Annotated in this window: 58 protein-coding genes, 1 tRNA gene and 2 pseudogenes (1 of these 61 running past the window's edge); 19 read left to right on the plus strand and 42 right to left on the minus strand. The window is 65.5% G+C overall.

Going from position 1 to position 55,514, the window contains the following annotated elements:
- Positions 1 to 326: pseudogene (locus D573_RS0110010) on the minus strand (transposase); the annotation flags it as partial.
- A gap of 130 nt (positions 327 to 456) precedes the next feature.
- Here D573_RS0110010 and D573_RS14985 point away from each other — a divergent pair.
- From D573_RS14985 to D573_RS0110025, 3 genes and pseudogenes are all read left to right on the plus strand, one after another.
- A pseudogene (locus D573_RS14985) lies at positions 457 to 2,216 on the plus strand (putative bifunctional diguanylate cyclase/phosphodiesterase).
- Between the two features lie 628 nt (positions 2,217 to 2,844).
- Positions 2,845 to 3,003, plus strand: a complete 159-nt coding sequence (locus tag D573_RS14320) for a DUF3309 family protein (protein WP_018145506.1) — start codon at positions 2,845 to 2,847, stop codon at positions 3,001 to 3,003.
- A 111-nt stretch (positions 3,004 to 3,114) separates the two neighbouring features.
- Positions 3,115 to 3,429: a BON domain-containing protein gene (locus tag D573_RS0110025; RefSeq protein ID WP_018938491.1), complete on the plus strand. Its 315-nt coding sequence runs from the start codon at positions 3,115 to 3,117 to the stop codon at positions 3,427 to 3,429.
- Positions 3,430 to 3,549: 120 nt separating this feature from the next.
- Here the strand turns inward: D573_RS0110025 and D573_RS0110030 are convergent, their stop codons facing one another.
- The 4 genes from D573_RS0110030 to D573_RS0110045 all read right to left on the minus strand — a co-directional run bounded on the left by D573_RS0110030 (position 3,550) and on the right by D573_RS0110045 (position 8,813).
- Positions 3,550 to 6,096, minus strand: coding sequence for a chemotaxis protein CheB (locus D573_RS0110030; RefSeq protein ID WP_018938492.1), 2,547 nt, complete (start codon positions 6,094 to 6,096; stop codon positions 3,550 to 3,552).
- A 22-nt stretch (positions 6,097 to 6,118) separates the two neighbouring features.
- A complete protein-coding gene (locus D573_RS0110035) occupies positions 6,119 to 6,727 on the minus strand; it encodes a PAS domain S-box protein (protein ID WP_018938493.1) in 609 nt (202 codons plus the stop codon).
- A gap of 136 nt (positions 6,728 to 6,863) precedes the next feature.
- On the minus strand, positions 6,864 to 7,040 hold the full coding sequence (locus tag D573_RS0110040; protein ID WP_018176672.1) for a CsbD family protein: 177 nt from the start codon (positions 7,038 to 7,040) through the stop codon (positions 6,864 to 6,866).
- 732 nt (positions 7,041 to 7,772) lie between these two features.
- A complete protein-coding gene (locus tag D573_RS0110045) occupies positions 7,773 to 8,813 on the minus strand; it encodes a fatty acid desaturase (protein ID WP_018938494.1) in 1,041 nt (346 codons plus the stop codon).
- A gap of 682 nt (positions 8,814 to 9,495) precedes the next feature.
- On the opposite strand from D573_RS0110045, the gene D573_RS0110050 reads away from it, so the two are divergent.
- The 3 genes from D573_RS0110050 to D573_RS0110060 all read left to right on the plus strand — a co-directional run bounded on the left by D573_RS0110050 (position 9,496) and on the right by D573_RS0110060 (position 11,531).
- The gene (locus D573_RS0110050) at positions 9,496 to 10,149 is read left to right on the plus strand and encodes a Crp/Fnr family transcriptional regulator (RefSeq protein ID WP_018938495.1); all 654 of its coding nucleotides are present in this window, start codon (positions 9,496 to 9,498) and stop codon (positions 10,147 to 10,149) included.
- Positions 10,150 to 10,473: 324 nt separating this feature from the next.
- Entirely contained in the window at positions 10,474 to 10,794 is a 321-nt protein-coding gene (locus D573_RS0110055) for a rhodanese-like domain-containing protein (protein WP_018176668.1), read from the plus strand.
- A 5-nt stretch (positions 10,795 to 10,799) separates the two neighbouring features.
- Positions 10,800 to 11,531, plus strand: coding sequence for a glycosyltransferase (locus tag D573_RS0110060; protein WP_018938496.1), 732 nt, complete (start codon positions 10,800 to 10,802; stop codon positions 11,529 to 11,531).
- A gap of 121 nt (positions 11,532 to 11,652) precedes the next feature.
- Here the strand turns inward: D573_RS0110060 and D573_RS0110065 are convergent, their stop codons facing one another.
- The 4 genes from D573_RS0110065 to D573_RS0110080 form a co-directional block, all read right to left on the minus strand.
- Positions 11,653 to 11,940 (minus strand): CC/Se motif family (seleno)protein, encoded by a 288-nt coding sequence (locus D573_RS0110065; RefSeq protein WP_018938497.1) that lies wholly within the window; start codon positions 11,938 to 11,940, stop codon positions 11,653 to 11,655.
- Positions 11,937 to 13,028: an ACR3 family arsenite efflux transporter gene (gene arsB / locus D573_RS0110070; protein WP_018938498.1), complete on the minus strand. Its 1,092-nt coding sequence runs from the start codon at positions 13,026 to 13,028 to the stop codon at positions 11,937 to 11,939. Before arsB ends, D573_RS0110065 begins: the two co-directional genes overlap by 4 nt.
- Before the next feature lie 29 nt (positions 13,029 to 13,057).
- Positions 13,058 to 13,528 carry an ArsI/CadI family heavy metal resistance metalloenzyme gene (locus D573_RS0110075; RefSeq protein WP_018938499.1) on the minus strand — a complete coding sequence of 157 codons (471 nt, stop codon included), beginning with the start codon at positions 13,526 to 13,528 and terminating at the stop codon, positions 13,058 to 13,060.
- Between the two features lie 112 nt (positions 13,529 to 13,640).
- Positions 13,641 to 14,018, minus strand: a complete 378-nt coding sequence (locus D573_RS0110080; protein WP_018938500.1) for a helix-turn-helix transcriptional regulator — start codon at positions 14,016 to 14,018, stop codon at positions 13,641 to 13,643.
- Positions 14,019 to 14,249: 231 nt separating this feature from the next.
- Here D573_RS0110080 and dapC point away from each other — a divergent pair, with 231 nt between their 5' ends.
- The 4 genes from dapC to D573_RS0110100 are packed head-to-tail and all read left to right on the plus strand — an operon-like array spanning position 14,250 to position 17,197.
- Complete coding sequence (gene dapC / locus D573_RS0110085) at positions 14,250 to 15,443, plus strand: succinyldiaminopimelate transaminase (RefSeq protein ID WP_018938501.1); 1,194 nt, start codon at positions 14,250 to 14,252, stop codon at positions 15,441 to 15,443.
- A 45-nt stretch (positions 15,444 to 15,488) separates the two neighbouring features.
- The gene (gene dapD, locus D573_RS0110090; RefSeq protein WP_018145491.1) at positions 15,489 to 16,310 is read left to right on the plus strand and encodes a 2,3,4,5-tetrahydropyridine-2,6-dicarboxylate N-succinyltransferase; all 822 of its coding nucleotides are present in this window, start codon (positions 15,489 to 15,491) and stop codon (positions 16,308 to 16,310) included.
- Entirely contained in the window at positions 16,303 to 16,656 is a 354-nt protein-coding gene (locus D573_RS0110095) for an ArsC family reductase (RefSeq protein WP_018938502.1), read from the plus strand. Before dapD ends, D573_RS0110095 begins: the two co-directional genes overlap by 8 nt.
- Before the next feature lie 13 nt (positions 16,657 to 16,669).
- Complete coding sequence (locus tag D573_RS0110100; RefSeq protein ID WP_018938503.1) at positions 16,670 to 17,197, plus strand: DUF2062 domain-containing protein; 528 nt, start codon at positions 16,670 to 16,672, stop codon at positions 17,195 to 17,197.
- A gap of 7 nt (positions 17,198 to 17,204) precedes the next feature.
- Here the strand turns inward: D573_RS0110100 and D573_RS0110105 are convergent, their stop codons facing one another.
- The 3 genes from D573_RS0110105 to D573_RS0110115 are packed head-to-tail and all read right to left on the minus strand — an operon-like array spanning position 17,205 to position 18,995.
- Entirely contained in the window at positions 17,205 to 17,426 is a 222-nt protein-coding gene (locus D573_RS0110105) for a hypothetical protein (RefSeq protein WP_018938504.1), read from the minus strand.
- Positions 17,414 to 18,196 (minus strand): type III pantothenate kinase, encoded by a 783-nt coding sequence (locus tag D573_RS0110110; protein WP_018938505.1) that lies wholly within the window; start codon positions 18,194 to 18,196, stop codon positions 17,414 to 17,416. Before D573_RS0110110 ends, D573_RS0110105 begins: the two co-directional genes overlap by 13 nt.
- Positions 18,189 to 18,995, minus strand: coding sequence for a biotin--[acetyl-CoA-carboxylase] ligase (locus D573_RS0110115; protein ID WP_018938506.1), 807 nt, complete (start codon positions 18,993 to 18,995; stop codon positions 18,189 to 18,191). The genes D573_RS0110110 and D573_RS0110115 overlap by 8 nt, the downstream gene beginning before the upstream one ends.
- A 113-nt stretch (positions 18,996 to 19,108) precedes the next feature.
- Here D573_RS0110115 and D573_RS0110120 point away from each other — a divergent pair, with 113 nt between their 5' ends.
- Positions 19,109 to 19,852 carry a lytic transglycosylase domain-containing protein gene (locus D573_RS0110120; RefSeq protein WP_018650027.1) on the plus strand — a complete coding sequence of 248 codons (744 nt, stop codon included), beginning with the start codon at positions 19,109 to 19,111 and terminating at the stop codon, positions 19,850 to 19,852.
- A 281-nt stretch (positions 19,853 to 20,133) separates the two neighbouring features.
- On the opposite strand, the gene D573_RS0110125 is transcribed toward D573_RS0110120, so the two are convergent.
- Both D573_RS0110125 and D573_RS0110130 read right to left on the minus strand, forming a co-directional pair.
- A complete protein-coding gene (locus D573_RS0110125) occupies positions 20,134 to 20,463 on the minus strand; it encodes a DUF2007 domain-containing protein (RefSeq protein ID WP_038068268.1) in 330 nt (109 codons plus the stop codon).
- 49 nt (positions 20,464 to 20,512) lie between these two features.
- Positions 20,513 to 21,130: a hypothetical protein gene (locus D573_RS0110130; RefSeq protein ID WP_018145483.1), complete on the minus strand. Its 618-nt coding sequence runs from the start codon at positions 21,128 to 21,130 to the stop codon at positions 20,513 to 20,515.
- A gap of 200 nt (positions 21,131 to 21,330) precedes the next feature.
- Between D573_RS0110130 and ppk1 the strand changes: the two genes are divergently transcribed.
- The gene (gene ppk1 / locus D573_RS0110135; RefSeq protein ID WP_018938509.1) at positions 21,331 to 23,415 is read left to right on the plus strand and encodes a polyphosphate kinase 1; all 2,085 of its coding nucleotides are present in this window, start codon (positions 21,331 to 21,333) and stop codon (positions 23,413 to 23,415) included.
- A gap of 222 nt (positions 23,416 to 23,637) precedes the next feature.
- Here the strand turns inward: ppk1 and D573_RS0110140 are convergent, their stop codons facing one another.
- The 4 genes from D573_RS0110140 to egtD form a co-directional block, all read right to left on the minus strand.
- Positions 23,638 to 23,841 (minus strand): hypothetical protein, encoded by a 204-nt coding sequence (locus tag D573_RS0110140; protein WP_018938510.1) that lies wholly within the window; start codon positions 23,839 to 23,841, stop codon positions 23,638 to 23,640.
- 61 nt (positions 23,842 to 23,902) lie between these two features.
- Entirely contained in the window at positions 23,903 to 25,402 is a 1,500-nt protein-coding gene (gene ppx, locus D573_RS0110145; protein ID WP_018938511.1) for an exopolyphosphatase, read from the minus strand.
- Positions 25,403 to 25,404: 2 nt separating this feature from the next.
- Entirely contained in the window at positions 25,405 to 25,917 is a 513-nt protein-coding gene (locus tag D573_RS0110150; protein ID WP_018145479.1) for a histidine phosphatase family protein, read from the minus strand.
- Between the two features lie 5 nt (positions 25,918 to 25,922).
- The gene (gene egtD, locus D573_RS0110155; protein WP_026287968.1) at positions 25,923 to 26,945 is read right to left on the minus strand and encodes an L-histidine N(alpha)-methyltransferase; all 1,023 of its coding nucleotides are present in this window, start codon (positions 26,943 to 26,945) and stop codon (positions 25,923 to 25,925) included.
- Positions 26,946 to 27,016: 71 nt separating this feature from the next.
- On the opposite strand from egtD, the gene egtC reads away from it, so the two are divergent.
- From egtC to D573_RS0110170, 3 genes are read left to right on the plus strand one after another with little or no spacing between them, the layout of a single operon-like run.
- The gene (egtC, locus tag D573_RS0110160; RefSeq protein ID WP_018938513.1) at positions 27,017 to 27,799 is read left to right on the plus strand and encodes an ergothioneine biosynthesis protein EgtC; all 783 of its coding nucleotides are present in this window, start codon (positions 27,017 to 27,019) and stop codon (positions 27,797 to 27,799) included.
- 15 nt (positions 27,800 to 27,814) lie between these two features.
- Positions 27,815 to 29,005, plus strand: coding sequence for an SUMF1/EgtB/PvdO family nonheme iron enzyme (locus tag D573_RS0110165; protein ID WP_018938514.1), 1,191 nt, complete (start codon positions 27,815 to 27,817; stop codon positions 29,003 to 29,005).
- Between the two features lie 12 nt (positions 29,006 to 29,017).
- On the plus strand, positions 29,018 to 29,767 hold the full coding sequence (locus D573_RS0110170; protein ID WP_018938515.1) for an SIMPL domain-containing protein: 750 nt from the start codon (positions 29,018 to 29,020) through the stop codon (positions 29,765 to 29,767).
- 654 nt (positions 29,768 to 30,421) lie between these two features.
- Here D573_RS0110170 and D573_RS0110175 read toward each other — a convergent pair.
- From D573_RS0110175 to D573_RS0110240, 14 genes are all read right to left on the minus strand, one after another.
- On the minus strand, positions 30,422 to 31,111 hold the full coding sequence (locus tag D573_RS0110175; RefSeq protein ID WP_018145474.1) for a hypothetical protein: 690 nt from the start codon (positions 31,109 to 31,111) through the stop codon (positions 30,422 to 30,424).
- A 77-nt stretch (positions 31,112 to 31,188) separates the two neighbouring features.
- Positions 31,189 to 32,406, minus strand: coding sequence for a flagellar hook-associated protein FlgL (flgL, locus tag D573_RS0110180; RefSeq protein ID WP_018938516.1), 1,218 nt, complete (start codon positions 32,404 to 32,406; stop codon positions 31,189 to 31,191).
- 21 nt (positions 32,407 to 32,427) lie between these two features.
- Positions 32,428 to 34,323: a flagellar hook-associated protein FlgK gene (gene flgK, locus D573_RS0110185; RefSeq protein ID WP_018938517.1), complete on the minus strand. Its 1,896-nt coding sequence runs from the start codon at positions 34,321 to 34,323 to the stop codon at positions 32,428 to 32,430.
- Between the two features lie 62 nt (positions 34,324 to 34,385).
- A complete protein-coding gene (gene flgJ / locus D573_RS0110190) occupies positions 34,386 to 35,426 on the minus strand; it encodes a flagellar assembly peptidoglycan hydrolase FlgJ (RefSeq protein WP_018938518.1) in 1,041 nt (346 codons plus the stop codon).
- Entirely contained in the window at positions 35,426 to 36,643 is a 1,218-nt protein-coding gene (locus D573_RS0110195) for a flagellar basal body P-ring protein FlgI (protein ID WP_018938519.1), read from the minus strand. Before D573_RS0110195 ends, flgJ begins: the two co-directional genes overlap by 1 nt.
- Before the next feature lie 27 nt (positions 36,644 to 36,670).
- A complete protein-coding gene (gene flgH, locus D573_RS0110200; protein ID WP_018938520.1) occupies positions 36,671 to 37,369 on the minus strand; it encodes a flagellar basal body L-ring protein FlgH in 699 nt (232 codons plus the stop codon).
- Positions 37,370 to 37,373: 4 nt separating this feature from the next.
- Complete coding sequence (gene flgG, locus D573_RS0110205) at positions 37,374 to 38,162, minus strand: flagellar basal-body rod protein FlgG (protein WP_018145468.1); 789 nt, start codon at positions 38,160 to 38,162, stop codon at positions 37,374 to 37,376.
- Positions 38,163 to 38,207: 45 nt separating this feature from the next.
- Positions 38,208 to 38,948: a flagellar basal-body rod protein FlgF gene (flgF, locus tag D573_RS0110210; protein WP_018145467.1), complete on the minus strand. Its 741-nt coding sequence runs from the start codon at positions 38,946 to 38,948 to the stop codon at positions 38,208 to 38,210.
- Positions 38,949 to 38,980: 32 nt separating this feature from the next.
- A complete protein-coding gene (gene flgE, locus D573_RS0110215; RefSeq protein WP_017942430.1) occupies positions 38,981 to 40,228 on the minus strand; it encodes a flagellar hook protein FlgE in 1,248 nt (415 codons plus the stop codon).
- Between the two features lie 43 nt (positions 40,229 to 40,271).
- A complete protein-coding gene (locus D573_RS0110220; RefSeq protein ID WP_018938521.1) occupies positions 40,272 to 40,946 on the minus strand; it encodes a flagellar hook assembly protein FlgD in 675 nt (224 codons plus the stop codon).
- Positions 40,947 to 40,956: 10 nt separating this feature from the next.
- Entirely contained in the window at positions 40,957 to 41,376 is a 420-nt protein-coding gene (flgC, locus tag D573_RS0110225) for a flagellar basal body rod protein FlgC (protein WP_018145464.1), read from the minus strand.
- A 27-nt stretch (positions 41,377 to 41,403) separates the two neighbouring features.
- A complete protein-coding gene (flgB, locus tag D573_RS0110230) occupies positions 41,404 to 41,811 on the minus strand; it encodes a flagellar basal body rod protein FlgB (RefSeq protein WP_019563558.1) in 408 nt (135 codons plus the stop codon).
- 216 nt (positions 41,812 to 42,027) lie between these two features.
- Entirely contained in the window at positions 42,028 to 42,843 is an 816-nt protein-coding gene (locus D573_RS0110235; RefSeq protein ID WP_018145462.1) for a protein-glutamate O-methyltransferase CheR, read from the minus strand.
- 203 nt (positions 42,844 to 43,046) lie between these two features.
- On the minus strand, positions 43,047 to 43,985 hold the full coding sequence (locus tag D573_RS0110240; RefSeq protein ID WP_018938523.1) for a chemotaxis protein CheV: 939 nt from the start codon (positions 43,983 to 43,985) through the stop codon (positions 43,047 to 43,049).
- A 522-nt stretch (positions 43,986 to 44,507) separates the two neighbouring features.
- Between D573_RS0110240 and flgA the strand changes: the two genes are divergently transcribed.
- From flgA to D573_RS0110260, 4 genes are all read left to right on the plus strand, one after another.
- Entirely contained in the window at positions 44,508 to 45,185 is a 678-nt protein-coding gene (gene flgA / locus D573_RS0110245; protein ID WP_018938524.1) for a flagellar basal body P-ring formation chaperone FlgA, read from the plus strand.
- Positions 45,186 to 45,324: 139 nt separating this feature from the next.
- Complete coding sequence (flgM, locus tag D573_RS0110250; RefSeq protein ID WP_018938525.1) at positions 45,325 to 45,639, plus strand: flagellar biosynthesis anti-sigma factor FlgM; 315 nt, start codon at positions 45,325 to 45,327, stop codon at positions 45,637 to 45,639.
- A gap of 15 nt (positions 45,640 to 45,654) precedes the next feature.
- Positions 45,655 to 46,140: a flagella synthesis protein FlgN gene (locus tag D573_RS0110255; protein ID WP_018938526.1), complete on the plus strand. Its 486-nt coding sequence runs from the start codon at positions 45,655 to 45,657 to the stop codon at positions 46,138 to 46,140.
- Positions 46,141 to 46,222: 82 nt separating this feature from the next.
- Positions 46,223 to 46,939: a flagellar brake protein gene (locus D573_RS0110260; RefSeq protein WP_018938527.1), complete on the plus strand. Its 717-nt coding sequence runs from the start codon at positions 46,223 to 46,225 to the stop codon at positions 46,937 to 46,939.
- 83 nt (positions 46,940 to 47,022) lie between these two features.
- On the opposite strand, the gene D573_RS0110265 is transcribed toward D573_RS0110260, so the two are convergent.
- From D573_RS0110265 to D573_RS0110310, 10 genes are all read right to left on the minus strand, one after another.
- A tRNA-Pro gene (locus D573_RS0110265) sits at positions 47,023 to 47,099 on the minus strand.
- Positions 47,100 to 47,347: 248 nt separating this feature from the next.
- On the minus strand, positions 47,348 to 47,704 hold the full coding sequence (locus tag D573_RS0110270) for a MerR family transcriptional regulator (RefSeq protein WP_018140933.1): 357 nt from the start codon (positions 47,702 to 47,704) through the stop codon (positions 47,348 to 47,350).
- A complete protein-coding gene (locus D573_RS0110275) occupies positions 47,688 to 47,987 on the minus strand; it encodes an integration host factor subunit alpha (RefSeq protein WP_018140932.1) in 300 nt (99 codons plus the stop codon). The genes D573_RS0110270 and D573_RS0110275 overlap by 17 nt, the downstream gene beginning before the upstream one ends.
- Before the next feature lie 3 nt (positions 47,988 to 47,990).
- A complete protein-coding gene (gene pheT / locus D573_RS0110280; RefSeq protein ID WP_018938528.1) occupies positions 47,991 to 50,351 on the minus strand; it encodes a phenylalanine--tRNA ligase subunit beta in 2,361 nt (786 codons plus the stop codon).
- Positions 50,351 to 51,379, minus strand: a complete 1,029-nt coding sequence (gene pheS / locus D573_RS0110285; RefSeq protein WP_018145455.1) for a phenylalanine--tRNA ligase subunit alpha — start codon at positions 51,377 to 51,379, stop codon at positions 50,351 to 50,353. Before pheS ends, pheT begins: the two co-directional genes overlap by 1 nt.
- Positions 51,380 to 51,568: 189 nt before the next feature.
- On the minus strand, positions 51,569 to 51,928 hold the full coding sequence (gene rplT / locus D573_RS0110290; RefSeq protein ID WP_018145454.1) for a 50S ribosomal protein L20: 360 nt from the start codon (positions 51,926 to 51,928) through the stop codon (positions 51,569 to 51,571).
- Between the two features lie 20 nt (positions 51,929 to 51,948).
- Positions 51,949 to 52,146 (minus strand): 50S ribosomal protein L35, encoded by a 198-nt coding sequence (rpmI, locus tag D573_RS0110295; protein ID WP_017942014.1) that lies wholly within the window; start codon positions 52,144 to 52,146, stop codon positions 51,949 to 51,951.
- Positions 52,147 to 52,248: 102 nt separating this feature from the next.
- Complete coding sequence (gene infC / locus D573_RS0110300) at positions 52,249 to 52,767, minus strand: translation initiation factor IF-3 (RefSeq protein WP_077276933.1); 519 nt, start codon at positions 52,765 to 52,767, stop codon at positions 52,249 to 52,251.
- A 22-nt stretch (positions 52,768 to 52,789) separates the two neighbouring features.
- A complete protein-coding gene (thrS, locus tag D573_RS0110305) occupies positions 52,790 to 54,706 on the minus strand; it encodes a threonine--tRNA ligase (protein WP_018938529.1) in 1,917 nt (638 codons plus the stop codon).
- Between the two features lie 150 nt (positions 54,707 to 54,856).
- Positions 54,857 to 55,514: the 3' portion of an MBL fold metallo-hydrolase gene (locus D573_RS0110310; RefSeq protein ID WP_018938530.1), read on the minus strand. 329 nt of this gene lie beyond the right edge of the window; only the last 658 of its 987 coding nucleotides appear in the window; its start codon lies off the right edge, out of view; its stop codon occupies positions 54,857 to 54,859.

Here is a 55,514-nt window from a genome sequence, read left to right on the forward strand (position 1 = left end):
CGGGTACTCGTTGCGGCAGCGCTGAATCATCTCGTACCGGGTGATGATCCCTTGGCAAAGTACGCGGCCGCGTCTCTTAAAAAATCCCGTTCCTTGGTCACCCGGGCCAGATCGCGCCTCAGACGCGCGACCTCCTCATCCCTTGGCGTCCCGGTACCGGAAAAGGCCTTGCTGGCCCCGGCCTCCGCCTCCCGAACCCAGCGGGTCAGCAGGGTCGGACTGATACCCAGCTCCAAGGCAATCTGCCGGCAGCTTGTGCCCGATCGACGAACCAACTCCACCGCTTCCCGCTTGTATTCCGGGGTGTAACGTTTACGTTTCGACATGAACACTCCTTCGGCCCAGTATGGGCCTTCTCGTAAGTGTCCGCTTTAACGGGGTAGAACCCGGCGCGCGGCGGAGGCCCGACTCGCAAGGGTCGCTTCCCGGGAGTCCCCCGAATCGACCCAGGCGCTCGTGCACGAACTCCGGGTTAACCAGGTCGAGCTGGAGATGCAGAACGAGACCCTGCGTCAGGCCCAGCATGAACTGGAAGAATCGCGTAACCGCTATGTCGATCTCTTCGAATCCGCCCCGGTGGCCTATGTCATCGTTGCGCGCGATGGCCGGTTGACCGACGCCAATCAGCTCGCCACCCGGCTCCTGGGCCTGACCCAGGCACAGTTGCTTGAACATTCCTTCGACCAGTTCATCGCTTCCTGCGACCGGGAGCGATGGCAGGAACGCGCCGCGGCCGTGTGGGCGGGCCGCCTCGACACACCCCAGGAGCACGAACTTCTACTCCAGAACGCGGAGGGCTCACAGTTCCCGGCCCAACTGCAATGCGGCGCGCTGGACCGCTCCCACACCGGGAACACCATGCGCATCGCGTTTTTCGACATCACTGAGCGCGCCGAGGCCGCAGCCGAGATCCACCGGCTCGCCTATTTCGATGCACTGACCGGCCTTCCGAACCGACGCCTGCTGCTGGACCGTCTGGCCCAGACACTGGCGGCATCCGAGCGCAAGGGCCTCTACGGCGCGATCGTGTTTCTCGACCTCGACGATTTCAAGGTGCTCAACGATACCCGGGGTCACGACGCCGGCGATCGACTCCTCGCCGAGGTGGGTCAGCGCCTGCGTGCCGGGCTGCGCGAAGGCGATACCGTGGCGCGCATGGGCGGAGACGAATTCGTGGTGATCCTGGACGGTCTCGGCCCAACGCGGGACAGCGCCGCCCTGCTCGCCCAGAGCATTGGCGAAAAGCTGCGTCAAAGCATCGCCGAGCCCGTCGATTTCGGCGACTTCGCGTTCCACTGCACGACCAGCATCGGCGTGCGCCTGTTCGGTCCGGGCGAAACCCAAGCAGAATTGCTTCAGCATGCCGATCTGGCCCTGTACCGGGCGAAATCGGCCGGGCGCAACCGGGTAATCTTCTTTGACCCGTCCATGCAGGCGGTGCTCGATGCCCGGGGCATCCTGGAGGACGCACTGGGCCAGGCACTCAGCAAGGGGCAACTCGAACTGCACGGTTCGATGGAACACGGCGCGTGGTGGGAGCCGAGTCGCTGCTCCGCTGGCGACATCCGAAACACGGATTGATGGCGCCTGGCGCCTTCCTCGGGATGGCCGCACAGACGGGTCTGATCCTGCCCATCGGTCGCTGGGTTCTGGAGATCGCCTGCGCCCAGCTCGCGGCCTGGGCACAGGATCCCACCACCCGCGAACTTACCCTGGCGGTCAATATCAGTGCGCTGGAGTTCCGGCAGGACGATTTCGTCGATCAGGTCCGCAAGGCACTGGAGTCCACTGGCGCCAATCCGGAAAGGCTGACCCTGGAGCTGACCGAAGGCGCGACCCTCGACAGCAGTGAAGCGACCATGGCCCGGTCGCGGCAACTGAGGGAGATCGGGGTTCGTTTATCGGTGGACGACTTCGGAAGGGGTTGGTCGTCCCTGTCTCGCCTTACCCGACTGCGGCTGCAGGAAATCAAGATCGACCCTTCGCTGGTGGCCAGCATGGGCCAACCGGGTGCCGACACCACCCTGGTTACGGCCATCCTCGCCCTGGCCAAGAGCCTGGGGCTCGCGACCGTTGCCGAAGGCGTGGAAACCGAGGCACAGCGCCGCCTCCTCGCCGACCAGGACTGCGATACCTTCCAGGGTTTCCTGTTCAGCGCGCCACTGCCACTGGACGACTTTCAGCGCCTTCTGCGCAAGGCAGGGCCGTGCCCTTAGCCGTTGCGGTGAGCAGCGCTCGTCGAGGTTCGGCTCCGCATTTTCTGCCGCAGCCGTTCCTGCCCGCTCCAGATTTTGGCAAGGGCACTCCTGGAGAAGACAGGGCCATCGCCCCCGTCTGCGCAGCTACCCGTACGGTCGAGCGCATCACCGGGGGCGTTTCCGGGCTCGTTGGCGGTCATGATCACTCCTCATCTCCGGACCGAATGCGCGTTCCATAGCGCGGACAGCCCGCCTCGTTCTGGCTTCCCCAGGCAGAAAGCCGCCAACCGGCTACCCGGGCTGACCCGGCTTGGGCAAACGCGACCGGACAAGAATGCCATTCCCCTGCGGACGACTCTGTTCGCCGCCGAACAAAACCACCTTCCTTGCCCTGCCCCTTTGATCGGTAACCGGCCCAGGCGCGGCGTACCCGGCCGTTGGTCGACAAGTTGGGGGCCCACGCGCCGGTTGAACTCAAGCCGGCCCGCCGGCCCCGCAGTAACGCCGGATCTTTTTCGCTTGCGGGAAGGCCCGCTATGTGTGCGGGATCGTACAGACAGCCCATCGGGCACACGCCAGACTTTCTCACAGGTGCTGGTCAAGAAGACCCGGCCACAAAACGGCCCACAACACTGAGGGAAACGCCATGACACTGGGAACCATTCTGCTCATCGTCCTTGTCCTGCTGTTGATCGGCGTGATCCCGACGTGGCCGCACAGCCGGAACTGGGGCTACGCCCCGGGCGGGGTAATCGGCGTGGTGCTGATCATCCTTCTCATCCTGCTACTCACCGGCCGGATCTAGTCCCATCGTTCCTGCCGACGGACAAGCCGCCACCGACACCCCGAAGTCAATGCAGCGCCTGACCGACACCGTCCACGGTGACCAGGTCCATACCCATCTGGAGAACAAGAAATGAGACAGTTGCGATATTTACCCCCGATCTTCCTGACCCTTTTGCTGGCCCTGCTCCTCGCGGGTTGCGCTGCATCGAATGAAAGACAGACGGTCGGCGAGAACGTCGACGACAGCGTGATCACCACCAAGGTGAAGGCGGCATTGTTCAACGAGCCATCCCTGAGCGGCTTCGAAGTCACCGTCGAGACCTACGAGGGCCGCGTGCAGTTGAGCGGCTTCGTCAGTTCCCAGGAGGACATCAACAAGGCCGTCGAGATCGCACGTGGCGTCGAGGGCGTACGGTCGGTCAAAAACGACATGCAGCTCAAATAGCGCTCGGACCCCGCTACGCACGCTCGGCCACCCTGCCGAGGCCGCGATCGCGGTGGCGCGCCGCCACTCGACCATGCTCCATGACGGCCCGCCCATTGGGGCGGGCCGTCATCGGTTTGGCTACTCCCGCAACGCAGCTTCCAGTCTCTTGGTCTCGGTGATATCGACCATGGTGATCACCACCCCATCGATCACGTTGTCCACTCGTCGATAGGGCATGATGCGGACCGTGAACCAGCGCCCGTCGTCGGTCGTGATCTGTTTCTCCGAGACGGCCAGGGTGCGCAGGGTATCGCGGGCATCGTCATGCAGTTCCGGGTATTCCAGGCTGGTGGTCAGATCGCTCAGCGGCCGGCCGACATCGCTCTCCCGGAGACGGAAGACCCGGGCCGCCTGATCGGTATAACGCCGGACATCCAGATTCTGATCCAGGAACAGGATGGCGATATCGATGCTGTTGAGCACGTTCTGCATGTCGCTCTGCGCGAGCGCGAGATCGTCCAGCTTGGCCTGCAGTTCGGCATTGATCGTCTGCAGTTCCTCGTTCATGGACTGCATCTCTTCCTTCGAGCTATTGAGCTCCTCGTTGGTCGATTGCAGTTCCTCGTTGGCGGATTGCAGCTCCTCGGTCGCAGCCTGCGACTCTTCCCGGGCCGTGCGCGCCTCCTCGCGCAAGGCCTCGATCTCGGCACGGTATTGCTGCAGCTGGGCGTCATGCGCGGCCGGCATGGGCCCCTTGCCCTTGTTCCTGCGCCCGCCCCGCCCGGCCGTGCTCGGGGCCAGATCACGGAAGACGATCATGGTCATGCCCCGCAAGGGGGATGCGTCATGAAAGGCATGCACGGTGACATCGACGCGCTGTACTCCGGCGTGCGTGGGCACCTCCAGGCTGTGCAGATGCACGGGGCGGTCGGCCTTCGCGGCCTTCTTCAACGCCCCGGCCAGAGGCCCACCCAGGCCTTCGCGCGCCATGGCGAAGATATTCCAGTTGGCCTTGCCAGCGGCCGGCTCGAGGTACTTTCCGGTATGGCCGCTGACGTAGACGATATCCCCATCGGTGTTGAGCACCACCGCGGACGGCGCATACACCTGCAGCAGGACCTGATCGGCCGCCTCCTGCAGCGCATCGGCGGGTTGGGAAGAAACCTCGGATGGGGACACGGGACGCTCCTTGCTCGGGCCGGACAGCGGCGGGAAGGCATGCAGCAGGAAATCACGCCCACCCATGTAGGTGTGATCCTGGCGCTGATAGAACCGCAGCCGCGACTCGATCGGCGTGAACAGATGGTTGAACTGCCCGACGGTCTCGGAAGTCCCCAGAAACAGCACGCCACCCGGGCGCAGGCTGTAGTGGAACAGGGGCAGCAGCTTGCGTTGCAATACTGGCCCAAAATAGATCAGCAGGTTGCGGCAGGCAATGAGGTCGAGCTTGGTGAATGGCGGGTCGAGGATCACGTCATGCTGGGAGAACAGCACCATGTCCCGAATGCCCGGTATCACCTGATAGTCGTGTTCATGGGCGGTAAAGAAACGCGCCAGCCGTTCGGGCGACACATCGTCCGCAATCGCGAGTGGGTACCGGCCCCGGCGCGCGGTCGCAATGCCGTCCGGGCTCAAGTCCGACGCGAAGATCTGCAACGTGACGGCAGGCGGCGGCTGCGATCGCTCCATGACCTCGGTGAACACCATGGCCAGCGAATAGGCCTCCTCGCCGGTCGAACAGCCAATCACCCAGGCGCGAAGCTTCTCTGCCCCCTTCTGTCGCTCCAGAAGCTCGGGCAGCACCGTATCCGCCAGATACTCCCAGGCGGCGGGATCACGGAAGAAGCTGGTCACGCCGATCAGCAGTTCCTTGAACAGCAGTTCGGCTTCCTGCGCGTTGTGTTCGAGGAACGCTGCGTACTCCTCCAGCGAGGCGATGCCATGGATGGCCATGCGCCGTTCCGTCCGGCGCTGCAGCGTGCTGGGCTTGTACAGCGAAAAGTCATGGCGAATCCGCTGCTGCAACGCGGCAACGATCCGTTCCAGGGGCGTGGAGATGTCCGAGGGGGGCGCCTCTTCCGCAACGGCGCTCGCCTCGCGCACGACGGCCAGGATCCGTTCCGGCAACTCGCTCGGCGTCGCCACGATATCGGCACACCCCGCATTGATCGCGCTTCGGGGCATCGAGTCGAACTGCGCCGATTCGGGGTCTTGCACCGCCGTCAGGCCGCCCACGGCCTTGATCGCCTCCAGGCCCGCCGTACCGTCCGAGCCCATACCGGAGAGCACCACTCCGATGGCGCGCTCGCCCTGCCCACTGGCCAGGGACGAAAAAAGGATATTGACTGGCAAGCGCATGCCCCGTGGCTCCGCGGGTGCGGCCAAATGCAGTGTCGTGCCGACTATGGTGAGTTCCGTATTCGGCGGAATCACATACACGTGACCCGGTTCGATCCGCATGCCCTGTTCGGCCGCACACACCGGCATGGCCGTAACCCGCTGCAGCAGTTCGGGCAGCAACCCTTTCTGGGTGGGATCAAGATGCTGCACCACGACACAAGCGATGCCGCGATCCGGCGGTATGCGGTGCAGAAACTCCTCCAGCGCGACCAGACCGCCGGCCGATGCCCCGATTCCAAGAATGCGTACCGCCTCCGGAGCATCGACAGGGGAACGGTTACCCATACTCAGCGGCTCCCGCGCAGGCTCATCGCGGCGATGATTCGCACCTCGAGACGATCAGTAATACGTCCTCGCCCCCCGGGCCCAGGCTCGCGGTGATTCGCAACGGCTCCGCGCCATTACCCCCTCGACCGCTGGATTCGACCGAGCAGCAGACACCCCCGGCGCCTTCCCGGCACGCTTCAACCACGCCCTGGATCGCCGAGTGGCTGCCCTGCGCGAACCACGACGCCAGGGGCGCGCCCTCGAGTCCATCCGGTGCCGTACCGAGCAGCTCCGCGCCGGCACGATTGCCTTCGAGGATTCTTCCATCGAGCCCGACCACCAGATACCCCACCGGCGCAAACTCATAGAGACCCCGATAACGAGCCAGGGCCTGGTCCAGCTCCTCCTGGTCGGTTCTCAGCTGGGAGTTCTGCAGATCCAGCTCGACCTGGTGGGTCTGCAGTTCACTCAGCAGCCTGAGCGCATCCGCGGCGGTATCAGGGTCGCTTGCCAGGCGATAAAGGAGCGTCAGCGAATCCGGGCCAACCGTCCAGCCACCGTTAGGCGGAGCCGAGCCCTCTTTAAGCCGGGACTCGGCCTCATGGCGCAATTGCAACTGTCTCTCGAACTCCGGGCTCAGCTTCCGCATCGGTCCTCCAGTCAAATCCTTCCCGAGGTCACGCCCTCTGGTGCCCGCATGATAGCCCGGTGCCGGGTCGCTCTGCTTCCCGGCGCACGCACCGCGATCGCAGCCGGTGACCGGGGCCACCCGTCGGAAGTCCGGGTCAAGTGGAATCCTTGATGTCCTTCTTCAGGTCGCCATACCCCGCCTGGAGCTTACCGCCCGCCTTCTGAGCGCGCCCTTTCACTTCCAGCTCCTTGTTGCCAACGACCTTTCCGGCCGTCTGCTTTGCCTGGCCCTTCGCCTCTTCGACGCGGCCCTTGATCTGGTCCTTGTTCATGTCCCTCTCCCATTAACGATGGTCGAAAAAAGGAGTCACATCCGAGATGGCTGCCCGGCCCACCCGTCAATCACTTACGGGGGCCCGACCCGCATCTCTGCGACGGTCTCCGGCGTGTCCGAGCGACCACTCGCGTTCCCGGCGTTTCGCCAGCTTCAAGCTACGTGAGCGCCAAGCCCAGCGTCTGTCTGTTGCCGAACAAAACCCGGCAGCGGAACACAACCCGTCCTGCTTCGGCATGCGGCCATGCGGGTGTCTGTGCGCCACAAGCCAGCCAATGCAGTGACCTCGCAGCGTGCGCGGCCCGCTTGAATGAGTCCCGAAACGCCCTGTGCGGTGCCGCACCGACGGGCAATCCGGCCACGCATACGCTTAAAGGCGAATCACGGGGTTCGGACAGCCTGTTGCCGAACCCGTCCAACCAGGAAAAAGCTCATGAACCAGATCATCTACATCGTCGGCGCCATCGTTATCGTCCTGTTCATACTGGGATTCTTCGGACTCCGATAGGACCCGCATCGTCGCCGCGGAGGGTTTGCCCGCAGCTTTGCCGGGCCGCCGAACAGCCCGCCGGTCATTCGGGGGAGCAGCCACAGGCCGCCATCCGCCAGACAGGGTGCGCCATCCGGCATGGCCGGTTGCGCACCAAGGAGACCCTGATCCATTCGCACGTCCGGTACCGGCGGCCGACGCACGCGTCGAGCGCCCTGCCGGAGACCCCGCTCTGTCTGTCTACGCGCGTACCGGAGGTGTCTGCGTGCTTGCGTGTTCGAAGGGGACCAGACGTTGCCGCTCCTCGTCCCACAGGGCGAGCCGGGCGCAATGGAGGCTTTGCTTCAACGTGACACGGCTGATCTTGCGAAGCTGCGGATGGTCTTCCAGCACCTCGGGCAATCGATAGAACGGAATGCGGCTGGCGAGATGGTGGACGTGGTGGATCCCGATATTCGCGGTCATCCAGCGTAGCGGGGCGGGCAGATCATAATAGGAGCTGCCGTAGAGCGCCGTTTCCTGGAAGCTCCACGCCTCGTCGTGCGCCCATCGCGTATTCTCGAACTGGTGCTGGACATAGAACAGCCAGACGCCGATCGCGCCCGCCAGAACCGCGATCGGCAGGTGCACCAGGAGAAAGGTGCCCGCACCCACCAGCCACATCATCCCAACGACGACCAGCGCAATGCCTGCATTGGTACCCATGGTGCTCAACCAGGGCATCCATCCCGCGCGCAGGAACCCGACGGGTAGGCGGTTGCTCAACATGAAAAGGTACACCGGACCCAGCCCGAACAGGATCAGCGGGTGCCGGTACAGCCGGTAACGCAGGCGTTGCCAGGCAGACAGGGCCTGGTATTCCCGCACACTCAAGGTATCGATGCTCCCCTCGTCCGCGCGATCCAGATTGCCGGAGTGCGCATGATGGAGGGCATGCGTGTGGCGCCAGAAGTCGTAGGGCGTGAGCGTGAAGACGCCCAGCGCCCGTCCCACCCAGTCATTCGCGCGCCGGGACGGGAAGAATGACCCGTGCCCGCAGTCATGCTGGATCATGAACAGCCGCACGAGAAATCCGGCAGCGGGAATGGCCAGCACCAGGCCAACCCAGTAGCCGGCGCTCACACTGGCCCAGGTCAGAAACCAGAAAAGTCCGAACGGGATCACGGTAACGACCAGTTCAAACCCGCTGCGCGCGAGAAGCGGCGTACGATACGCGGACAGTGCGCGCTGTAACGCTCGGGGATCATCGGCGGGTTCGACAACCGCTGCTTGTGGCTCCATGCTGGGACTCCGTACTTGGCTCGACTCCAGCGGCCGGGTTCACAACCCACCGCCGGCGAACCGGTTTCTAACACCGGGCTTTCGGTCTCGATACTACCGGGTCCGAAAGCCGTACACTTCCAGCCTATACTGGGGCCAGGCGCGTTCACCGTATGTTCGATCCCGCACATTGCGCCTGCTGCACCATGGCAGCTTCCGCTCCGCCCCCCGCGAGCCTTGTCGTCTGTTCGCCTCCGCGAGTCCGTGCAGACGCCCTGGTCACGCCAATTGGACACGCACATTGAACGTGGAACGTCCAAACCTCTGTAGCACCCGGGTGTTACTCGATCTGCCCGCTATTCAGTCTCGGCTCCGCGTAGCCTGGGGCGACACGCACGCGGGTGGACGCCCCCCGAAAGAATCCTTTCAAGTTCACGTTTACGTGAATAGAGCGTTGACGCCCAGCATCCGGAAGTCTATTACAGCAACATGGCTTGGTAGCGATCGAATCCATGAACACTTCAGCCAGCAGCGATGGGGCACCGTCGCGCTTGCGGCCACCGGGGGGGCTTATGTACTGATTCAACCTTCGGGCAGGGGGGCCAGGATGCCGTACTCCGATAGACTTCGCGCGAACGAGTTGCTCGCAGGACTTCCGCTCGACGATTACGCGCATCTTTCCCCGCACATGGAGGCGGTACCCATGCCGTTGGGGGAAGTCCTCGCCGAGCCCGGACACCCGATGCGCTACGCCTACTTCCCCACCACGGCCATCGTGTCCCTCCTCAACGTCATGCAGGATGGTGCAACAACCGAAGTCGCCGTGGTTGGATACGAGGGCATGATCGGGGTCTCCTTGTTCATGGGCGGCGAGAGCACATCCAGCCGCGCGGTCGTGCACAGCGCCGGACACGGGTTCCGGCTGAAGGCCCAGGTCCTGAAAGACGAGTTCACCCACGGCGGGCACATGCAGCAATTGCTGTTGCGCTATACCCAGGCGCTGCTGACCCAGATGGCACAAACGGCGGTATGCAACCGCCACCACACCCTGGACCAGCAACTCGCCCGCTGGCTGCTGCTGAATCTCGACCGTCTGCACGCGAACACCCTCGAAATGACCCAGGAACTGATCGCCCATATCCTGGGCGTGCGCCGGGAAGGCATCACCTGCGCCGCCGGAAAACTGCAAAAAGTGGGCCTGATCGAGTATCACCGCGGGCACATCACCGTGCTCGACCGGCCCGGTCTGGAAGCGTGTGCCTGTGAATGCTATGCGGCGGTGCGGGCGGAATACCATCGTCTGCTGTCGACGACGCCTGACCTGCAAACGGGAGGCCGATTAAGCGTGTCTCGCTGACAGCCCCCGCGATCGCCATGGATGCAGCGCCTGGTGCCGGGCCCATCCACCACGAACGTCGCGGGCCCGGGTGCCATTCGCATGCTCTCGCACGCCTCCCCATCGCCGCAGTTATACAAGAACCGCCGCAACCTCCAGCCAGCCCTCCTGCCGCAAACTACACGATGCGATCCCGGGCGACTCGACCCGCCGTACCCATGAATGGGTGTCTCCCTCCGCGACAGCATGCCGGTCGATCCCCCTCGACGCGGTAATGATCGTGTTTCTTGCGCCCCGGCCCGCCGCACCCTAGCGTGGCGGGCTTACTCAGGCACGGATCGACCCATGCGCCAGATGTCTCCCCGAGAACTACAGGACTACCTCGCCCAGGCGGAGAACCCGCCGTTGCTCCTGGATGTACGCGAGCCCTGGGAATACGAGCACTGCCACATCGGGGGCTCGCAACTGCTCCCGATGGGCCAGATCCCGACGGCCTATCAGGATCTGAACGCCGAGGACGAGATCGTGGTGATCTGCCACCACGGGGTGCGCAGCCAGCAGGTCTGCGGATTCCTGGACCGGGCCGGATTCCAGCACGTGATCAACCTGACCGGCGGCGTCGATGCCTGGGCGCGCGATGTCGACCCCCACATGCCGACCTACTGACCCGCGTGTCCCGCAGACCGGCCCTGTCGATCATCATCCCGGCCTGGAACGAGGCCGAATGGCTGCCGCGCACCCTGGCGGCGGTGCAGGAAGCGCTGTCCGGCATTGACCGGAACAGCGAGATCATCGTGGTCGACAACGCCTCGACCGACCGCACGCCACAGATTGCCCAGGCCGCGGGATGCCGAGTCGTGTTCGAACCCGAACGCCGCATCAGCCGCGCCCGCAATGCCGGCGCGGCCGTAGCCTGCGGCGATTACCTCCTGTTCGTCGATGCCGACACCTGGCCCGACCGCGCCCTGTTGCAGGCAACACTGGACGCGCTGGACAGCGGCGAGGTCTGTGGGGGTGGCGCGCGGGTGACCTTCGACCACCTTAGCCACCGGATCTATCGCTGGGGTGCCACCGCGTGGAACACCCTCTCCGCGCGCCTGGCTCTCGCGGCTGGCTGCTACGTCTTCTGCACCCGCGAGGCCTTCGCGGCGGTGGACGGCTTCAGCGAGGCCGTGTACGCGGGGGAAGAGGTGTTCCTGTCCCGCGCGCTGAGACGCTGGGGCCGCGCACACGGCCAGCGCGTCGAGATCCTGGAAACGCCCGTACAGACCTCCGGCCGCAAGGCGGACTGGTTTCATCCAGGTCGCCACGTCCTCGTGGTGACGCAGGTCCTGCTGTTCCCCTGGAGCCTGCGCTCACGCCGCCTCAGCTGGTTCTGGTACACCCGCCCACGACGGCAGTAAGGAAGAGACCGAACGCCGAAATCGGGCCCCGGTGATCAGGATCTCGACAAGGTCGGCCACCGAACCATCGATCCACCGCGACCTGAATTCGTTCGGACACCGTGCTCCCCCGCCCCGAGCACTAACGCCGCCCCATCTCCCCTTCCACCACCAGGCGACGCCAGCGAAACAGGCCCTCGACGTCAATCCGGTAGGGGCCCGGACCCAGGTCCCCCGCCACATGGACCCGGATCCCCTCGATCTCGCGCACCGTGTAGCCGTCGGCCCGGCGGGGCGCGCCGCGCTCGGCCACTGGAACCGCCGCCTGGCCGCCACAACAACCGTGGCGCGTGGACCATCGCAGCACCACCTCGCCGCCCTGCCCGGCCAGCCACTCGCGCGCGGCGTCGGTCAGGGTGATCGTGGTCATGCCGGTTTCGCTTCATTGTCCGTCGGGAACCAGTGACGCGTGCGATTGGCGATGCGCACCAGCGCCAGCATCAACGGCACTTCGACCAGCACACCCACCACGGTCACCAGGGCCGCCCCCGACTGCAGGCCGAACATCGCGATCGCGGCCGCCACCGCCAGCTCGAAGAAGTTGCTCGCGCCGATCATCGCGCCGGGGGCCGCTACCGCATGACGCACCCGCCAGGCCTTCGCCCAGTAGTAGGCGATGTAGAACACCAGGAAGGTCTGGATGATCAGCGGAATCGCGATCAGCACGATATGCCCCGGGTTCTCCAGGATGCGCTCGCCCTGGAAGGCGAACAGCAGGACCAGCGTCACCAGCAGGCCGATCGGCGTGACCGAGCCCAGACGTTTCATGAACACGTTGTCGAACCACTCGATGCCCTTTTTGCGGATCAGCCAGATGCGCGTCAGGTAGCCGGCGACGAACGGAATGACGATGTACAGCAGCACCGACACCGCGACCGTGTCCCAGGGCACGTGGATTTTCGACACGCCCAGCAGGAGCACCACGATGGGGGCAAAGGCGAACAGCATGATGATGTCGTTCACCGCCACCTGTACCAGCGTGTATGCGGCGTCGCCGCGGGTCAGGTAGCTCCAGACGAACACCATCGCGGTACACGGCGCCGCGCCCAGCAGGATCGCCCCGGCCAGGTATTCACGCCCCAGGTCTTCCGGGATCCAGGCGGCATACACCACCATGAAGAAGAACCAGGCGATCGCGAACATGGTGAACGGCTTGATCAGCCAGTTCACCGAGGTGGTGATGGCCAGGCCCTTCGGCTCCCGGCGCACGCCGAGGATCGCGGAGAAGTCGATCTGCACCATCATCGGGTAGATCATCGCCCAGATCAGGATGGCCACCGGGATGGAGACCTGGGCGTACTCCCACTGCGACAGGGTCTCCGGCACCACCGGCAGGAACTGCCCCAGGGCGACGCCCGCCACGATGCACAGCGCCACCCACACGCTCAGGTAGCGCTCGAAGATGCCCATGCCTTCCTTCGTCGAGATCTCCTCGACGGAGGCGTTCCGGTCGGTCATTGCTTCCTCCGTATCTCCCGGGTAACGCGTCAGCAACAACCCTTGGCGTCATTGTCACTAGCTGGCCCGCACGAGACGGTTGATGTCCCTTCCGGTACACAGCAGTCACCGGTCCCTTCATCCTCTGCGCCGAACATCGGGATGCTCCCGAGCGTGTGATAACTCTCCCACGCGATCCCGGCCGGATCGGTGGTCCAGTACTTGTCGGATTGCGCGTAGCAGCAATGCGTGCCCATCTCCTCGTGCACGTCCGCGTCGATGGCGTCCAGACGCTGGCCCAGCTCGTCGAGCTCGCCCGCCTCTTCGGCCTGGATGCCGAGGTGGTTCAGGCCCACCGGCGCACCGCGGGCCGACACCGCGAAATTGACCCGCGGGTCCTCCAGCATCCATTTCGCGTAATCGCCCTTGACCACGCTCGGCTCGGCCGCAAACAGATGCGAATAAAAGCGGATCGCCGGTTCCAGTTCCGGCACGGAAACGTGCAGGTGCATGCGCTTCATGGATCAGACTCCTCGATTCACTCCATCTCGCGGATCGGCCCGGGGTCCCACGGGTCATCCCAGGTGGACCCGGCCCGGCTCGGTCGTTGCAGTCCCCACCCGGGCGCGTGGTCTATCGAACGTGCCGGTCCGCCACTGGCCGCGCCGCTGTGGCTTCCGTATCCCCTGCACAGTCCAGGGCCGCAGGCAACGCGCAGCTGTCGGAGTCGGCCGCGCAGCAGTTCTCGGTCAGGTAGGTGACCAGGTCCTGCATCGCGTCGAGATTCACCCGATAGCGCTGGTAGCGCCCTTCCTGCGTGACCGTCAGCAGGCCCGCCTGCGTCAGGGTCTTGAGGTGAAACGAGAGGTTCGTGCGCGGCAGTTCCAGGGTTTCGGCGATTTCGCCGGCGACCCGCCCAGCGTGGCCATAACGCACCAGCAGGCGCACGATATCCAGGCGAATGCCGGAGGCCAGCGACTCGAACATGTGGGTGGCGGTGACCTGGTCCATGGACGAATGTTTCAACTTTCCTTGTATCGTTGTCAAGTGACAGGACCCAGTCGCAGTGGCCGCGCGCGCATTTTTTTCTCAAGAACCGCCCGATGCCTCCCCGCTCAGCCTGCAGGGTTCGCGCCGGACCACCCGGTCGCCGCCCGTCTGTCGGGGTTTTCCCGCGGGGCATCGAGGCCCGGTATACTGCGCGGTCTTCCGTTCAACTCCGACCACGACGCCCGAGCCGCCATGAACCCGCGCCTGGACCGGCTACAGCCCTATCCGTTCGAACGCCTGCGCCGGCTGTTCGCGGACCTGCAACCGCCTGCGGACCGGGAGCCCATCGCACTGTCGATTGGCGAGCCGCGTCACGCACTGCCCGATTTCGTCGAACCCGTCCTGCGGGCCTCCCTCCAGGGCTTCAACCACTACCCGACCACACGCGGCGAACCGACCCTGCGCGAGTCCATCGCGGCGTGGCTGCAACGGCGGTTTGATCTCGGCAATGTGGACGCGGAACGGCAGGTGCTTCCCGTCAGCGGAACCCGCGAGGCCCTGTTCGCGATTGCCCAGGCGGTCGTGGCGGAGAAGCCCGGCGCCCGCGTGCTGATGCCGAATCCGTTCTACCAGATCTACGAGGGCGCGGCGCTGCTCGCCGGGGCCGCGCCGGCCTTCTACGACCTGGCGCCGGAGAATGGCTATCTGCCCGACTTCTCGGCGGTCGACGCGGCCACCTGGGAGGACGTGCAGCTCGTCTACATCTGCAACCCGGGTAACCCCGCCGGGGCCTGCATGTCCGAGGCTGCGATGCAGGATCTGATCCGCCTGGCCGAGCGCCATGACTTCATCATCGCGGCGGACGAATGCTACTCCGAGATCTACCACCCCGATGGCGAGCCGCCGGCCGGCCTGCTGGGGGCCGCGGCGCGCATGGGCAACGCCGCATTCGAGCGCTGCATCGTCTTCCACAGCCTGTCCAAGCGCTCCAACCTGCCGGGGCTACGCTCTGGTTTCGTGGCCGGCGATGCGGCCCTGCTCGACCGCTTCGCGCTGTACCGGACCTACCATGGCTGCACCCTGCCGCCGCCGACCCAGGCCGTCAGCCGCGCCGCCTGGTCAGACGAGGCCCACGTGGCCGAGAATCGTGCCCTCTATGCCGAGAAATTCGCTGCAGTGGTCCCGATCCTGGAATCGGTGATCGACGTGCGAGCACCCGCCGCCGGCTTCTACCTGTGGCCGCGCGTGCCGGATGGTGACGACGAGGGCTTTGCTCGACGCCTCTACGGCGAGGCGGGGGTCACGGTCCTGCCGGGGCGCTACCTCTCCCGGACCGACCCGGAGACGGGGCACAATCCCGGGGCCGGACACGTGCGCATGGCGCTGGTCGCCGCGCCCGCCGCCTGCATCGAGGCGGCCGAGCGGATCACCGCGCTGTATCGTTAACGCCACTCATCAATTTATTTTTCATTGCCTTAAAGGGAATACCTAATGTCCGATATCCAGAGCACCATCGAAGCCGCCTTTGAACGCCGCGCCGACATCAACCCGCGCAACGTGGAAACCAACGTCCGCGACGCCGTGAACGAGGCGCTGGATATGCTGGACACCGGCCGTGCCCGCGTCGCCGAGAAGAAGGACGGCGACTGGGTGGTGAACGAATGGCTCAAGAAGGCCGTGCTGCTGTCGTTCCGCATCTCCGAGAACGAGTTCATCAAGGGCGGCTTCACCAACTACTACGACAAGGTCCCGTCCAAGTACGCGGATACCTCCAGCCGCGACTTCCGCGAGGCCGGCGTGCGCGTCGTGCCCCCGGCCACCGCCCGTCGCGGGAGCTTCATTGCCCCCAACACCGTGCTGATGCCGTCCTACGTGAACATCGGCGCCTATGTCGATGAAGGCACGATGGTGGACACCTGGGCCACGGTCGGCTCCTGCGCCCAGATCGGCAAGAACGTGCACCTCTCCGGCGGCGTGGGCATCGGCGGCGTACTGGAGCCGCTGCAGGCCGCCCCGACCATCATCGAGGACAACTGCTTCATCGGCGCACGCTCCGAGGTGGTCGAGGGCGTGATCGTCGAGGAAGGCGCGGTCATCTCCATGGGCGTGTACCTGGGCCAGTCCACCCGCATCTACGACCGCGAGAACGACGAGATCCTCTACGGCCGCGTGCCGGCTGGCTCCGTGGTCGTCTCGGGCAACCTTCCGTCGAAGGATGGCAAGTACTCGCTGTACTGCGCCGTGATCGTGAAGCGCGTGGACGAGAAGACCAAGGCCAAGGTGGGCCTGAACGCCCTGCTGCGCGATGTCTGAGATCGCGCTCTACGGCATCGCCAACTGCGATACCGTCCGCAAGGCCCGCCGGTCGCTGGATGCGGCCGGCGTGGGCTATCGTTTCGTGGACGTTCGCAAGGACGGGCTGGAGGCGGACCGGCTGCGCGGCTGGGTCGACGCCGTCGGCTGGGAGACCCTGGTCAACCGGCGCGGGACGACCTGGCGCCAACTCCCGGACGATCAGCGCGAGGGACTGGATGCGGAACGCGCCATCGCGCTGATGATCGAACACCCGGCGCTCATCAAGCGGCCCGTCATCGAACAGGACGACGCGATCACCGTCGGCTGGACCCCCGAGACTGCGGCCCGGTGGGGAGCGGCCTGAGGCACTCGCGGCCATGCTGAGACGGGCCAGCATCCGTTGGCGGGCCTTGCGCTGGCGCGCCCACAACTGGCTGGCCCGTCATCCGCGCCTGCATTCCGGGCTGCATGCCGCCGGGAGCATGAAGAGCGGCCCGGAGGCGCTGGCCCGCGGGGTCGCGATCGGGCTGTTTATTGGCCTGACCCCCACGGTCGGCTTCCAGACCGTGTTGATGATCATTCTCTGCATTGCACTGGCGGGCAATTTTCCCACGGCGTTCGTGGCCTCGTTCGTCAGCAACCCCTTCACCGCCGCGCCGCTGTATTGGGGCTTCCACGAACTCGGCGAGGCCGTGTTCTACTATGTCCCGCTGATCTCGCACGACCCCGACGCCTGGTATCTGCAGGGCATCGGGGACGAGATCACCTATACCCTGATGGGCAGCCTGCTGATCGCCACGCCAACCGCCATTGCCGGCTACTGGGCCTCCCGCCGCCTGTCGGCCGCCTGGCAACGCCACCGCGACCGGCGCCGTGCCGAACGCGCTGCACAGCGGGAGCGTTAGAGAGCCACTACTGGACCCCGCTCCGAAGTCGTTCACGCCACACCGAATCACCCGGGTCCGGGTCACCAGCAGGCGCCTCCAGCCACGCATCCAGCAGCTCCACCTCGCCACCATTGCGCTCCAGCGGGGGCACGTCCGCGTAGGGATCGGGGTTGAGGCGGCCGTCGTGCCAGGCCCAGGTGAAATACCCCAGGTTCACCAACGCGAGAAACAGGATCAGCCAGCGCATTCGGCGCCCTCCCAGCGCGACAGCTCCCAGAGGCCGTCCAGCACCAGGTTCGGGAAAATCGTGGACTCTGCACGCAACACCGGCGCCAGCCAGTAAGCATCGCCCCCCGTCAGCCAGCAGGCCGCGCCCGCCCGCTCCGCGGTCCGCGAGCGCGCGATCAACCCATCCAGCGCGCCGGCCAGCCCCAGGCTCCATCCGCGCTCCAGGGCCTCGGTGCTGTTCAGGCCCGGCGCGGTCTCCAGATCATCCGGCCATTGCGTGGCCTCGCGCGGCGCAATGCGATCTGTCAGACGCGTCTGCAGCGCCTCCCAGCCGAGCTGGCGCCCCGGCAACAGATAGCCTCCCGCATGGCGACCGTCCGCCTCCAGTACATCCACGGTGACGGCGGTGCCGGCATCGACCAGGATCATCGGCGCATCGCAGCGGGCCCGCGCCGCGACCAGCGCGCAGTAGCGATCCACTCCCAACTGCCCCGCCGCATAGTCGATCCGCAGGCCATGCGGGCCGTCCGCCGGCACCGTCACCGCGTGTACCGGCGCGTCGATCCCGGCAGCCGCCAGTTCGGCCGAGAACGCCGCCTCGCGCTCGCCGGGCCCGACCCGCGACAACCAGACGGCCTTAAGCGGGGCCTCGCGCGCCATCGAGGCCAGGCCACGGACACAACCGGCCGGGTCACGATTCGCCCCGGACCCCAGCACTTCGCCCTCCGCGTTGCGCACCTGCCACTTCACACGGGTACTGCCGATATCCACCAGGGCAATTTCAGCCATGTTCGCAACTCCGTACCGAGACCTCGCCCGAATGCAGGTGCCGGATCGCACCGTCGTCGAACTGCACAACCAGGCAGCCGCTCGCCGGATCGATTCCATGCGCCTGTCCGCGGACGCCGTCATCCAGGATTTCGATCGGCCGGCCGCGCAGGCAGTCCAGCCGCACCAGCTCACGCTCCAGCGGCACAAGCCCTTCGCCCATCAACAGCGGATGCAGGCGACATTGCTCCGCGATCACCCGGGCTGCAAGCTCCAGGAGATCCGGAACCAGACCGGGGAGCTGGGTCGCGAGATCGGTCACCGCACGGTCCAGCTCCAGGGCACCGGCGCCTTGCCGGTTGAGACCAATCCCCACCACCAGCCAGCCTGGCTGGCCACCACTCGCCGCGCGCTGCTCCACCAGGATGCCGCCCAGCTTGGCGGCATCGACCATCAGATCATTGGGCCACTTGAGTCGCACACCTTCCAGACCCAGCGCTTCCAGCGCACGGATGACCCCAACGCCAACCCCGACCGGATAGGCGGGCGGCACCCGCCCCTGCATGATGGGCCATGCCAGCGACAGCGCCAGGCTCGCCCCCGGAGGCGAATGCCAGACACGACCGCGCCGCCCGCGACCCGCTGTCTGGGCCTGCGCCACGCAGGCGCGTGGCAGATCGCCCGCCTCGGGGCGGGTCTCCAGCAGATAGCGGTTGGTCGAGTCCACCGACTCCAGCACCTCGACCGCCGGCGGCGTCACACCCGCCCCGTCGACCAGGCGTTCGACACGCGCTTTCAGGCGTGCGCTCTCCGGCGCCATAATGCAAACTGTGAACGCGGTCTCGGTCATCGGGATCAGTACTCGGCTCGCATCCGGGCCAGGGGGAACAGGGCTTGCATACAAGGCACCATGGTAAGCATTCCGGTCGGACGCTGCTGCGCCTGCTGATACTGGTGGCGGGGCTGGCTCTGGCCGGCACCAGCGCGGCCGAGCTCTACTCCTTTCGCGATGCCTCCGGGGCCCGGGTCCTGACCGACGAGCGCCCACAGGGCGTTCCCTACGAGACCATCCGTTCGCCCGGCGGCGCCGGCACGGTCACCTCGACACCCGGCGGTGGAAACTGGTCACCCAGTCAGATCTTCGTGTTCCAGGGCCCGGGTGGAGAGCGCCTGATCACCAACCAGCGTCAGCAGAATAGCGGCATGGAGTTGATCGCCACCTATGGCCGACCCACTGCCCGCGCACGTTGCGGTGCCCGCGCCCGCAATGCCCTGGCCACCGGCGGTGGCGACTTCGCGGACCTCATCCACAACGCCGCCCACCGCCAGGGCGTGGACCCGGCGCTGGTGCAGTCGGTGATTCACGTGGAGTCCTGCTTCGATCCGCAGGCGGTATCCCGGGTGGGCGCGCACGGCTTGATGCAGCTGATGCCCGCTACCGCCGCCGATCTCGGGGTAACCGACCGCTTTGATCCCGCCCAGAATATCGATGGCGGCACGCGCTACCTGGCCGCCATGCTCGATCGCTTCGAGGGGGATCTGGATCTCGCCCTGGCCGCCTACAATGCCGGCCCCGGCGCGGTGGAACGGCATGGCGGCGTGCCCCCGTTTCGCGAGACACAGAACTACATCCAGCGCATCCGCGCCCAGTATGGCGGCAACGGGCGGCCCGACTGACGACCCTCAGGCCTTAGGGAGACGCTGATTTAATCGCACGTTCGCGTTGGAGCCCCCTGTTTCCCGAGACCAGGCGCGTCGTGCAGCGGGTAGTGGTTCTACCCGCAAGCGGCGCAACGCAGGATCGGGGAACAGGGGGCACCAACCCGACAAATCATTGAAAGAGCGGGCTCGGCCGCTTTTGCGCGCGCACGGCGTTGCGGTTCCCTTGTGCAGAATGACTGCACGGCAGTCACCGCGCCTTGTTCGCACGCAAAAGCGACTCGAGCGCGAACGTGCGATTAACTCAGCGTCTCCCTAGGCTTGTCCCGGCCGCAGTTCCAGCACTGGGTGAACTGCGGCTCGATCACCTCGCCGCAGCGCGGGCACTTCCAGTCGCGGCCGTCGTGTTCGGGCTCGCCCTCCAGGTATTCCAGGATGATGGCGCGCGCCTCCTCGGCCTGTTCCTCGTGCACGACCATGATGCGGGCCCAGGTCTCGGTCGGCGGGACTTCCCCAACGGCACCGTAAAGCCCGGCCTGGTTCACGTAGGCCGGGATGCCGGCCTCCTGCAGCAGGGTCTCGATGAACCCGGCCATCACCGGGTCGGCGGCAGAATAGACGGTCCTCATGATCGCGACCGTAGCACGCAGCCCGGACCCGGCGCAGCGGCGGCGGTGCCTACTGCACGGTGCCCTGGTTGGCGGCCTGGAAGTACTCCATCGCCTTCTGGATGGCGAAGAACGGGGCCTCGTCGAGGGCGATCTGCGTATGCGGCAAGTTGATGTCCGCGTAGTACTTGCGCATGGCCAGCACGTGGATCGGCAGCTCGCGCGCGAACATCGGATTTTCGAAGTTGAAGTACTGCCCGAGCCCCAGCACGAGGTCCTGGCGTTCTTCGGCCGTCAGGCTCTCCGGCGACACCACGACATCCGGCAGCTGCCCGGCCTGGCCATCGACCGAGACCACCACCTGGCGATCGCCTTCGGCCGCGGCGGGGATATCGTCCCCAGTCACGAGCTGCAGGTTCTCGGACAGGTCCAGGTAGCCCTTGGACAGGATATGGCCGTGGGGCTGAAACACCTTGCTGGACATGTTCACTGCCCACAGCTCCAGGGTCTCCTTGAGGTCCTGGGCCGCCTGCACCTCGCCCAGGGCGAACAACTGCCGGGCGTAGAGGATGTCCCAGACCCAGACCTGACCGTATTCGGGCAGCTCGCCTTCGGCGACCACCGAGACCTTGTGCAGCTCCGGCTGTGCCTCGTCGCGCGCGTGCAGTGTCAGGGTAAATTCGGCCAACGGACTTCTCCTTACGGCAGCGCGTTTCGCGCCGCATGATCAAGCATTCAAGTATAGCCACCAGCGCCGAGACAGCGCAGTTCAGGTACGCCGCTCGGGGACTTCCAGGACCGTTCCGGGCCGTCCCAACCGACCCCGGTTCACGGAACTGACATAATGCCGTCATAGACTCTCGGTCCCACTTCTGCCGCGAGTCGTGCATGCCGGATGCCGACGTGACCCAAACCGACCTGTTCCTCAACCGCGAACTGTCCCTGCTGGAATTCAACCGCCGGGTACTCGCCATCGCCCAGGACCCGGCCTTCCCGCTCCTGGAACGCCTGCGCTACCTCAGCATTTCCTCCACCAACCTGGACGAATTCTTCGAGGTCCGGGTGGGCTCGCTGCGCCAGCAGGTCGAACTGAACGTGCAGGCCCCGGGCCCGGATGGCCTCTCGGCCGCCGAACAGCTGCGCCAGATCGCGCCGCGCGCCCACGACCTGGTGGAACAGCAGTACAGCACCCTGAATGACGAACTGATCCCGGCACTCGCAGCGGAGGGGATCCACTTCGTTCGGCGCACCCACTGGGACGCGGCCCAGCGGGACTGGGTGCGGGAGTACTTCCGCCAACAACTCCAGCCGGTCCTCAGCCCGATCGGCCTGGACCCCGCCCATCCGTTCCCGCGCATCCTCAACAAGAGCCTGAACTTCATCGTCACCCTCAAGGGCAAGGATGCCTTCGGGCGTGAATCCGGCCGCGCCGTGGTCCAGGCCCCGCGTTCCCTGCCGCGCCTGGTACGGCTACCGCGCGAGGTCGCCAGCGGCGACAACGACTTCGTGCTGCTGTCGTCCATCCTGCATGCGCACGTGGACGAGCTGTTCCAGGGCATGAAGGTCACCGGCTGCTACCAGTTCCGGCTGACCCGCAACTCGGACCTGTTCGTGCAGGAAGAGGAGATCGACGACCTCCTGAACGCCCTGGAGGGCGAGCTGCCCCAGCGCAACTACGGTGCCGGCGTGCGCCTCGAGGTCGCGGACAACTGCCCGCAGGAGGTCGCGGAGTTCCTGCTGCAGCAATTCCACCTGGAGCCGGACGACCTCTACCAGGTCACCGGACTGGTCAACCTGAACCGTCTGATGGCCGTGCACGAACTGGTGGACCGGCCGGACCTCAAGTTTCCCCCGCTGGTCCCTGCCCTGCCCCGCAGTGACACGAGCGGCAGCGGCATCTTTGCCTGCATCCGCGACCAGGAGCTGCTGCTGCATCACCCCTACCAATCGTTCATGCCGGTGGTCGACTTCCTGCGCCAGGCGGCGGCGGACCCGCGGGTGCTGGCCATCAAGCAGACGCTCTACCGCACCGGCACCCGCTCGCCGCTGGTCGAGATCCTGATCGAGGCGGCGCAGGCCGGCAAGGAGGTCACCGTCGTGATCGAGCTGCGGGCGCGCTTCGACGAAGCCGACAACATCGAACTGGCCAACCGCATGCAGGACGCGGGGGTCCATGTGACCTACGGCGTGGTCGGCTACAAGACCCACGCCAAGCTGGCGCTGGTCGTGCGCCGCGATGGCGACCGCATCACCCGCTACGCCCACCTGGGCACCGGGAACTATCACTCCGGCACCGCCAAGGCCTATACCGACTTCGGCCTGCTGACCGCCGACCCCGTGCTTACCGAGGACGTCCACCGCGTGTTCCTCCAGCTCACCGGCCTGGGCAAGGTGACCCGACTGCGCCAGCTGCTCCAGGCGCCGTTCCGCCTGCATGCCGCGATGCTGGAGAAGATCCAGCGCGAGATCGACAACCACCAGGCCGGGAAGCCCGCCCGCATCGTCGCGCGCATGAACTCGCTCAACGAGTCGAAGATCATCCAGGCCCTCTACAAGGCTTCGCAGGCGGGCGTCCCTATCCAGCTGGTCGTGCGCGGCATCTGCAGCCTGCGCCCCGGGGTGCCCGGCATCTCGGAAACCATCGAGGTGCGCTCGGTCCTGGGCCGGTTCCTGGAACACTCCCGCGTGTTCTATTTCGAGAACGGCGGCGACCCCGAGGTGTTCCTGTCCAGCGCCGACTGGATGCCGCGCAACTTCTTCCGCCGCGTCGAGGTGGCCTTCCCCGTACGCGACCCGGAACTGCGCGACCGCGTCGCCGAGGAATCCCTGTTCAACTACCTGCAGGACAGCTCCACCGCATGGGCACTGCAGCCCGACGGCAGCTACCAACGCATCCGGCCAACCGCGGGCGAGATCCCCTATTCCGCCCAGGAATCCCTGAGCGCCCAACTGTCGGGTGCCACCACGGGCTGAGCGACCCTCTGTCTCGCCGACTTCAGACTCCCTCATTGGCAACGAGCTTCAGCCAATTGCAGGGAACGTTCTTCCAGGCGTTGGCTCCCTTCCGCCGCGGTAGGGTGCCGTTGAGCGCAGCAAAACGCACCATTTCCCGCGTCATGCCAATCCCTTGATGGGATTCGCTGCGCTCATCCCATCCTGCGACCCGGCGGCTGGCTGAACGTCATGGCTGTCAGGTCAGGATTTGCCGTGGTCCCGGTCCGCTGAAGCGGTGCCGGAACGCGGGACATCGTGCATCCCGCCCAGCAAGCTGACCTCGGCGTCGCCGTGCCGCAGCCGTTCCTGCAGCAGGAAGGGCAGTGCCAGCAACCGGTTGTGTCGCATCAACCGAAACCCAGTCGCCGACCACCAGATGCCGATCCACTGCGGCACCGCGAGCACTTAGATCCAGACCACCAATGTCAGAATCCTGCGTTCCTTGTGTCAGGTTCGGAATAGGGGCTCACTCGAACTCCAGTTCCAGCTTGTGGCGCGCCCAGTCCTCGCGTTCCGCATCCAGATCGGCGCGCGTTAGCGGGTGGGTATCCAGCCAGTCGGGCGCGAAGGTCAGCGTCAGACCCTCCTGTGTCGCCTCGATGCGCTCCAGCGGCACCGGATCCGGCGCGCGCGAACGATGCAGCAACACGGCCAGACGCAGCAGGGCCGCCATGAACAGCAGCGGCCGCGCGCGATCCTCTCGCACCCCGGACAACAACTTGGGCTTCAGCCCGCCCCGGTGCAGGCGCACCAGCCACGCCAGCTCGGCCTGTTCGGGCTGCGAGAAACCCGGCAGGTCGGCCCAGGTGAGGATGTACTCCCCATGTTTGTGGTATTTGCTGTGGGCCAGTGCCAGGCCGATCTCGTGCAGTTCGGCCGCCCAGTCCAGGCGTTCCGCGTCGTCCTCGCCAAGCTCCCAGGCAGCGCGAACGGCGGTCACCAGGCGCGCCACCGTCGCCTGCACCCGCTCCGCCTGGGACGCATCGACCGCGAACCGCCGGCGCAGATGGTGAATGGTGCCGCCACGCACGTCCTCGTGCCGAAAACGTCCCAGAAGGTCGTGAATCACGCCCTCGCGCAGGGCCCCGTCCGAGGGGTGCAGCCGTTCGATCCCCAACGCCTCGAAGGCACCCAGAAGCACCGCAAGGCCACCGGCAATCACGGGCGCCCGGTCCTCGGCCAGACCAGGCCATTTCAGCCGCTTGATGGCCCCCTGCTCGATCAGCGCATCGCGCAGCCGCTCCAGGTTCTCGCGGCTTACACCCGGCGCCTCGTCCAATTCCCCCTCATGCACCATGCGGTCCAGCGCCAGGATCGTACCCGACGCCCCCAGCGCCTGCTCCCAGCCGGCCGCGCGGTAGGCACTCGCGATCGGTTGCAGCTCCCGCTGCGCCTGCAGTTGCGCGGCTGCGAAGGCCTTGCGCGTCAGTTTGCCATCGGCGAAGAAGCGCTGGGTGAACGTCACGCAGCCCATCTCCAGGCTCTCGGCCAGGACCGGCTCGAAGCGCTCTCCAATAATGAATTCGGTACTGCCGCCACCGATATCCATCACCAGCCGGCGACCGCTATCGTCCGCCAGCGCATGCGCCACACCCAGGTAGATCAGCCGCGCTTCCTCGCGCCCGGCAATGATCTCAACCGGATGCCCCAGGGCCTCTTCCGCGGCGCGCAGGAAGGCGCGGCTGTCGTCCATCTGGCGCAAGGTGTTGGTGCCGACCACGCGCACGCGGCCGCGCGGCAGCTGGCGCAGTCGCTGGCCGAAGCGATCCAGACAAGCCAGGGCACGCTGCCCCAACTCCGGATCCAGTTGTCCATCGGGATCCAGACCGCTGGCAAGACGCACCGTTTCCTTGATGCGGTCGACCTTCAGGACCTCGCCGTCCTGGCGCCGTGCCACGATCATGTGAAAGCTGTTGGATCCCAGATCAACGGCCGCAACCGTCTCGGCATCGTTCTCCGTGTGCATGTTCAATCCGCCTCACCGCCGGCCAGCCGTTCGAGGATACGTCGGGGCAGGTGCCAGGCGAGCTGCATGGGGCCCGGCAGCGCGCCCGTCAATCCGCAGGCATCGCCCTTGCCCATATGAACCAGACTCCGCCCGCCCGTCGTGCCCAGCAGACAGCTTACGAGCAGCGACAGGTCCGGCTCGTGTCCCACGATCACCAGTCCACCATCCGCCGGGAGATTGCGGGCCAGGGCCTCGACCTCCAGCCCCGTGGGTTGTCCGGGCGCCAGCCATTTCTTCTGCCGCACCGGGACATCCAGCGCCTGGGACAGGGGGATCGCCGTCTGGCGGGCCCGCAGATAGGGGCTGCAAAGGAGCTCGACCGATCCCGGCAGCAGATCCCCGAGCGCCTGCGCCATGCGTACCGCACTCACCTGGCCCTTGTCGGTCAGCGGCCGGTCACGATCTGCCCCGTCCCAGTCGCCGGGGTTTCCGGCCTGGGCGTGCCGCACCAGCACCAGCCGCGGTGCGCGCATCCCGCTCAGTCCGCCCCCGGCCGCAGCAGAAACAGGGAGTACCACTCCTCGGGCGCCGACCACTGTGCCGCATGTTCGAGCCCGGCCGCCGTCAGCAGACGGTCGATGGCCTCGCGGCTGAACTTGCGCGAGATCTCGGTCCGGATCACCTCGCCTTCGGCGATCTCCAGAACCGCCTCCGGCTCCGACACGCGCACCGTCTGCTGTCGCCGCGACACCAGGTGCATCTCGATCCGCGAGAGGTCTTCGACGAACGGAGCGCGATGCTCGAAACCCTCCGGATCGAAGTCCGCCCCCAACTCGGTATTCAACACCGACAGCAGGTTCAGGTTGAATGCCGCGGTTACCCCCGCCGCATCGTTGTAGGCCGCCTCCAGGACGGGGCGCGGCTTGACCCGGTCCAGCCCCAGCAGCAGCCGGTCTTCGGGGTTCATGGTGTCGCGGATGCGTCGCAGCAATGCAGCCGCCTCGGCGTCCTCGAAATTCCCCAGACTGCTGCCGAGAAAGGCAAACAGACGCGGACCGTCGGCTTGTGCACCGGAAACATCGGCCAGATGGGTCAGCGCCGCCGCGTAGTCCCCGCACAGGCTGTCCACCCGCATCTGATCGAAGCGCTGCAGGAGTCGCGCGCCGGCCTCGTCGAGGATCTCGGCACAGACATCGTTCGCGACGTAATGGGGCGCGGAGACGCGGGCTTCCAGCGCCGCCAGCAGGTACTCGGTCTTGCGCGACGTCCCGCTGCCGAGTTCAAACAGCGTGCGCGCCCCGGATGCCTCCAGGATCGCTTCGGCATGCCGCTCCAGCAGGTCGGCCTCCAGGCGCGTGGGGTAATACTCCGGGGTATCGCAGATCGCATCGAACAGCTGCGATCCGCGCGCATCGTAGAAATACTTCGGCGGCAGGGACCGGGGCGGCTCGAGCATCCCCGCGCGGAAATCGGCCAGCAAGTCGGCGTGGGCGTCGCGTTCCTCCACCACCTGGCGGCTGTAACGAGGGGAAATAGAGACAGCTCTGGGTTCGGCGGACATCCGGGCTTCCGTATCAGGGTGGTTTACGGCACGCTAGCACGAAACCCCGGACGCCCCAACTGACCCTAGCCATGTGCCGACACCTCGCCTATCTGGGTCCTCCGATCACGCTCCGCAGCTTGATCCTGGATCCGCCACACAACCTGATCGAGCAAGCCATGGCCCCGCAGGAGCTGGTGTATGCCCGCGTCAACGCCGACGGCTTCGGCTTCGGGTGGTTTGGCGAGGGGGGCATTGCGCGCCACTACCGGCGCGCCGATCCGCTCTGGCAGGATCCCAACCTGGTGGATCTGGCCAGCGACATGACCCAGCCCCTGTGGGTTGCCGCCATCCGCAGTGCAACCCCCGGCTTCGGCGGCGACACCGTCAACGCCCAGCCATTCGCGCGCGATGGCCTGCTGTACAGCCACAACGGCCTGATCAGCCGCTTCCGTCCCGACATCCGGCGCCAGATCCAGAACATCCTCAGCCAGGAGGTCGAATCGAGCATCGAGGGAACCACCGATTCCGAATACCTCTTCGCCCTGGTCCGGCAATACCTGGCCGATGACGATAACGCGACGCTGGAGGGCGCCCTCGGCGAGGCGTTCTCCACCGTGGAGACCTGGCTGGGGGCCGACACCGCCCTGCTGAACGTGATCCTGTCCGACGGCCGCCGCATCATCGCCAGCCGCCATGCGGTCAATGCGCCCTGTCCCAGCCTCTACTACACCACCGATGACGAGACGTTCCCCGACGACAGCGTGGTCGTGGCCTCCGAGCCCCTCACCGACCGCGAACGCTGGCGCCCGGTCCCGCCCGGCCATCTTCTGATCCTCGATCCCGACGAACCGCCGGAACTCCTGGCGCTCTAACACGCTCCACCGGATATGAATGCCGCCCATCCGCAGCCGAGTGCAAGCCCGCACCCATCCGACCTCCTGGACTGCCTGGCGACCCAGCACGACCGCCTGAACACGGCACTGGAGTCGACACCGGGGAACGAATGGCGCAATCAGTATCACCCGGACCTGAGTCCCATCGGGTGGCACTACGCCCATTGCCATTTCATCGAGGCGGTATGGCTTCACGAACGCATCCTCGGTGAACCTCCGCCCGACCGGCGCGACTGGCACGATCTCTACTTCCCGGAACAGAGCCCGAAGTGGCGCCGCGGCGGAAGACTCCCGACGCGCCCATCCCTGCTGGAATGGGGCAAGGCCAGCCAGCAACATCACCTGGACTTGTTGCACAACCATCCGGCGGTGCGGCGCCATCCCCTGCTCGAGCGGGACTACCTGACCGGTTTTCTCGCGCAGCACCACGCCATGCACCTGGAAAGCCTGGAGCAGGTGCGCTGGTTCGCCCGCCTGCATCGCCCCGCCCCACCCCGAACGCAGGAGCCAAAACCCGCACTGGCGGCTGGCGGCGACTGGATCGAGTGCCCGGGCGGCGAACATGTCAGCGGCAGCGACGCGGCGACCGCCTTCGACAACGAGCGGGGCCTCCACCCGGTCCGGCTCGCGCCCCACACGATCCGCTCCCATCCGGTCTCCAATGCCGAGATCGCCGCGTTTATCGAGGCCGGAGGCTACCGCCCGGGCCCCCACTGGGACCCGCCGGGTCGAACCTGGCTGGTACAAACGGGCATCGAGGCACCTCTCGGGTGGTGGAAGCTACCCGACGGGACCCGGGTACAAACCCTCCCCCACGGCACCCAGACACTCGATCCGCATGCACCCGCCGTGGGACTCTCCTGGTTCGAGGCCTCGGCCTACGCCCGCTGGGTGGGTGCCCGCCTCCCCCACGAACACGAATGGGAACACGCCGCCCAGGCCGGGCGGTTGCGCGCCACGGGCCAGGTATGGGAATGGTGCGGCAACACCTTTCAGCCCTACCCGGGCTTCCAGCCGTTCCCGTACGAGGAATACTCCCTACCCTGGTTCGACGGCGAACACTACGTTCTACGCGGCGGAAGCGCCTGGAGCGATCCATTGCTCACCCGCTCTACAATGCGCAACTTCTTCACCCCCGAAAAACGTCACGTGTTCGCCGGCCTCCGGCTTGCGCGCAATCTGTAGAGGTTCATGAACATGCCACCGAAGAACACCCCCCTCGCGTCCCGCCCGTCCTGGCTCGTCGCCGGGCTCGCCGCCCTGGTCCTGGCGTTTCCGGCTACGGCCATCGCAAGCGACGGCGGAACCACGCTGGCCCTGACCGGCAAGGCCGAGCGCCAGGTCGCCAACGACCACATGACCGTGCTGATGACGACCGAGGCCCGCGCCCCGGAGGCCGCCTCGGCCGCTGCCACCGTCAACCGGAACATGCAGGCCGCACTGGAACGCGCCGGCGAACAGGATGGGATTGACGCCCGCACCATCGGCTATTCCACCCGCGCCATTCACGACTCCGACGACCGCAGCCGCATCAATGCCTGGCTGGTCCAGCAGAACCTGGAACTGACCGGAGCCGATTTCGATCGGTTGACCGAACTGGTCGGCGCGCTCCAGCAGCGGGACCTCAACGTCAGCCAGATCCGATTCTCCCTCAGCCCCGAGGCACGCCAGGAACATCGCGAGGCGATGATCGAAGAGGCCATGGAAGACCTGAAGGAACAAGCGCGCGTCATCGCCCGCTCGCTGGGGGCCACGCACCTGCGCACGCTGGAAGTGGAATTGCCGGACGACCACTACGATCGGCCACAGCCCATGATGGCCATGCGCGCCATGGACGAGTCAGCCAGCCAGCCGTCGCTGGAGGCCGGACATTCCACCCTGACCCTCAGCGTGCGTGGACGCCTGCAGGCCCTGGGCGCCGAGACCCTGCGCGTCACCCCGCGTTAGCACCTACCTCACCGTAGGGTGCTGTGAGGTGCCAGCCGAACCGCACCGTTCCCATGCGGTCCCCGGTCCCCGAGCGCCCCGCGCCACGATCGGTGCAATTCGCTGCGCTCATTGGCACCCTACGTCGTTCATGATCAGGGATAGCCCTCGGATATGTAGAGTCCGTAAACCGCCCCTCGGCGGGCTACCAACGGGCGCCTCAAGGCCGTACGCAGCCCAAGCCGACGCCCGCAGCAAACAGCCCCCAATCCTCATCCCGGCCACAGCGCTCCCATTCTCGTCATCCCGGCCGTAGCGCTCCCCTCCCCGTCATCCCGGCCGTAGCGCTCCCCTCCCCGTCATCCCGGCCGTAGCGAAGCGAAGAGCCGGGATCTCCGTACGCGGGGACGCCCCAATGCCCGAGCCATCCCCGACGATGGAGATCCCGGATAACCGCTGCGCGGTTTCCGGGATGACGGGCTCACGGTGAGGATCCGGGCGGCCTATGGGCTGGGTATTCCATGCCATCGCCGTTTATGCGTTGCGTATCCCGGAACATCGAAACGCATCAGGAGAACCGCAAACGACCCGCACTCCGCGCCTAGTAGAGGCACCGACGGAAAAACGATCGTGAGCGGGAAACAGTGTGATTCGCGGACGGACTCGGGGGCGGCTTCAGCGGGCCAGTTCCAGCACCAGTTCGCCGTCGCGGACCTCGATGGACTCGATGCCCGCGCGCAGTTGCTGGAAGGGCTCCAGCGCCAGCAGGTCTTCGTCCTTCAGCCCGCCCAGCCAGGCATCCGGCAGCGGGATTCCGGCGACGCTCACGCCGACCAGGCGCGCATGCACCCGCCCATCTTCGGTCTCGAAGCGCACCCCCGAGCGTACATTCAGGACACGACCTCCCAGCAGCGGGATATCCGCCGGAACATCGATGCGCACCCGAGTGCTGACCTGCCCCGGCGTAAGACGCATCGCCACGCGTCCGGCCAGGTCCGGGTCCTGGGCGATCAGGGCATTCAGTTCGCGCTCGCTGAAGCGCACGCTGCGCGCCTCGGCGCGTTCCTCGTAGAGTTCCGGGACCAGCGGCTCGGCCTCGGCGTCGAGATCGATGATCGGTTCTCCGGGCGCCTGATCCGGGCGGGGCTCGGCATCGCGCGGCCCCAGCGCCTGCAACTTGGCCTCCAGCTCGGCCTGCTCCTCGACGTCCAGCGTCACCGCCTCGGGCTCGCCCGACTGCAGGTGGATCACACCCCAGAAGCCGGCCCACAACGCAGCCAGGATCAGCAGGACAATCAGGTAGCGCGGGGGACGCCCGGTGGAACGGTACTGGATGGGCGCGGAGGGTTCGTTGTTCTTGGCCATGCCGGACTCTCGCAGATCAGGACGGCGTTATGGTCGCACAAAGGCGCAACCATGGCCCGCCCACCAAAGAACTCGGATCAGAGGAAGTCGAACAGCGACAGTCGGTTCACTTGAGTATAGGTCTGCTGCGCAGCCTGCAGGGCCACCTGCTGCTGATTGAAGCGGCTGATCGCCTCGGCGTAGTCCAGGTCGCGAATCTCGGACACCGCACTGTTCAGGTCCACCAGCCGGTCCTCGTTCAGATCCTTTTGCTGGTCAAAGGTCTTCAGGCGCGACCCCACCTCGGCGCGGATGTCGCTGAAATTCCCAAGCACGGTGTCCAGGTCGGCCAGGGCCGTGTTGGTCGCGGTAGCCAGGTTGGCCCGGCTCGTACCGCTGGCGCCGCCCTCTTCCAGGGCCGCGATGATTGCATCCAAGGTTTCGAACACACTCTTGTTCTGCGCCGGACGGGATACCACCTCGTCTCCAATCTCCGGGGTGCCACTCAGGGTTATCGAACGCCCCTCGAATGTGATCGCCTCACCGGGTACATACGGGCCGGCAACCGTGTTGCCGGCCCCGTCCGTAATCTCGTAGCCGATCTCACCGTCCCCAAGATCGACGAACGTGATGGTGTAGGTTTGATCGGTCAGCGCAGTCGAGTCATTGACGCCAGTCTGTTCAACCACCAGACGACTGCCTGGCTCGCGATTCGTGACTTCGGCCCCGATCCGCCCATCGTTCTCCGGGATATCCATGAACACGCGCGCACCGGTGTCGCCCACCGGGATCTTCCGGTTGGCGGAGATTGCCACCTCGCGGACACTCCCGGCTCCCTCGGCCCCTTCGTAACGCACCGCACCACTGCCATCCTGCTGGAAGGGCTGCTGCAACGACTTCGTGCCGGCGAAGAGGTATTCGCCGTTCGGGTCCTTGGTGTTGGCGATGTCGAACATCCCTTCGCGCAGCTGGCGTAGTTCGCCGGCGAGATAGCTACGGGTCTCGTTGGTCTGGCTGTCGTTATTGCCGGCCACAACCAGCTCGCGCGCCCGCTGCAGCAGGTCCGTGCTGCTTTGCAGGGCGGACTCTTCCTGCTGCAGGCGCGGCTGGGTGTTGTCGATATTGCGCTGGTATTGCTTGGTGGCCTGGATGATGCGTTCGAACTGATTGACCTGGGTCGCACCGCTCGGGTCATCGGACGGCGACAGGATGCGTTCCCCCCGACCCATCTGCAGCGAGGTCCGGTTGAGCTCCGTCTGGCCGCGCTGGATCTGGTCGATCCCGGTCTGGAAGATCTGGGTGGTCGAAATACGCATGTTCGTGTCTCCCGGTGGGCGCTAGCGGCGGACCGCGCCGAGCAGTGAATCGAACAGCGAATTGCTGACCGAGATGACCTGGGCCGCCGCCTGATAGGCCTGCTGGTAGCGGATCAGGTCCGCCGCCTCTTCGTCCAGATTGACGCCGGAGACCGCTTCGCGCTGGGCACGCGCCTGCTCCAGCTGCGCATCGGCCGATTCCTGCGCGACCTGCGCCTGGCGCGTGCGTGTGCCGACATTGGCCAACAGGCTGTTGTAGCCATCCCCGAAGGTACGGTCACCACCCACCAGCCGCTCGTCCGACAGATCATTCATCGCCAGCATGTTGCGGTTGTCACCCGGATAGCCCTCGTTGCTGCTGACCTCGAAGGTATCGCCGTCGGCTGGCGTACCGCGGATCTCCATCTGCCAGCCATTGAAATCGATGGTCGTCACGCCATTGTCACCAAGCTCGAAGGTTTCGCCTCCGACAAGGAATGCCCCGTTAGGCCCGATACCCGCATCGAATTCAATCTCGTCCGGCTCGTCGGGGGGGATCGATTCCAGATCAATCCCCGCATCAGTGGCACGAACAGACGCGATCGATGCATCCCCAGTATTGTTCTCGCCAAGGTCCGCCCTCACGGCGGCGGCTGCGGCGATACCCGAAGGGTCCGTCATCTCCACCGAGAGATCCCGTGCGCCATTGCGAGTCGGCTGGATCAACCAGCCATCCCCTTCCTCCTGTCCGTCAATTGTAGCGGTATCCACAATGATCCCGTCCGCCTCAAGGACTCCATTGCCACTCGCCACGACCTCACCATCCGACAGCTTCCGCAGTTCATAGTCCGTACCGTTATAACTTAGGCGGTAATCGGACGTGGTCAGGTCGCGCACGTCGCCGAATTCGACAGAAGGAACATCATCAGACCCATTGCCGGGGAATCCGCGCACCGCCGGATCGCCGATCCCGAAGATATCCCCGCCCAGCCCGTCGTTCAGATCCAGCCCAAGGTTGTTCTGGTTGTTGAATTCCTCTCCGATGCTGATCGCGAGGCGGCCCAGGGTGTTCTGGGCCTCGTCGATGATGCCGCTGCGGGTCTCCAGCAGTGCACCCAGCTCGCCGCCCTGGATGAAGCGGGAGATGTTGACCGGATCGCCGCTGGTGGCCAGCCCGATGTCCGGCGAACGCGGATCACCGGTCAGCGACTCGGCTACCAGTTCGCGGTTGTTACCGCCCAGTACCAGCGCCTGGCCGTTGCCGACGAACACATTGACCGCACCGTCATCCTGCTCGGTGATGCGGACGTTCACCTTCTCCGCCAGCTGGTTCAGCACGCGGTCGCGCTGGTCCAGCAGATCGTTCGGGGTGCCTTGGGTGGACTTGGACACGATCTCGCGGTTGAGCCCGGCGACCGCCTCGGTCAGCGAGTTGATCTCGTCGACGTTGGTGCGGATCTGGCCGTTGATGATGTCGCGCTGCTCCTCGATGCGCCGGTCGATCGAGGCGAATCGCTCGGCCAGAGACTCCGCTTCGGTCAGGAAGACCGTGCGCGCGGCTCTGGAGGTGGGGTCGTTGGCCAGATCCTGGCCGGCGTCGAAGAAGTCCTGCAGCACCGGCGTCAGCCCGGAACTGGAGCTGCCCAGCAGGTCGTCGATGCGCCCGGCCAGCGACGCCTTCAGCTCGGCGTTCGACTGATCGGAGATCGAGTTGCGCAGCTGGGTATTCACAAAATCGTCGGAGATACGGCGGATCGTGTCCACCTGCACGCCCTGACCCTGGAAGCTCCCGCCCAGGAACTGCGGCGTCAGGTTGGACAGCTCGGTGCGCTGGCGGCTGTAGCCTTCGGTCGCCGAGTTCGCGATGTTGTTGCTGGTGGTGCCGATCGCGCGCTGGAACGCCAGCAGCGCGGAGGTGCCGATGCCGGACGCGCTCATGCCCGTGCCTCCCGCGACAACGCCTGTTTAATCATCGGACTGGGCCGTTTCTGCTTCATGCTCTACCCCTTGGTACGGGTAACGGCCGCATCGGCCGCGACTTGAGTCGATCCGTTGTCACGATGCGCGGCCATCTGGTCGCGCACCCGCAGGACCTTGTCCGCGTAAGCCGGGTCGGTGGCATAGCCGGCATCCTGCAGCTCGCGGATGTACTGCGCGTCATCGCCGGCCTGCAGGGCCCGGTGGTAACGCGGGTTGTTACGAATAAAATCGACGTAATCGGAGAACGACTCGGACGGATCGGCATAGGCCCGGAAGCGTGCCTGTTCGCGCTGGGCGACGCCCTCGCGGAACTCCAGCGTGCCCACGGAGACGCGATCGCCATCCCAGCGGCTGTCGGCCTTGATCCCGAACAGGTTGAAACTCGGCTGGCCGTCGGCCCGCGACGGCACGTGCTGCCCCCAGCCGGTCTCCAGCGCGCTCTGCGCCAGCAGGATGCCGGGCTCGACGCCCAGCTCCGCCGCGGCATCCCGCGCCAGGGGTTCCAGGGTCTGCACAAAGTCCGCGGCGTCCCGCGGCGGCCAGGCGATGGGGGCCGGTTGCGGCGCCGCCTTGCGAGCCGCCTCCGGCGACACAGCTTCCGGGCGTTGCGGGCCCACCGGGCGCAACTCGAATTCCGCCTCGCCCTGCAACGCCCGCAGGGTATCCAGCTCCGACCGTCGACGCGGCATTTCCAGAGCCGCCTGGCGCTCCGGATCATTCAGTGTCTCGGGATCGACAGGCTGCTGGGCGGAGAGCTGACGCATCAGGGCATCACGCAGGCCGATGCCGTCGCCCTGGCTCATGGCCTTGGCGTACTCCTGATCCTGCATCTCCAGGTACATCTCGCTCTGGTCGTTGTCGAACAGGCCGTCGCCCAGAGAGGCCTCACGCATCTGCTTGAGCATCTGGCCGATCAGCATGGCCTCGAACTCGCGAGCCACGGCCTCCAGACCCTTCTGATCGCCCGAACGCGCGCCCCGGGCCAGGTCCTGCAGACCACTGGGGTCCGAGGCCATGGCCGCGCGGGCCTGCATCTGGGTATCGACGCCCGAGCCAATCATCAGATCACCACCAGCTCCGCGCGCAGGGCACCGGCCTCGCGCAGGGCCTCCAGGATCGCGACCAGATCACCCGGGGCCGCGCCGACGTTGTTGACCGCGCGGACAATCTCGTCCAGCGAGGTGCCCGGGTCGAACAGGAACATGGTGTTGTCACCCTCCTCGATCGCGATGTCGGTATCCGGCTGGATGGCGGTCTCGCCCTCGCCAAAGGGCGCAGGCTGGACCACTTGCGGTGCCTCGCTGATGGTGACCGTCAGGCTGCCGTGGGAGACGGCCGCAGGCGTCACCTGCACACTGGAACCGATCACCACGGTCCCGGTACGCGAGTTGACGATCACGCGCGCCGGCGGTGTGCCGCGTTCGATCGGCAGGTTCTCCAGCTCGGCCACGAAGCCGACCCGGTGATCCGGGTTCGCCGGCGCCCGCACCCGCACGGACGAGCCGTCGAGGGCATGGGCCACGCCATGGCCGAAGGTATCGTTCACCGTCTGCACCAGGCGGTTGGCGGTGGTGAAATCCGGTCGGTTGAGGTTCAAGGTGACGTGATCGCCCTGGGCGAACGCGGTTGGGACCTCGCGCTCCACGGTTGCGCCGTTGGGGATACGGCCGACGCTGGGCACGTTCACGGTGATGCGCGAGCCATCGGTGCCTTCCGCGCCAAAACCGCCCACGATCAGATTGCCCTGGGCGATGCTGTAGGTCTGGCCATCCGCCCCCTTCAGCGGTGTCATCAGCAGCGTGCCGCCGCGCAGGCTGGTCGCGTTGCCCATGGACGACACGGTGATATCGATCCGCTGACCCGCCTTGGCGAACGGTGGCAGTTCAGCCGTGACCATCACCGCGGCCACGTTGCGCAGCTGCGGGTTGCCCGCATCCGGCGTCAGCCCCAGCTGGCCCAGCATGTTGTTCAGGCTCTGCACGGTGAACGGGGTCTGGGTGGTCTGGTCCCCCGTACCATCGAGGCCGACCACCAGGCCATAACCGATCAGCTGGTTATCCCGCACGCCGGAGACGCTGGCCACATCCTTGACCCGCTCCATGTAGCTGCGCTCCTGCATGGCCACCTGCTGCTGCATCGCGGTCTGCGCCGAGACCGCGGCGCTCCCCAGCCCCGCCACCAGCAGCGCCGCCAGGAGCAGTAGCCCCAGCCGGCGCCAGTCGCCGAAAGGCGCAGCCGGTAAGCCTGAGGCGCGTTGTGTCGTGCGTGTGGAATCCATGTCGTACCTCGCCACGGTCATGCCGGGTCAGAAGGGCCAGATCGGGCTGTTGAAGAAGCGCGTGATCCACCCGGGTGTGTTGCTGTCCGCCAGTACGCCGGAACCGCCGTAGTACACGCGGGCGTTGGCCACCTGGGTGGAGAGCACGGTGTTGTTGGTGGTTACGTCCACTGGGCGCACGATCCCGCGGAAGCGCACGTACTCCTCGCCCTGGTTGATGCCCAGCCATTTCTCGCCCTGCACGACCAGGTTGCCGTTCGCCAGTACCTCGGCCACGGTCACGGTGATCTCGCCGTCGAGCTGGTTGCTCTGCGAGGAGTCCCCGGACCCATTGAAGTCCCGCGAACTCGAGTTGCTCGCCCCAAACAACGGGCGACCGTTGAACGTGGCATCGCGGCCGAAGGCCGAGAGATTGCCCAGCTCCAGGTTGGAATCCTTGCCGGTGGAAGTCGACGCCGACTTCTGCGCGTTGGTGCTCTCCGCCAGGATGACCGTCAGGATGTCGCCGACATTGCGCGCCTTGTAGTCCTCGAACAGCCCCTGGGAGTGGGCGGCCTGGTAGATGCCGCCATTGTTCTGCGACTGCGGGACCGGCTGCGCCGGCATCACCGGCTGGTACTCCGGGTTGTCGTCCGGCTTGGTCGTCTGGGTGGCGGCGCAGGCGGACAGCAGCAACGCGGCGGTCACGGCCAGGGCCGGGCGGAGAACGGTTCCGAGGCGCGTCATCAGATCACCCGATCGTCTGGTTGACGAACTGCAGCGACTGGTCGGCCGCGGAGATCGCCTTGGAGTTGACCTCGTAGGCGCGCTGGGTCTCGATCATGTTCACCAGCTCCTCGGCAATGTTCACGTTCGAGGTCTCCAGTGAGCCCTGCACCACGGTGCCGGTGCCGTTCAGGCCCGGCAGGGACTGCTGCGCCACGCCCGAGGCCGCAGACTCGCGGAACAGGTTCTCGCCCACCGCCTGCAGACCGGCCGGGTTCACGAAGTCCGCCAGCTGGATATTGCCCAGCTCCACCGGTGCGGCCTGCCCCGGGATCTGCGCGGTCACCGTGCCGTCCTTGCCGATCGAGAGGGACTGGGTGTCCTCAGGCACGAACAGGCCTGGCTGCAGCGGGTAGCCATTGGACATCACGACCTGGCCATCCGAATTCAACTGGAAGCTGCCGTCCCGGGTGTAACCCACATTTCCGTCCGGCAGCAGGATCTGGAAGAACCCGCGGCCCTCGATGGCCATGTCCAGCGAGTTGTCCGTCTGCTGCAGGTTGCCCTGCTGGAACATCTTCTCGGTGGAGACGGCGCGCACCCCGGTACCGATCTGCAGGCCCGAGGGCAGCTGCTGATCCTGAGTGGCCTGGGCGCCTGGCTGGCGCACGGTCTGATAGATCAGATCCTCGAACACCGCCCGGTCCTTCTTGAAGCCGGTGGTGTTCACGTTGGCCAGGTTGTTCGAGACCGTCGACATGCGCGTGTGCTGCGCGTCGAGGCCGGTCTTGGCGATCCACAGTGCCTGGTTCATGGTGTTCTCCTGTTTTCTCTCAAGTGCCGCGCGAGTCCCGGGAAATTACCCGAGGCCCAGCAGGCGGTTGCTGCTTTGTTCCAGCGTGTTGGCGCTGTCCATCATCTTCACTTGCATCTCGAAGTGGCGGGACAGCTCGATCATCCGTGTCAGCGCCTCCACCGTGTTCACGTTGCTGCCCTCCAGCATCCCGGAGACCACGCGCACCTCGGCATCCGCCGGCGCCTCGCCCCCTTCCGCCAGGCGGAACAGGCCGTCATCCCCGCGCTGGAGCTCGTCGGTGTCCGGGTTGACCAGGCGGATGCGTTCCACCGCCGCCAGGGCCTCCGGGCCCACGCCCAGGGGGCGCACGCTGATGGTGCCGTCGGTGCCGATCTCGATCTGCTCCGCCGGCGGGATGGCAATCGGACCGCCATCCCCCAGTACCTGGTGACCCTGCGCGGTGCGCAGCAGCCCAAAGGCATCCACATGCAGCGAGCCGGCGCGGGTGTAGCCTTCCTCCCCGTCCGGGCCCTGCACCGCGATAAAGCCTTCGCCCTCGATGGCGATATCCATATCGCGCCCGGTGCTCTGCATCTTGCCCTTGCTGAAGTCCACCGCATCGTTCCCGATCTGGGTGTAATCACGCGAGGCATGGCCCGGCCCGCGCACCGGCAAGGTGTCCGCCGTAGCCAGGGCCTGGCGAAAGCCGTCGGTATTGGCGTTGGCCAGGTTGTGGTTATTGATGGCCTGTGCGTGCATCGTCTCCTTCGCACCGGACATCGCGATGTACAGAAATCGATCCATGCTCAAGCCCTCTTCAGCGTCTCATCCGGGACTTAACGGATGTTGATGATCGTCTGGGTGACCTGATCGGCCGTGGAGATCGTCTGCGCGTTCGCCTGGAAGTTGCGCTGCGCGGTGATCAGATTCACCAGCTCCTGGGCAATATCCACGTTGGAGGCCTCCAGCGCACCGGCCTGGATGGTCCCCAGGTTGCCGGTCCCGGGCGCCGCAAACACTGGCTCACCAGCGGCAAAGGTCTCGGCCCAGTTGTTGTTCCCCAGCTGCTCCAGCCCCTGCGGATTGGTGAAGTTGGCCATCGCCACCTGACCCAGCACCGTCGACTGACCATTGGTAAAGCGGGCGAACACCACACCTGAGTCGTCGATGTCCACACCGGTCAAGCGCCCCGAGGCAAAGCCGTCTTGATTCAGGTCGTTGACCGAATAGTCACCGCCATACTGGGTGGTTCCGGCAAAGTCGATATCAACGTCCAGACCCGCCGCGCCATTCGGAAAATCAGGCGTGGTGAAACCGAATTCGGTCGGATCGTCCAGCGTTCCAGAATCATTAAAAGTTAGGTCGAACGGCCCCGCATCGAAGACCACTGGGTCACCCGCAGCATCTACCCCCGCATTGATCCGAGTGTGGGCCTCCCACTGCAGATCGCCGGTCTTGACGAAAAATACATTCGCATCGCGGGCAGTCCCGAGCGAGTCATACGCTGTCAGGGCCGTTGAGAAGCTATAAGTCTCGGGGTCCGCCGGATCGAACAACGCGGGGTCAAGGTCCTCGGCATCGGAACGCAGATTAACAAGGGCCTCGATCTCGCTTGTTGCCTGCGGGGCTGCATCGCCCGTTTGCAGGCGAATATCCTCGAGCTGCCCCGTGTTGAAGCTCGGGTCCGCGCTGTTGGGGTTCTGCGGTGGATACCCCTGCAGCTGTTGCCCCTGGTTATTCACCAGGAACCCGTCGCGATTGACCTGGAATTCACCGGCGCGGGTATAGGCGGTGCTGCCCTGGTCGTTCAGGACGAAGAAGCCCTCGCCGTTGATGGCCAGGTCCAGGCCGTTCTCGGTGAACTCGGTGCGGCCCTGCGAGAACTGCTGGGTCACCGCCTGCAGGCGCGTGCCGGAACCGATCGCCGTCTGGCTGATGCCGCCGAAGCTCTGGGCAAACACGTCACCGAATTCCGCCCGCGAGCGCTTGAATCCGGTGGTCCCCGAGTTGGAGACGTTGTTGCCGGTGGTCTGCAGGTCGGCCTGGGCCGCGTTCAGTCCGCTCAATCCGATATTGAAGGGCATGGGGTGTTTCCTCCGTTAGGGTTCGTTCGACGCGCGCCGGTCGTTAGCCGCCAATCCGCCGTACATCCGAAAAGCTGATCTCGCCCAGGCCTTGCACGGTCAGTGCCAGCCCGGAATCGTTACCCACCGCGACGCTCTCCACGCGGGCATCCAGGAAGGTATCCACGGCCTCGGACTGAGTCCCGGAGCGGGCCGTGGCCTTGAACTCGTAGACGCCCGGGGGTGCGAAGGTCCCGTCGTCGCGCATGCCGTTCCAGCTGAACTCCTGCAAGCCGCTGCCGGCGGCGCCCAGGTTCATGCGGCGGATGCGCTCGCCGTTCGGGCTGTAAACGTCGATCTGCAGCTCCTCCGTGGAGCGATCCAGGTCCACCGCACCCTTGACCATGCCGTCCGGACCCAGCTCGCCGAATTCGACGGGAACCAGTACGTCCTTGCCTACCAGGGAGGCCGCCTGCAGCGTCTGGTTCTGGCCCAGCGACTGCGCCAGCTGCTTGAAGGATTTGGACAGCTCCTCGATGCCGGTTACGGTCGAGAACTGCGCCATCTGGCCCAGGAAGTCGCCGTTGTCCATCGGCTCCATCGGGTCCTGATTCTCCAGCTGGGTCGTCATGAGCTTGAGGAAGTCGGACTGGCCCAGGCGGTCCATGTCCTTGTCCTGTTTCTGCTCGGGGCGCGAGAGGCCCAGGCGATCCAGCAATTCGGGGGATATCTGTGTCATCGATGGCTCCCTAGCCTTGACCGATCTGCAATGTGCGCTGGAGCAGCTGACGCGAGGTCTCCATCACCTCCACGTTGGCTTCGTAATTGCGCGAGGCGGACATCATGTTGGCCATCTCCTCCACCACGCTGATGGCCGGACGGAAGATGTAGCCCTCCTCGTTGGCCTGCGGGTGATGGGGTTCGTAATGCGCATGCGGCGCCGCCTGCGACTCGGTCACGCCGGCCACCCGAACGGCCGTCGACGAACCGTTCGGGTTGGCCTGGTCCATCACGCTCTGGAACAGCACCTGCTTGGCGCGATAGGCCTCGTCGGGGTTGGTCGCGGCGGTGTTCGCGTTGGCCAGGTTCGAGGCCACGGTGTTCAGGCGCACCGACTGCGCCGACAGCGCCGAGGCGGAGGTATTGAACAGACTGAAGAGGTTGCTCACGACATCGATCTCCCGATCAGGTCCGCGTTAGCGGTCGCCCCGCAGGGCTTCGCGGATGCCGGAGACCCGGCGATTGAGGAATTCCAGGCTGCTCTGGTACTGCACCGCGTTCTCGGCAAAGGCAGCCCGCTCCATCTGCGGGTCCACCGTGTTGCCATCCAGCGACGCCTGCGAGGGAACGCGGTAAAGGGCCTCGACCTGCCCGTTCATCGCGCCGGCGTTGGGGTCGAGATGCGCCGCCTGGCTGCGCGCCATGGGCAAGCTATTGCCGCCGCCGGCCGCGGATTCGAGCACCGCACGAAAATCGATATCCCGCGCCTTGTAGTTCGGGGTATCCGCGTTGGCGATGTTGGAGGCCAGCAGCTCCATGCGCTGCGCCCGCACATTCACCGCCTGCGGAGAAATACCCATCGCCTTGTCGAGAGAGAGACTCATCGCTTCCGTCCTGTCCGCCCGTGGCGGACCCTCGCTTGGAGAACGGGGCGCACCGATTGCGACCCTTCGCAGGGGGACTGAAGCAATCGTTATGCCATTCTCGAGCGGCGTGCCGCAGGGGCGCAGGCACAGCGGGCAGCCAGGGGAAGGGATGGAACGACTCGCCGCCCGCATTGCACGGGCGTTCCCGGGAATCAGCCCCGGGGCTGGATTACCTCAGGACTTCAGACGAAGTACCGAGCCGTACTCGGTTCGTACGGTCTCGAAAGCCTGGGTATAGGGCCCTGCGGTCTCGGAAGCGCCAAGAAACAGATACCCGCCCGGATTCATCTGCCGGGCGATAGCGTCAAGAACCTGTCGCTTGGTGTCGCCCGAGAAATAGATCAGCACGTTGCGGCAGAACACCAGGTCGAACTTGCCCAGCGCCGCATAGCTGTCGATCAGGTTGAGCTTCTGAAAGCGACAACGCCGCTGCACATCCGGGATCACCTTGTGGCCATCCGCGACGGTCTCGAAGAAGCGCGCGCGCCGGCTCTCGCTGAGCCCGCGCACGATGCTCAGGCCGTCGTACACGGCCCGCCGCGCATCGTCGAGGATCTTCTCTGACAGGTCCGTGCCCAGAATCGAAACCGGTACCTTCCGGGCCGGCCGCGACTCTTCCCATTCCGAGACCACCATCGAGATCGTATAGGCCTCCTGCCCACTGGAGCAGCCCGCGGACCAGACCTTGATGCTGCCTCCCTTCGCGGCCAGTTCCGGCAACAGCACGTGACGCAGGATCTCGAACGGAAAGCCATCGCGGAACCAGGACGTCTCGTTGGTCGTCATCGCATCGATCACGCGGGTGCGCAGGCGCGGATTCGGGGCCTGCCGCATGGCATGCAGCAGTTCCGGGACGCTCTTGAAGTCAAACTCGTCGAGCAGGCGCGACAGACGACTGGAAACCAGGTACTGGCGGCTGTCGCCCAGCACCAGACCGCAGCAGTCCTGCAGGAAGCGGGAGAACTCCTCGTAGTCGCGGGAATCGATCACCAAGTCATCCCTGAGCGCTGTCCATCGTGATTAGGCATCCTGATGACGAATCCTTGGCCGGGGCCTCTTGGCCGAAAACCGGGGTGATCCCGAAGATCGGGTCGAGTATACGGCGTCGCGCGCATGGCACCATACAGCCCGAGTGGCGGCCACCCGTCGCCGCTCCGGGCTTGCCGAGCGGCAACGCGGTTCCGCCCGACCGGTCATTCGGCCTGTTGATCCGGGCGCCCGGTCTGGTCCAGCACCGCATTCGCCAGCTCGTCGGGATTGAACTTGGACAAAAAGGCATCGGCCCCGGCGCGCTTGACCATATCCGTGTTGAATTCCCCACTCAGTGAGGAGTGCAGCAGCACCCGCAAGTTCTGCAGCGCGGGATTGTCCCGGATGCGCGCGGTCAGGGTGTAGCCATCCATGCGTGGCATCTCGATATCCGAGATCACCAGTTCGACCTGGTCGCCTACCGGCCCTTCCGCGGCCTTCTGCTCAAGGAAGTCCAGTGCTTCCTGGCCATCCTTGAAGACATCGTATTCGAAACCGAGTCCCTTGATCGCCCCCTCGATCTGCTTGCGCGCCACCACCGAGTCATCGACGATCACAACCTTGCGCCCGCTGGCCTCGCGGGCGTTCTCGCGGATGTATGGCGATATCTCGCTGGGCAGCGGGTTCACGATGGAGAGCACCCGTTCGACATCGATAATCTCGACCAGCTTGTTGTCGATCTCCGTGACGGCCACCAGGAAGGATTCGCGCCCGGTTCCGCGCGGGGGCGACTTCACGTCCTGCCAGTTCACGTTGACGATGCGGTCCACGGCCGACACCCAGAAGCCCTGCACCGAACGATTGAACTCGGTGACCACCACCTTCTGCTCCCCGTTGTCGACCGCCCCGACGGCGCCACGCAGGCCCATCGCTCGCGCCAGGTCAATGATCGGCACGGTACCGCCACGCAACGTCGCCACTCCGCGTACCACGCTCATGGAGCCGGGAATCTGACGCAGCGGCGGCGACGGAATCACCTCGCGGACCTTGAAGACATTGATCCCGAAGGTCTGCGACCCGCCCAGATGGAACAGCAGCAGCTCCATGCGGTTCTGCCCCACCAACTGGGTTCGCTGATTCACATCGTCAATGAATTGACTCATCGTGCCGCTCTCCTTGCCCCGATTGCTCTTAGCACCGGACAGGCCTCAAAGGCCAAGTGTGCACCGCGCAACCCCGGCCTGTCATTTGCATTTGCGTGCATGCGCCTTCTGACGCCGCCTCATGGCCATAACGGCCGCCCCCGACGGGCCTTGAATGCGCGCGCGGCGCGGGATGCCCATTCATTGGCACGACATCTGCATGTTTTTGCGTACTGAAACCGCACGCGACTCGCTCGACATCGACGCAAGATCCGTCAAACCCGAGCCATTCGCGCACAGTCCGACGCCCGCACCGAACTGGCTGCGCAGGACAGGACCAAACAGGACCGCGACATGAACCAGCGCCGACCCATTTCAGAATTTTCTTCCGCTGCCAGGAAGACGCTGATCCGTTCGCTCGTTCGCGTTGGGGCCCCCTTCGTTCCGGAAAAAGGCGGCCGGTCCGGTGCCTCGCCAGCGAGCGTGATCGCCTCGAACGCAAATGTGCGAAGCATTCCGCGTCTCCTTGCCGGAGTCGCCCTCTTGTTCATCCTGGTACTGCTGTCTACCAGCGTCCGGGCCGAAGTCCACCCGGTTGACGACATCCGCCACGCCGCCGAGCAGTTCCTGATTCAGGAACTGGGCGTTACCGATACCGAAAAGGATGTTTCCATCGAGATTGGCCAGCTCGACAAGCGTCTTCGCCTCGTCCCCTGCGCGGACGGCCTGGAAGCGCGTTTCCCACCCGGCGGGCGGCGTGACGGCAACACCGCTGTCCATATCCAGTGTGCCGGCCCGGTGACCTGGCAGTTATACGTGCCGGCGACGGTCGAACGGTACGCCGAAGTGCTGGTTGCGAACCGTACCCTGCCGCGCCAGCACACCCTCTCGGCGGGCGACCTGCGTTTCCAGCGAATCGAGACCTCGCGCCATGCCGGCAGTTATCATGAGGAAAAGAGTGCCCTGATCGGCCAGCAGACCCGGCGCAGCATCCGCCCGGGTCAGATCATCGGAACCCAGCACGTGAGCCCGCGCGAGATCATCAGTCGCGGCCAGCGAGTTACCATCCTGGCAGAGAACGGCTCAATCGCCATCCGCATGCAGGGCGAAGCGCTGGAGAACGGGACGCTGGGCGAACGAATCCGCGTCAAGAACGCATCCTCCGGGCGCGTCGTCGAAGGCGAAATCCAGGCCTCCGGCCACATCCGGGTAGCGCTTTGAGGCCTCGCCCCACCGGGCACGCCAACGATCTTCGAAGCGGACTGTGAAGCCCGTTACACTTTTCCGCCCCCGAGGCCTACAGTTTCAGCAACGCTGGCCGTAAACAATTGCAGCACAGTTACAACGACAGGAAGGCATCATGGATATCAAGGGCCTCAATACGAACAGCCTGCGCCCCGACAGCCAGAACCCCGGGGTAAAGGGTCGCGACGAGTCCGGCAACACGGCAAGCCGTGCCCCGGCCTCCGGTAACGCATCGACGGCAAACAATGATTCAGTCACGCTCACCGGGGCCGCCCAGGCAATGAATGCCGCGGCCGGCGCGGGCGACACCGCCCCCTTCGACGCCGCCCGCGTTGCCGAACTGCGCGAGGCAATCTCCAGCGGCAACTATCCAGTGGACAACCAGCAGCTGGCCGATCGCATGATCGACCTCGAAAGCCTGCTGCGCTAACCCGGTCTATCGCCCATGAATGCCGACGCGCACCATAAACTGCAACGCTCGCTCGAGACCTCAATCCGGCTGGCTCATCAGCTGGAAGAGAGTCTGCTAAAGGAGACGCGCGCGGTCGAAGCGCGCCAACCCGATACGCTGCAGGACGTGGTGACCGGCAAGCAGACCCTGCTGCATGAACTGGAAACCGAGACCCGCAACCAGCAAGGCCTGGTCGAGGCCGCCGGCGAGGCCTTCAGCCCCGAGGGCATCGCGCGCCTGTTCTCGAAGATGGACGATGGCGTCGTACTGAACGACCTTTGGCAAGCCCTGCGCCAGTCCATCGAACGCTGCGACACTCTGAATCAAGGCAATGCGCGCCTGATCGACCGTGACCGCCAGCGCGTGGAACTCTCCATGCAGATCCTTCGCGGCGAGGAAACCGGCCCCGCGGCCACCTACGACCCGTATGGCCGCGCCCGGCCCGGAAACCGCGGCGGACGCCAGATCACCCAGGCATGAGAGGCCGGTGCTGGTGGAGGCTGGCTTTTCGCGGCATCCACCAGTACCTTGCGTCCTCACACCTTCCTAACACTTCGGACGCATGGACGACACGGACTATACCGTCGATAAGCCGGACCGGATTGCCGGCATCCTCAAGGACCTCGACCACAAGCTCACCGTCGTGAGCGTTCGCGTGGATACCGACGCCCCCCTGTACACCTCGGCCCTGGTCCGTCTGGACCCAGCGGCCAAGGAACTCTTTCTCGACGAGCTGACCCCGCCTCGCGCGCACCAGCAGGTTCAGGCCGGCATGGACTTGCGCGTATTCGCCGCGCTGCGCGGGGTTGCAGTGCAATTCGGCACGCATGTAACACGCATCGAGCAGGAGCAAAAAGGCGCGCTCTACGTGTGCACCTATCCGGAAACTCTGTACTACCTGCAACGCCGCGAAACGTTCCGCGTGCACATCCCGATGGCCCAGCGGCCTCAGATCGAACTCCATGCAAAGGCCTGGAAGGATCCCGTGATTGGCGAGGTTGCCGACCTCTCTGCCCAGGGCATGTGCATCGAGTTGTCCACCACCCTTCTGGATGCGCTTGAGGACCAGGCAAACCTGGCCTTCGAGAACCTCTTGCTCCCCGATGTCAGTGAACGCCTTTCCGGGGACCTGCGGCTGGCCAACCGTCGCCGCAGCACGCGTGATGGCTTTGAGTTTGCAGGCTTCGAGATCGTCGGAATGACCCAGTGGATGGAACGCCAGACCAACATCGCCCTGCTCCATTACCAGCGCGAGGCGCGCCGCCGCTCGATGGATTGAGCCTGAGCCCAGGCGACGCCGCCACCTGCAACTCCGAACACAAAAAAGGCCGCTTGAAGCGGCCTTTTTTGATCGTTCCTGTTTGGTCGGGACGGCAGGATTTGAACCTGCGACCCTCTGCACCCCATGCAGATGCGCTACCAGACTGCGCCACGCCCCGAAGCCGCGAACTATATCCGATTCCCCGCCTTCACGAAAGCATCGGCCACCCCATTGCTGCGAGATCCGTGCGGACCATTCGTGCCACGTACACCGAGAATGGCCCATTGATGCGACTCGCTGCGCTCGTCGCATCCTACAGAGCGGAAATTTCGAACTGGAGTTGGGTTCAGACGGACACCGTAGGATGCGATAAGCAAGGCGAATCGCATCAACACAACGTCCGGGCGCCCCCCTAGGGTCGGAGCCTCAGGCGCGCAGAACGCGCAGAACCGACTCAAGCTCGGAGATGGTGTCCTGGATAATCTGCTGGGCCTGCTGGCGATCACCCTTGGCTTCGTCGCCGGAGAGCTTCTGACGGGCACCATTGATGGTGTAGCCCTCTTCGTACAGTAGTGCGCGGATCTGACGGATCAGGATCACGTCCTGACGCTGGTAGTAGCGACGGTTGCCGCGCCGCTTGACCGGCTCCAGCATCGGGAATTCCTGCTCCCAGTACCGCAGCACATGCGGCTTGACCTGGCACAGCTCCGCGACTTCGCCGATGGTGAAGTAGCGCTTGCCCGGGATGGCGGGCAGTTCCTGGTGGTTACTCGCCTCCAGCATAGCTCTCTACCCGCTCGCGCAGTTTCTGTCCCGGCCGGAAGGTCACCACACGACGCGCGGAGACCGGAATCTCTTCGCCCGTCTTGGGATTGCGCCCTGGCCGCTGGTTCTTGTCGCGCAGGATGAAATTCCCGAACCCGGAAAGCTTCACGCCCTCGCCGGTCTCCAGCGACTGCCGCATCTCCTCGAAGAACATCTCGACGAATTCCTTGGCCTCGCGCTTGTTGAGACCCAGTTCCTCGTTTAGCGCGGCGGCGAGATCCGCCTTGGTTACAGCTGCCATCGGCTATTGTCTCAAGGTTGCGTTGAACCGGGCCTGGAGATGCTGCACCACCGCGTCGGTGACGCCAGCCACGTCCTGTTCGCCTAGGGTGCGATCAAAAGCCCGTAAAATCAAGCCCAAAGCCAGGCTTTTTTCGTCCGGATTCAAGCCTTTGCCCTGGTACACATCGAACAGGCGAACATCCTGAAGGATCTCCAGGCCAAGCTCGTCGATGGCCGCCAGCACATCGCCCGCCGCCACCGACTCGGCCACCACCAGCGCCAGATCCCGACGGATGGACGGGTACGGCGACAACGGCGAGAACTGCGCCACCGGGGCGTGCACCACGGCGGTCGCGTCCAGATCGAACAGGTAGACCGGCTCCACGTCGAAGCGCTCGCAGAGCGCCGGGTGCAGACGCCCGACCCAGCCGATCGGCTGCCCGTCCACCAGTACCCGCGCGGATTGCCCGTCATGCAGCGCCGGATGACGTTCCGCGCGAAAGCCGAGCGGGCCGGCGACGCGTTCGCACAGGCCTTCCACGGTGCCCTTGGCGTCGAAGAAATCGACCTTCTTCGCCTCGCCTTCCCAGGCTTCCGGAGCCACCCTCCCGCCAAGCAGGCCGGCCAGTCGCGACTCCTGCCGCAGACCGGACGCATCCGGAACAAAGCGCAGGCCATGCTCGAACAGGCGCAGGTCCGATTGCTGGCGCGCCTGGTTGTAGGCGGCAGTGGTCACCAGCCCGGGCCACAACCCCGGGCGCATCACCGCCAGATCGGACGAAATGGGATTCGCCAGCGCCAGGGGTTCCACATCCGGGTAGAACGCACTGGCGGCCTCGCGAGCGATAAAACTGAAGCTGATCACCTCATGGAAGCCCTGGCGGGCAAGCCCGTTGCGCAGTGACCGCAGACCCGACTCCGGCGTCACCGGCGCAACCGGCTTCGGGAGTGTCTGCGGCAGGGCGTCATAACCGTGCACCCGGGCCAGCTCTTCGATCAGATCCTCCTCGCGTTCGAGGTCGAATCGGGCCCGCGGGGCGCGTACCGACCAGCCGCTCGCGCTCGTTTCGATGCGGCAGTCCAGTGCCTCCAGGATCCGCTCGACCTCGGAAGCCTCTAGGGTCACCCCAAGCAAGCGCTGGACACGATCCGGGCGCAGGACGATCGCCTGTTCCGCATGGGACGCCGGCGTCGCGCCCACTTGCTCGACCGGGCCACACTGCCCGCCGCAGAGTTCCAGCAGCAGCTGGGTCGCGCGTTCCATCGCCTGCGGGACCAGGGTCGGGTCGACACCCCGCTCGAAACGGTGGGAGGCATCGGTATGCAGGCCGTGGGCCCGCGCCCGACCGGCCAGGGCGCGCGGTGCGAAATGCGCACATTCGAGGATCACGCGGGTGGTGTTGGCATCGACCGCACTGGCGGCGCCGCCCATCACTCCGGCCAGCGCCAGGGGGCCGTCATCACCCGCAATGACCAGATCCTGCGGCGACAATTTGACCGTCTGGTCGCCTCCGAGCAGCGTCAGAGTTTCCCCCTGTTTGCCCTGGCGCACCTGGACCGGGGGGCCCGTGCGATCGGCATCAAAGGCATGCAGTGGCTGGCCCAGTTCCAGCATCACGTAGTTCGTCACATCCACGATCGCGCTCAGCGGGCGTACCCCGGCACGGCGCAGGCGTTCGGTCATCCACAACGGCGTCGCGGCCTTGGCGTCCAGGCCCTCCAGGACCCGGGCGGCATACAAGGGGCAGGCCTCCGGGTTTTCGATGATCACGCTCACCCGGGCATCGCTGGCGACGTCCACGGCCGGCATGACCGGGGCATGCAGCGGCCGGTCCAGCAATGCCGAGCACTCCCGCGCAATCCCGCGCATGCCCAGGCAATCGGCCCGGTTCGGCGTCAGGTCCACTTCCAGGATGGTGTCGTCCAGCCCCAGCGCCTCACGCAGGTCCTGGCCGGCCTCCAGCGTCGCCGGCAGCGACATCAGGCCTTCGGCATCATCTGCCAGGCCAAGCTCGCGAGCGGAGCAGAGCATGCCCTCGGAAGCCACGCCGCGCAGCTTGGAGCGCTTGATACGGAAATCGCCAGGCAATAGCGCACCGATCACCGCCACCGGCGCCCGCATGCCTTCATGCACGTTGGGCGCGCCACAGACGATGGTCAGCGGCTCCGCCTCGCCCGCTTCGACCCGGCACACGCGCAGGCGGTCCGCATCCGGGTGCGGATCGACTGCCACCACGTGGCCCACCCGCACCCCACTGAACGCGGGCGCCGCCGCTTCCATCGCATCCAGTTCCAGACCCGCCATGGTCAGGCGATGGCCCAGTTGTTCCGGGGTCTCGTCGATCTGCAGCCATTCCTGCAGCCACTGCACACTGATACGCATTAGCCTGTCTGCCCGAATTGCCCGATGAAGCGGATATCGTTGTCGAAGAACAGCCGGAGGTCGTTCACGCCATGCCGCAGCATCGCCATGCGTTCGACGCCCAGGCCAAAGGCAAAGCCGGTGTACTGCTCGGCGTCGATCCCCACGTGACCCAGCACGTTGGGGTGCACCATCCCGCAGCCCATCACCTCCAGCCAGCCGGTGTGGCTGCAAACGCGGCAGCCGTCACCGCCGCAGTGCACGCACTGGATGTCGACCTCGGCCGACGGCTCGGTGAACGGGAAGTACGACGGCCGAAAGCGCGTGGCCAGATCGTCCCGATCAAAGAAGGCCTGAAGAAATGCACTCAACACGCCGCGCAGATCCGCGAACGTGATGTCCGTATCCACGCAAAGCCCTTCCACCTGGTGGAACATCGGGCTATGCGTCAGATCCGAATCGCAGCGATACACGCGCCCTGGCGCGATCACGCGCAGCGGCGGGCGCTCCTGTTCCATGGTGCGGATCTGCACCGGCGAGGTATGCGTGCGCAGCACGCGGTGGGCATCAAAGTAGAAGGTGTCGTGCATCGCCCGCGCCGGGTGATGCTCGGGGATGTTCAGGGCCTCGAAGTTGTGGAAGTCATCTTCCACCTCGGGGCCCTCGGCCACGCGGAAGCCCAATCCGGCAAAGAAGGTCTCGATGCGTTCCAGGGTTTGTGTAATGGGGTGCAGCGCGCCATCCGCCTGACGCCGCCCCGGCAAGGTCACGTCGACCTGTTCGCCCGCCAGCTGTTCCGCCAGTGCGCTCTGCGCCAGGGCCTCCTTGCGCGACTCAATCAGGCCGGCGACCTCGGTCTTGGCCTCGTTCACTTTCTGCCCCGCCGCCGGCCGTTCCTCCGCCGGTAGCTTGCCCAGCTCCTTGAGCTGTGCCGTGAGTGCGCCCTTCTTGCCGAGATAGTGCACCCGGACCTCGTCCAGCGCCTTCAGGTCCGTGGCCCCTTCGACGCGCTCGCGCGCCTCGGCGACCAGCTGTTGCAGTTGTTCCACGACTTCCCCCGACTGGTACGGGCCTCCCCGGCCCCCTATTCGCCTGCAAGGCAGCGGCCCCCGAGTGCGGGCCGCTGCCTTGCAGGCGCCTCGTTTCCTGTTCCCGAAACAAAAAAGGGAGGGCATCGACCCTCCCTTCTCGGGACCCGCCGGCACACCGCCGGCGGGCAGTCCTTCAGGCCCTGCGGCTTAGGCCGGCAGTGCAGCCTTGGCCTTCTCCGCGATCTTGCCGAACGCGGTCAGGTCGTGCACGGCCAGATCGGCCAGGGTCTTGCGGTCGATATCGATCTCGGCCTTGTTCAAACCGTTCATCAAACGGCTGTAGGAGAGATCGAACTGACGGGCCGCCGCATTGATGCGGACGATCCACAGCGACCGGAACTGACGCTTCTTCTGGCGACGGTCACGGTAGGCATACTGACCGGCCTTGATGACGGCCTGGTTGGCAACGCGGAAGACGTTCTTCCGGGCGCCGTAGTAGCCCTTGGCTTGCTTCAGGACTTTCTTGTGACGGGCGTGAGCGGTTACACCGCGCTTGACTCGTGGCATGTCTCGATTCCTCGGTCAGTTCAACGGTACGGCAGCAGCTTGCGCACGGCCGGGGCATCCGACTCGTGCACCATCGCCGGACTGCGCAGGTGACGCTTACGCTTGGTAGGCTTCTTGGTCAGGATGTGGCTGCGGTGCGACTGGAACCGCTTGAACTTCCCCGACCCGGTACGGGTGAAGCGCTTGGCCGCACCCCGATTGGTCTTGATCTTCGGCATTACTCTCTCCGGCATTTTGGGCCGTACCCACTGCGGGCCGACCGTTTATGAAAAAGCGATGCGGGTATGCGGAAACCCGATCGCCCTTGTCGTCTGACGGACTTACTTCTTCTTGCCCGTCAGCACCATGATCATCTGGCGTCCTTCCATCTTCGGCCGCTGTTCCACGATCGCGATGTCGGCCATGTCTTTCTCGACCTTGTCGAGCAGCTCGCCACCCAGTTCCTGGTGGCGCATCTCGCGCCCGCGGAAGCGGATGGTCACCTTGCCCTTGTCACCGGCCTCGATGAAGCGGCGCAGGTTGCGAAGCTTGACGTTGTAGTCGCCCTCGTCCGTACCCGGACGAAACTTCACTTCCTTGATCTGGATCTGCTTCTGCTTCTTCTTGGCTTCCTGCGCCTTCTTCGCCTGCTCGAACTTGAACTTCCCGTAATCCATGATCCGGGCCACGGGCGGCTCGGCATTCGGCGAGATCTCGACCAGGTCCAGACCACCTTCCTGGGCCATTTCCAGGGCCTCTGCAGTGCTGCAGACACCGCGATTCTCGCCTTCGGCGTCGATCAGTCGGATCTGCGGACTCGTGATCTGATCGTTCAGGCGGACCGTTTTCGCTGCGCTAATAGCCTTCTCTCCAGTTCAGGGTTCAGTGTTGGCGACTGCCGACCTCCTCCCGGAGGCGTTCGCCGAAGTCCTCGAGGCGCATCACGCCGAGGTCTTCCCCGCTCCGCGTACGCACCGCCACCTGCCCATTTTCCATCTCCTTGTCTCCAAGGACCAGCAGGTACGGCACGCGCTTGAGCGTGTGCTCGCGAATCTTAAAGCCGATCTTCTCGTTTCTCAAGTCGGCCTCGACCCGGAACCCCATCGCGCGCAGCGTCTTCGTGACCTCGCGGGCGTATTCATCCTGCCTTTCGGTAATGGTCAGCACCTCGGCCTGCACCGGGGCCAGCCACGCCGGGAAGTGTCCGGCATAGTGTTCGATCAGCACGCCGAAGAAGCGTTCCACCGAGCCTAGCAGCGCGCGGTGGATCATGATCGGACGGCGTCGCTCGTTGTCCTCGGCGACGTATTCCATGTCGAAACGCTCGGGCAGATTGAAGTCCAGCTGCACCGTGGAGCACTGCCATTCGCGGCCGATCGCGTCATGGATCTTGATATCGATCTTCGGACCGTAGAAGGCACCGCCGCCCTCGTCCACCGAATAATCCAGGCCCTTCTTCTCGATCGCCGAGCGCAGCGAAGCGGTCGCGTGTTCCCAGATTTCATCCGAGCCGACCGCATCCTCGGGCTTGGTCGACAGGTTCACGTCGAACTTCTCGAAGCCGAAGGTCTGCAGAACCTCGAGGGTCAGGTCGATCACGCCCATGACCTCGGCCTCGATCTGGTCCTCGCGGCAGAAGATGTGGGCATCGTCCTGGGTAAACCCGCGCACGCGCATCAGTCCGTGCAGCGCACCGGACATCTCGCGGCGGTACACCGTCCCCATCTCCGCCCAGCGTAGCGGCAAATCGCGATACGAATGCAGCCGGTCCTTGTACATCAGGACGTGGAACGGGCAGTTCATCGGCTTGAGCTGGAAGGACTGGTGCTCGTCCTCCATCGGCTCGTACATGGACTCGGCGTAGAAATCCGCGTGGCCGGAGGTCTTCCACAGCTCCAGGTTCGCGATATGCGGCGAGACCACGAAGTCGTAGCCGGCCTTCTCGTGCATGTCGTACCAGTACTTCTCGATCTCGCGGCGAATGCGCGCGCCCTTCGGGTGCCAGAACACCAGGCCACCACCGGCCTCGTCCTGGATCGAGAACAGATCCAGTTCCTGACCGATCTTGCGATGATCGCGGCGCTCGGCTTCCTTCAGCCGATCCAGATGCTCCTTCAGCTGGTCCTTGTTCGGCCAGGCGGTACCGTAGATGCGCGTCAGCATCTCGTTGTCGGAGTCGCCGCGCCAGTAGGCACCGGCCACCTTGGTCAGCTTGAAGGCCTTCAGCTTGCCGGTGGACGGGATATGCGGGCCCCGGCAGAGATCGACAAAGTCGCCCTGCTTGTACAGCGAGATGTTCTCCCCCTGCGGGATGCTCGCGATGATCTCGGCCTTGTACGCCTCGCCCATGTCGCGGAAGTACTTCACCGCCTCGTCGCGATCCATCAACGAGCGCTCGACTGGCAGATCCTGCTTGGCCAGTTCCTTCATGCGCTTCTCGATCTTCTCCAGATCCTCCGGCGTGAAGCCGCGGTCATAGGCGAAGTCGTAGTAGAAGCCGTTCTCGATGGTCGGGCCGATGGTCACCTGCGCGTCGGGAAACAGCTGCTTGACCGCCTGCGCCATCAGGTGCGCGGTCGAATGCCGGATGATCTCCACCCCTTCCGGGTCGCGGTCAGTCACGATCGCCAGCGCGGAGTCTGTGTCGATCTCGTGGCGGGCATCGACCAGTTCGCCATCGACCTTGCCGGCCAGGGTGGCCTTGGCCAGGCCGGGACCGATGTCCTTCGCCACGTCCAGCACGGTGACCGGGTGATCGAACTCGCGGCGGCTGCCGTCGGGGAGGGTTATTGCGGGCATTGCGAGGCTCCTTCGCCGACCCATACGCGGGGTCGAACGTCGCGTATCAGAAATTTGGAGTTGCCGGAAACGACAACGGCGCGAAGCATACCATGTGCCCCGCGCCGTCGGCAGATCTCCCGGGCTGTGGCCGGGATTACCTTGTGGTTGTTACATGTTGCCTTCGATGAACAGGTAGGTCCGGTTCACGTTCGGGCGGTGCCAGTCATCGTAGTGGCGCAGGTGCTTGAACTGTTCCAGATCCGCCAGGCGGTCGACCACCTCGTTAAGCGATTCCCAGTCCTCGATACCTGCCGTCACCTCGCGCACCAGGAGTTCCAGGTAATCCCCCGTGTCCTGGCGTGCCTCGGCCATGTCGGTCGCGCGGCCGTGCCCCGGCACGACGATCTCCGGATCGATGGATTCCAGGTGCCGGAAGGCCTCGAGCTTCTCCACTGGATTGCTGAAGGGATGGATGCCCAGCATGCGCTCGGTGTAGACGATGTCACCGGTAAAGACGACGTCCTCGCCCGGAAGGTGAACCATGATGTCGCCCGGGAAGTGGGCATCCCCGGCATAGATCAGCTCGAAGTCCACACCGCCCACGGTCAGGGTGTATTCATCGGCATCGATGGGGTTCGGTGCCGGAACCGGCTGGGTGCCCTCCATCGCCTCTTCGCCCACGGAGTTAGCCAGCGAGGCGATCTGCCCCTCCCCGCGATCGGCCTGGGTGCTCGCGGTCCGCTGCAGCGCAACCAGCTCCGCCCCCTGCTCGTGGAAGTAGCCGTTGCCCAGCCAGCGGTGGTCCTGGCTGCCCACCGAGATCACG

The sequence above is a fragment of the Thioalkalivibrio sp. AKL9 genome, from assembly GCF_000377825.1.
Taxonomy (GTDB): Bacteria; Pseudomonadota; Gammaproteobacteria; order Ectothiorhodospirales; family Ectothiorhodospiraceae; genus Thioalkalivibrio; species Thioalkalivibrio versutus.

Excerpts from the sequence above, each read along its gene's own strand:
- flgF (WP_018145467.1), bottom strand. The coding sequence starts at position 38,948 with ATGGATCGATTTCTGTACATCGCGATGTCCGGTGCGAAGGAGACGATG.
- D573_RS0110030 (WP_018938492.1), bottom strand. The coding sequence starts at position 6,096 with ATGGGTAACCGTTCCCCTGTCGATGCTCCGGAGGCGGTACGCATTCTT.
- D573_RS0110175 (WP_018145474.1), bottom strand. The coding sequence starts at position 31,111 with ATGGCCAAGAACAACGAACCCTCCGCGCCCATCCAGTACCGTTCCACC.
- ppx (WP_018938511.1), bottom strand. The coding sequence starts at position 25,402 with ATGCACACGGAGAACGATGCCGAGACGGTTGCGGCCGTTGATCTGGGA.
- egtC (WP_018938513.1), top strand. The coding sequence starts at position 27,017 with ATGTGCCGACACCTCGCCTATCTGGGTCCTCCGATCACGCTCCGCAGC.
- D573_RS0110115 (WP_018938506.1), bottom strand. The coding sequence starts at position 18,995 with ATGGCGCCGGAGAGCGCACGCCTGAAAGCGCGTGTCGAACGCCTGGTC.
- dapC (WP_018938501.1), top strand. The coding sequence starts at position 14,250 with ATGAACCCGCGCCTGGACCGGCTACAGCCCTATCCGTTCGAACGCCTG.
- arsB (WP_018938498.1), bottom strand. The coding sequence starts at position 13,028 with ATGACCGACCGGAACGCCTCCGTCGAGGAGATCTCGACGAAGGAAGGC.
- D573_RS0110095 (WP_018938502.1), top strand. The coding sequence starts at position 16,303 with ATGTCTGAGATCGCGCTCTACGGCATCGCCAACTGCGATACCGTCCGC.
- D573_RS0110065 (WP_018938497.1), bottom strand. The coding sequence starts at position 11,940 with ATGACCACGATCACCCTGACCGACGCCGCGCGCGAGTGGCTGGCCGGG.
- D573_RS0110100 (WP_018938503.1), top strand. The coding sequence starts at position 16,670 with ATGCTGAGACGGGCCAGCATCCGTTGGCGGGCCTTGCGCTGGCGCGCC.
- D573_RS0110125 (WP_038068268.1), bottom strand. The coding sequence starts at position 20,463 with ATGAGGACCGTCTATTCTGCCGCCGACCCGGTGATGGCCGGGTTCATC.
- D573_RS0110055 (WP_018176668.1), top strand. The coding sequence starts at position 10,474 with ATGCGCCAGATGTCTCCCCGAGAACTACAGGACTACCTCGCCCAGGCG.
- D573_RS0110195 (WP_018938519.1), bottom strand. The coding sequence starts at position 36,643 with ATGGATTCCACACGCACGACACAACGCGCCTCAGGCTTACCGGCTGCG.
- flgB (WP_019563558.1), bottom strand. The coding sequence starts at position 41,811 with ATGAGTCTCTCTCTCGACAAGGCGATGGGTATTTCTCCGCAGGCGGTG.
- D573_RS0110045 (WP_018938494.1), bottom strand. The coding sequence starts at position 8,813 with ATGGAGCCACAAGCAGCGGTTGTCGAACCCGCCGATGATCCCCGAGCG.
- rplT (WP_018145454.1), bottom strand. The coding sequence starts at position 51,928 with ATGCCACGAGTCAAGCGCGGTGTAACCGCTCACGCCCGTCACAAGAAA.
- D573_RS0110165 (WP_018938514.1), top strand. The coding sequence starts at position 27,815 with ATGAATGCCGCCCATCCGCAGCCGAGTGCAAGCCCGCACCCATCCGAC.
- ppk1 (WP_018938509.1), top strand. The coding sequence starts at position 21,331 with ATGCCGGATGCCGACGTGACCCAAACCGACCTGTTCCTCAACCGCGAA.
- D573_RS0110255 (WP_018938526.1), top strand. The coding sequence starts at position 45,655 with ATGAATGCCGACGCGCACCATAAACTGCAACGCTCGCTCGAGACCTCA.
- dapD (WP_018145491.1), top strand. The coding sequence starts at position 15,489 with ATGTCCGATATCCAGAGCACCATCGAAGCCGCCTTTGAACGCCGCGCC.
- D573_RS14320 (WP_018145506.1), top strand. The coding sequence starts at position 2,845 with ATGACACTGGGAACCATTCTGCTCATCGTCCTTGTCCTGCTGTTGATC.
- D573_RS0110275 (WP_018140932.1), bottom strand. The coding sequence starts at position 47,987 with ATGGCAGCTGTAACCAAGGCGGATCTCGCCGCCGCGCTAAACGAGGAA.
- D573_RS0110025 (WP_018938491.1), top strand. The coding sequence starts at position 3,115 with ATGAGACAGTTGCGATATTTACCCCCGATCTTCCTGACCCTTTTGCTG.
- D573_RS0110080 (WP_018938500.1), bottom strand. The coding sequence starts at position 14,018 with ATGGACCAGGTCACCGCCACCCACATGTTCGAGTCGCTGGCCTCCGGC.
- pheT (WP_018938528.1), bottom strand. The coding sequence starts at position 50,351 with ATGCGTATCAGTGTGCAGTGGCTGCAGGAATGGCTGCAGATCGACGAG.
- D573_RS0110170 (WP_018938515.1), top strand. The coding sequence starts at position 29,018 with ATGCCACCGAAGAACACCCCCCTCGCGTCCCGCCCGTCCTGGCTCGTC.
- flgE (WP_017942430.1), bottom strand. The coding sequence starts at position 40,228 with ATGCCCTTCAATATCGGATTGAGCGGACTGAACGCGGCCCAGGCCGAC.
- thrS (WP_018938529.1), bottom strand. The coding sequence starts at position 54,706 with ATGCCCGCAATAACCCTCCCCGACGGCAGCCGCCGCGAGTTCGATCAC.
- flgK (WP_018938517.1), bottom strand. The coding sequence starts at position 34,323 with ATGAGCGCGTCCGGCATCGGCACCTCCGCGCTGCTGGCGTTCCAGCGC.
- D573_RS0110220 (WP_018938521.1), bottom strand. The coding sequence starts at position 40,946 with ATGACACAGATATCCCCCGAATTGCTGGATCGCCTGGGCCTCTCGCGC.
- egtD (WP_026287968.1), bottom strand. The coding sequence starts at position 26,945 with ATGTCCGCCGAACCCAGAGCTGTCTCTATTTCCCCTCGTTACAGCCGC.
- D573_RS0110260 (WP_018938527.1), top strand. The coding sequence starts at position 46,223 with ATGGACGACACGGACTATACCGTCGATAAGCCGGACCGGATTGCCGGC.
- flgL (WP_018938516.1), bottom strand. The coding sequence starts at position 32,406 with ATGCGTATTTCGACCACCCAGATCTTCCAGACCGGGATCGACCAGATC.
- D573_RS0110035 (WP_018938493.1), bottom strand. The coding sequence starts at position 6,727 with ATGCGGAAGCTGAGCCCGGAGTTCGAGAGACAGTTGCAATTGCGCCAT.
- flgH (WP_018938520.1), bottom strand. The coding sequence starts at position 37,369 with ATGACGCGCCTCGGAACCGTTCTCCGCCCGGCCCTGGCCGTGACCGCC.
- D573_RS0110105 (WP_018938504.1), bottom strand. The coding sequence starts at position 17,426 with ATGCGCTGGCTGATCCTGTTTCTCGCGTTGGTGAACCTGGGGTATTTC.
- flgJ (WP_018938518.1), bottom strand. The coding sequence starts at position 35,426 with ATGATTGGCTCGGGCGTCGATACCCAGATGCAGGCCCGCGCGGCCATG.
- D573_RS0110110 (WP_018938505.1), bottom strand. The coding sequence starts at position 18,196 with ATGGCTGAAATTGCCCTGGTGGATATCGGCAGTACCCGTGTGAAGTGG.
- D573_RS0110050 (WP_018938495.1), top strand. The coding sequence starts at position 9,496 with ATGCCGTTGGGGGAAGTCCTCGCCGAGCCCGGACACCCGATGCGCTAC.
- D573_RS0110150 (WP_018145479.1), bottom strand. The coding sequence starts at position 25,917 with ATGCGCGCACCGCGGCTGGTGCTGGTGCGGCACGCCCAGGCCGGAAAC.
- D573_RS0110270 (WP_018140933.1), bottom strand. The coding sequence starts at position 47,704 with ATGCTGGAGGCGAGTAACCACCAGGAACTGCCCGCCATCCCGGGCAAG.
- D573_RS0110075 (WP_018938499.1), bottom strand. The coding sequence starts at position 13,528 with ATGAAGCGCATGCACCTGCACGTTTCCGTGCCGGAACTGGAACCGGCG.
- D573_RS0110040 (WP_018176672.1), bottom strand. The coding sequence starts at position 7,040 with ATGAACAAGGACCAGATCAAGGGCCGCGTCGAAGAGGCGAAGGGCCAG.
- D573_RS0110240 (WP_018938523.1), bottom strand. The coding sequence starts at position 43,985 with ATGAGTCAATTCATTGACGATGTGAATCAGCGAACCCAGTTGGTGGGG.
- flgG (WP_018145468.1), bottom strand. The coding sequence starts at position 38,162 with ATGAACCAGGCACTGTGGATCGCCAAGACCGGCCTCGACGCGCAGCAC.
- flgM (WP_018938525.1), top strand. The coding sequence starts at position 45,325 with ATGGATATCAAGGGCCTCAATACGAACAGCCTGCGCCCCGACAGCCAG.
- rpmI (WP_017942014.1), bottom strand. The coding sequence starts at position 52,146 with ATGCCGAAGATCAAGACCAATCGGGGTGCGGCCAAGCGCTTCACCCGT.